The following is a 56,838-nucleotide window of genomic DNA, read 5'->3' as shown; positions in this document are numbered from 1 at the left end:
CGCCGTCTTCGGCAGCGTGCTGCGCGCCGCCCACCTGTCCTGGACGCCCGAACAGGAGCCCGCCGGGCCCGAGGGCATGGTCGCCGTCATCGAGCGCCACTTCGACCAGCTCGGCCCCGCCCTGGCCGGCCACTGGCGGACCGTCACACCGCGGTAGCAGCCGTGGGTCGTACCCGGGTGGCAGCCCGGACCCCGCCCCACCCCCTACCCCGGTAGCACCCGGATGTTCGACCCCAGGGCGACGACGGGCGGGCGGGGCCCTCCTAGGCTGGCCCGCGATGAAGACGATCACCACGACCGAGGTCCGCGCGCGCACCCTCCGGTCGCTCCGCTCGCTGCGGCACCACCTCACCACCCCGACCGGCGGGCACACCCCGCTGCTCGGGGACTCGCCCCGGGGGTGGCTGCGCCGGCTGCCGTACGTCGTCGCGCTGATCATGCAGGCCTCGCTGATCCCCACCGGGATCGTCGCGCTGGTCGACTTCTACGACGTCGCCCCGCCGATCGCCGGCGCGCTCACCATCGCCCAGACCACCCCGCTGCTGCTCGCCATCACCCGGCCGCTGGCCGCGTGGTGGATCAGCGCGGCCGCCCTGGTCACCACGGCATCCATCACCGCCCGCCACGACCAGCTGGGCGGCACCTGGCCGTGGACGGCGCCGATGATCCTGGCGTACGTCTTCCTGCTGATCGCGCTCGCGCTGCGGGAGAGCCGGGCCACCCTGATCTCGGTCTGGATCGCCACGATCCTGCTCACCCTCCTCACCACCACGCTCGGCTTCCCGCACTCCGACGACGGCACCACCATGCTGCTGGTCGCGCTCGGCGGCGCCGCCCTGCTGCTCGGCTGGGCCGTCCAGGACCGCACCGAGGCCCGCCGGCTGCTCGCCGAGCAGGAGCACATCAGCGAGGCCGAGCGCGAGCGGCGCACCCTGCTGGAGGAACGCGCCCGGATCGCACGGGAGTTGCACGACGTCGTCGCCCACCACATGTCGGTGATCGCCGTGCAGGCGGCCAGCGCGCCCTACCGGATCACCGGCGTGCCGGACGAGGCCGCCGAGGAGTTCACCGCGATCGCCGGCACCGCCCGCGAGTCGCTGACCGAGATGCGCCGGCTGCTCGGCGTGCTGCGCAGCGAGGAGTCCGCCGCCGAGAAGGTGCCGCAACCCGGGATATCCCAACTGCCGCAGCTGGTCGAGACGGTGGGGCGGGCCGGGATCCCCGCCGCGCTGGCGGTGGACCCCGGACTGGCCGAGGCGGTGCCGCAGGCGGTCGGCCTGTCCGCGTACCGGATCGTGCAGGAGGCGCTGGCCAACGTGGTGCGCCACGCGCCGGGTTCGCGGGCCACCGTCTCCCTCGCCGACGAGGGCGCCACCCTGCTGCTGACCGTGGTGAACACGCCCCCGCCCCGCTACACCGAGTCGCTGGAGGCCTCCATGGAGGGCACCGGGCAGGGACTGATCGGAATGCGGGAACGCGCCCGGCTGGTCGGTGGCAGGCTGGAGACCGGCCCGATGCCGGACGGCGGCTACAAGGTGGCCGCTTCCCTGCCCATCGACACCTCCCGGGAGACCCCCGCATGACCATCCGCGTGATCATCGTCGACGACCAGGCCATGGTGCGGGCCGGCTTCGCCGCCCTGCTCAACGCCCAGAGCGACATCGACGTGGTGGGGGACGCGGCGGACGGCGCGCAGGCCCTGGAGGTGAGCGGCCGCACCCACCCCGACCTCGTGCTGATGGACGTCCGGATGCCCGTCATGGACGGCCTGGAGGCGGCCCGCCGGCTGCTCGACCCGGCCGTCCCGGGCACCCACCGGCCCAAGGTGATGATGCTGACCACCTTCGACGTGGACGACTACGTGTACGAGGCGCTGCGTGCCGGGGCCAGCGGCTTCCTGCTCAAGGACGCCCCGCCGGCCGACCTCATCTCCGCGGTCCGGGTGGTCGCGGCCGGCGAGGCCCTCCTCGCCCCCTCGGTGACCCGCCGGCTGATCGAGGAGTTCGCCCGCAACCGGCCGGCCCGGCGGCACGACCCCAAGCTGCGGCTCAACGGCCTGACCCCGCGCGAGACGGAGGTGCTGGAGCTGATCGCCCGCGGCCTGTCCAACCAGGAGATCGCCGCCCGGCTGGTGCTGGCCGAGCAGACCGTCAAGACGCACATCGGGCGCATCCTCGCCAAGCTCGGGCTGCGCGACCGCGCCCAGGCCGTCGTCCTGGCCTACGAGTCCGGCCTGGTGACGCCGGGCGGATGACCCGGCCGAATAGCACCGGCCCGCCCCATCCGCCCTCCGGAAGAAGCTCGTTGACGCCCCGCCAGGTCGCCGGCCCGGCCCGGTGGTGCAGCCAGCCGGTGCACCGGGGGTGGGGCTGGCCCCACCCATCACGGTACTCGGGCAGGGCTCGAGTCATACCCCGGTACCACCGGGCAGTTGGCCCCGCGGTGTGACGTCCGCGGGGCCGCCGCGTTCCTACCTTCCTCTCCGTCGAAGTCGAACGGACCAGGGAGGGGCCGGACATGGGGAAGCATCGGGTCAGGAGGGCCCTCGCGGCCGGCGCGGTGGCGCTGACCGCGGTACTGGGGCTCGGCGGCTTCGCCGCGGACGGCCAGCAGCCCGTCACCGGCCCGCCGCCGGGCAGCGCCGCCTGGGTCGCCGACACCGCGTTCGGCCTCCACCCGCCCGACCCGGCCACCACCACCCCGGCCGGGGTCGCCGCCTTCTTCGCCGGGCTGACCCCGGCGCGGCAGGACGCACTGGCCGCCCGCCACCCGCTGGTGGTCGGCAACCTCGACGGCGCCCCGGTACGACTGCGGTACCGGGCCAACGCGCTGGCCCTCGCCGCCGAGCTCGACCGGGAGACCGCCCGGGCCACGGACCCGGCGCTCACCCCCGAGGACCACGAGGCCGCCCGGGCCCGCACCGCGCGCTACCGCGGCCTGCTGGACGGCGGCCGGCAGATCCTCGCCTTCGACCCGCGCGGCCGCGGCCAGGTCGCCGAGGTGTTCGGCGACCTCACCACCGCGGACCGCACCGCCGTCGTCGTCCCCGGCTCGGACATCGACCTGCTGCGGTTCGACCGCCCGGACAACCCGTACGGCACCCCGGTCGGGATGGCCCGGGAGCTCCACCGGGCCACCGGCGGCCGGACCGCCGTGATCGCCTGGGCCGGCTACACCACCCCCGAGGGGATCGGCCTCGACGCCGCCACCGAGGACCTGGCCCGGGCCGGCGCCACCCGGCTCACCCGGCTGCTCGACGGACTCGCCGTCACCACCGGCCCGCAGGCGCCGCCCACCGTGTTCTGCCACAGCTACGGCTCGGTGGTCTGCGGCCTGGCCCGCCCCGGCCCGGAGCAGGCCTCCGGCGTGGTCGTCCTCGGCTCGCCCGGGATGGGCGTCGGCTCGGCCGCCGACCTCGACCCGCGGGTCCCGCTCTGGGCCACCGCCCGCAACGACGGGGACTGGATCGGTGACGTCCCGTTCGTCTCGGTGCTCGGACTCGGACACGGCGCCGACCCGACCTCCCCCGGCTTCGGCGCCCGCCCGCTGCCCGCCACCGGATCCACCGGCCACACCGGCTACTTCGCCCCCGGCACCTCCTCGCTCGCCGCCTTCGCCGCCGTCGCCCTCGGCCGCTGACCCTCCCCACCGAAAGGAGCACCGCCATGGCCCACCCGCTCACCGCCCTGCACCGCGCCGCCCGGCAGGTCGACGCGCGCACCCCCGTGACCCGCGACCGCGCCCTGGACGGACTGCGCGCCCTCGCCCTGCTCGCCGTGCCGGTCGGGCACTGGCTGCTCGGCGGATTCACGCTCTCCGCCGACGGCGCCCTGCACAACGCCAGCCCGCTCTCCGCGCTCGGCTCGCTCGCCCCGGTCAGCTGGGTGCTGCAGATGCTCGGGGTGTTCTTCCTGGTCGGCGGGCACTCTTCCGTCCGGTCACTGGAACGGGCCCGGGCCAAGGGCGTGACCTACGGGGGCTGGCTGCGCGGCCGGACGGTGCGGCTGCTGCGCCCGGTGCTCGGGGTCACCGCCGTCTGGGCGCTGCTGATCGCCCTGCTGCCCGCGCTCGGCGTCCCCGGGGACACCGTGCGCACCGGTGCGACGCTCGTGGTGCAGCCGCTCTGGTACATCGGGGTCTACCTGGGGCTGACCGCGCTGACCCCGCTCTGCGCCGCGGTCGGCCGCCGGCTGGGCGGCTGGTCGGCGGGCCTCCTGGTGGCCGCCGTGGCCGCCGTCGACCTGCTGCGGTACGGGCCGTGGGCGGAGTCGGTGCCGTCCTGGATCGCGCTGCTGAACATCCTTCCGGGCTGGCTGTTCGGCTACCAGCTGGGCGTGTTGTGGGCGCAGGAGCGGCTCGGCCGGCCGGCCGCCCGGGTACTGCTGTTCGGCGGCGGCACGCTGTTCGCCGTCCTGCTGCTGGTGTTCCACTACCCGGCCAGCATGGTCGGGGTGCCGGGGGTCGAGCGGACCAACTCGCACCCGCCGTCCCTGCTGGTGCTCGCGCTGGCGGCGCTGCAGTGCGGCGCGGCGGTGCTGCTGCGGGAGCGGCTGGGCCGGCTGCTGACCCGCCGTCCGCTGCTCTGGCTGCCGGTGGTGGTGGTCAACCTCTCGGCGATGACGGTCTTCACCTGGCACCAGAGCGCGATGCTCGCGGTGGCGGTGCCGGGTGCGGCCGGCCTGGGCGCCGTCCAGGGGCTGACCACGGTGCCGGACTCGTTCGGCTGGGTGGCGGCCCGGGTGCTGCTGCTTCCGCTGTTCGGAGCCGTGTTGGTGGCGATCGGGTGGTTCACCCGGCGGTTCGACGGGCCGTGGACGGCCTTCTCCCGGGCCGGGAAGGCGCTGGCCGCCGCGGGGTCCGCGCTGTTCGCCGCCTACGCGCTGGGCATGGTGTGACCTGCGCCGGAAGGTGAGGCGAGGAGGGGGCGCGGGCCAGTCGGTCCGCGCCCCTTCGGTGTGGTCCGGCTCTGCGCCGCGGGGCCGCCACGGGCCGGTGCATCCGCATGCGAACCACCACGCACTGTGATGCCATGTGACCGTCGGCGACCATCGCCGGATCGCGCCCGCCCACGGCCGTCCGCCCGCATTCGCCCGCCTTCCCCCGAACAGCCCCTCCCGAGGAGTCCCATGTCCCTGCCTCCGCCATGCCCGCGGCCGCGGGCCCGCCGACGGCTGTCCGCGGCCCTGGTGGTCTGCGCCGTCACCGCCGGCACCCTGATGAGCGCCGTCGGCCCGGCCGCCGCGCACGGTGAGCCCGCCGCCCCCGGGCAGAACGACCTCGCCCCGCACGTCGCCTCCCCCCGGGTGATGGCCGAGATGCGGGACGACGAGGTGGCCGCGCTCGGACCGGAGCACGCCGAGGAGCACGCCCGGGCCCGCGCGGCCATCCGCGGCATCGGCGATTACCCGCAGACCACCCGCACCAACCGCTACAACGCCCTGACGGCCTCCCAGGCGAGCACCAACGCCGGCTTCGACCCGGCGGTGTCCGGCGCGTTCAAGGAGTACTTCCCCTCCCCCGACTTCGGCGACCACGTCGCCCTGCTGCCGACCGGCAAGGTGCTGCTGTTCTCCTTCGAACGGATCGAGAGCAACCCGGAGAAGGAACCCGCCCCCACCCAGACCATCGGCCGGGAGAACGCCGGCCGGGCCTTCCTCTGGGACCCCGCCAAGGGCACCGGCACGGACGCCTTCAAGCAGGTCACCCCACCGATCGCCAACATGCCGGACGGCCTCGACCAGGAGCGCCCGGCACCGTTCTTCTGCTCCGGCCACTCCTTCCTCCCCAACGGCATGCTCGGCGTCTTCGGCGGGAACCTGGGCGGCAACGGCGGCACCGGCGCCAAGCTCTCCCTGGTCTTCGACCCGTGGACGGAGACCTGGACCCGCAACCCCGACATGTCCGTCGGCCGCTGGTACCCCTCGGTGGTCACCGGCGCCGACGGCCGGCAGCTGATCATGTCCGGCCAGTCCGAACTCGGCTACGGCACCCCGACCCCGGTGGTCGAACGCTTCCCCGCCAAGGGCTTCCCCGTCCCGCAGGGCCGGAACGACACCCCGCGGAACACCCCGGTGGACCGGTTCAAGGCGGACGCCCCGTTCAGCACCGACTACCCGCACCTCTTCTCGCTCAACGACGGCAACGTCTACGGCTTCGGGCGCCAGGCCGACGAGCAGTGGCGGTTCGACCCCGTCGCCGAGTCCCGCAGCGACCTCACCGCCCGCCCTGACGGCCGCCGGCGCAACTACGGATCCGCCGTCATGCTGCCCGGCGGCGTGAGCGGCCCGGACTCCGCGCTGGTCCTCGGCGGCGACCGCGACAACCCGAGCACCCTGCGCTTCTCCAACGGCAGTTGGACCGCCGAGAAGTCCCGCGCCTTCGGCCGCACCCAGGACGACACCCTGCTGCTGCCCAACGGCCGGCTGATGACCGTCAACGGCGCCTACGACATCCGCGACTACGGCAACGGCCCGTACAACCCGAACGCGGACCTCAAGTACCGCCAGGTCGAACTGCGCGACGACCAGGGCAACTGGAAGCTCGGCCCCGTCCAGCGGCTGCCGCGCGGCTACCACTCCAACGCCGTGGTCCTGCCCGACGGCCGCGTGATGGTCACCGGGGACGAGCTCCAGCAGCTCGCCAACAACCCCGACACCGCGGCCATCCCCAGCAGCATGAACGGCACCATCGAGATCTACGAGCCGGCCTACCTGCACCAGGGCGCCCGCCCCGCGCTGGACAACCCGCCCACCACGCCGGTCGGTTACGACAAGAGCTTCACCGTCACCAGCACCACCCCCGGCCAGGCCGTCAAGGCCGTGCTGCTGGCCCCGACCACCTCCACCCACTCGGTCAACACCAGCCAGCGCCACCTCGACCTGCGGATCACCAGCCGGGCCGGCAACCGTCTGCAGCTCCAGGCCCCGCCGGACGCCAAGGCCGCCCCGCCCGGCTGGTACATGCTCTTCCTCCTCAACGACCAGGGCGTGCCCAGCGTCGCGAAGTGGGTCCAGCTCAGCTCGACGGCCTGATCCCCCGGAATCCACCGAAAGGAACACCAGAACCATGGCAACGGATCTGAGACTGCGCGCGAGCGAGGAGATCCAGGGGGACATCCTGGCCGGCTTCAGGAAGGACAACGTCAGCGTCCTCTTCCTCAAGTTCGAGGACGCGGCCCGGGCCCGCGACTGGGTGCGCCGGCTCGTCCCGCAGATCTCCACCACGCGCGAGGTCGCCGAGTTCAACGAGGCCTTCAGCGAGGCCCGCAGGTCCTCCGGCGGGGACGACCCGAAGACGCTCAAGGCCACCTGGCTCGGCGTCAGCTTCACCTACGAGGGCCTGCGGATGCTCTCCACCACCGACCCGTTCCCGACGCCGCCGCCGGTCGGCAGCGGGCTGGAGGCCTTCCAGGAGGGCTCGGCCAGACGAGCCGGCGCCCTCGGCGACACCGGCGACAACTCCCCGGAGAACTGGCTCTTCGGCAACGGGCGGAACCAGCCGGTCCACGCGCTGCTGAAGATCTCCGCGGACACCGAGAGCGACCTGGTCACCGCGATCGAGGCGCAGCGCATCGCCGCCGCCGAGTGCCGGATCCTGATCGCCTACCAGCAGAACGCCAGGACGCTCCAGGGCAGTCGCCGGGGCAAGGAGCACTTCGGCTTCAAGGACGGCATCAGCGAGCCCGGCGTCCAGGGCTTCGACCGGCCCGACCCGGCCAGACCGCAGGAGGAGGACGGCCACCCCGGCACCCGGCTCATCCCGGCCGGCGAGTTCGTGTGCGGCGAGGACAACGACCCGTTCAGCTTCCCCAAGGACCAGTACCCCGCCTGGTGCCGCAACGGCTCCTTCCAGGTGGTCCGGCGGCTCGCCCAGGACGTCCCCGGCTGGTGGTCGCAGGTCTCGGTCAGACTCCGGGAGCTCAAGCAGGCCAAGGCCGTCCCGGAGAGCGCCACCGCCGAGTGGCTGGCCGCCCGGATGGTCGGGCGGTGGCGCTCCGGCGCGCCGGTCTGCAAGCACCAGGACCGGGACGTCCCGAACAACCCCGCCGCCGCCAACGACAACGACTTCGACTTCCGGGACGACCTGGAGGGCCTGGTCACCCCGCTCTGGTCGCACCTGCGCAAGACCAGCCCGCGCGCCGGACTGCAGGAGGCCCCGGACCAGCCGCCGCTCGACGCCGGGGTCCTCGACGGCCGGCGGATCATCCGCCGCGGCACGCCGTACGGGTCCCCGTTCGACCCGGCCTCGGAGGGCCCCGGCGGCCCCGACGACCCGCGCGGCCTGCTGTTCATCTGCTACCAGGCCGACATCCAGCGGCAGTTCGAGTTCATCCAGGCCGACTGGATGGACCAGCCGAACTTCCCGCCGAACCGGGACAGCGGCGGCGCCACCCCGGCGGGGCACGCCGGCCCGCGGCCGGTGCCCGGCAAGGACCCGGTCACCCAGGAGGCCCCCGAGGTCGACTTCGAGAGCCGGGGCCCGGACGGCCTCGTCGGGCACACCCCGGTGAGCTTCCAGCAGTTCGTCCAGACCACCGGGTCGGTGTACGCCTTCATGCCGTCCCTCAGCCTCCTCAGGGCGCTCGCCGACGGCCGGCTCACCCCCCAGGGCGGCACCCAGGGCGGCGGGCAGGGCGCGACCGGCGGGCAGGGCACGACCGGCGGCCAGGGCGGCACCCAGGAACAGGGCGGCGGGCAGGCGCAGCCCGCCCCGCAGCCGGTGAAGGCCTACCCCTGCGACGAGTTCCTCCCCGTCCCCGACCAGCAGCGCCGCGCCGGGCAGAGCCGGTACTGGGCGTTCCACGGCGACCGCTGCCGACTGATCTCGGTGGCCGACGGCTCCGCCCACACCGACCGCAAGGTCGAGGACGACACCTGGCTGGACACCTGGTCCTGCCTGCAGGGCGTCGGCCGGGTCGACTGCGTCCTGCCCATGGCCGACCTGCAGGACCCGGGCGGCACGAGCTGGTACTGGGTCTTCCACAGCACCAACGGCCGCCAGCAGTACCGGACCGTCACGATCACCTGCGACGGCGGCCGCTACACCACCCGGCAGGAGCGCCCGGACCGCGAACTCACCGCCTGGGGATCGCTCAGCGGCGTCGGGCAGGTGGACTGCTGGCTGCCCGTGCCGGACCAGCAGCGGGTCGGCGGCAAGAGCTGGTACTGGGTGTTCCACACCACCGGCGGCCGGCAGCAGTACCGGCTGTGCTCGATCGCCGACGGCTCCGCGCACACCGACGTCCGCGAGCGCACCGACCGCGAGCTCACCCAGTGGGGCTCGCTGACCGGCCTCACCCGGGTGGACTGCTTCCTGCCCGTGCCGGACTGTCAGCGGGTCGGCGGCCGGAGCGAGTTCTGGTGCTTCTCCGGCCAGGGCTACCGTCGGATCTCGGTCGCCGACGGCAGCGGCCACCCGGACCGGCTGGTCGCCGGCGACCGCTCCTGCGACGCCTGGTCCTCGCTGCTCTGACGCCACCGCGGCCGGTGCTCCCGGTGCGTTCCGCGCGCACCGGGAGCACGGTGTCGGTCCCCTGCCCTACGCTGCGGCCATGGTGACGTTCGACGAGTTCCGTGCGATGGCCCTGGGCCTGCCGGAGGCCGCGCAGGAGCCGACCTGGGACATCGAGACCCTGCGGGTGCGCGGCAGGATCTTCGCGATGGGCGCGCCGGGCGGCCTGGCGGTCACGGTCAAGGCCTCCCCCGAGGACCAGGCCGAACTGCTCGCCGCCGAGCCCGAGGTGTTCTCCGTCGCGCCGTACGTCGGCCGGCACGGCTGGGTGAGCGTCCGGCTGGACCGGGTCGACCGGGAGGAGCTGCACGACCTCGTCACCGAGGCCTGGCGGCGGACGGCACCCAAACGGCTGGTCCGCGAGTTCGACGCGTAGACGGCCCCCGGGCCACGCCCGGACGCCGCACCGACACTCCCGGTTCATGTGACCCATCCCACAGTTTGGCCGGGTCCGTCATACTCCTGTGACCTCTAGGCTTTGCCCAGGAAGTCAGCAGTGTTTGAGTCGCACCCTCCGGGCACCGCCCGAGAAACGGTGACGGGCCCCAAGGGAGTTGGTGCGGTGCGCAACCGTCGACGCTGGAAGCGGGTACTGATCGGGGCGTTCGCGGGTTGTGCCGTGCTCGCCGACGCCGGCGCCGCGGCCGCCCAGGCCGCCGCCTCCACCGAGCAGCTGGCGATCTCCACACCCCCGGCCGGCAGCGCCGCCTGGGTCCAGGACCACAGCTTCGGGCGCACCCTGCCCGACCCGGCCACCACCAGCCCGGCCGCCGCCGCCGACTTCTTCGCCTCGCTCGCCCCGACCGAGCTGGACCGGCTGATCAAGGACTACCCGCTGGTCGTCGGCAACTACGACGGCGCCCCGCTGGACCTGCGCTACCGCGCCAACCGGATCGCGCTGACCGCCGAACGGGACCGCGCCCGGGCCCGGGCCGCCGACCGGAAGCTCGACTCCGACACCCGCGACCTGGCCGTCTCCCGCGCCAACGACGTCGACCACCTGCTCGCCCCGGGCCGGCAGATCCTCGCCTTCGACCCGCGCGGCCGCGGTCTGGTCTCCGAAGTGTGGGGCGACCTCGCCGACGCCGAGCGGATCTCCGTCCTCGTCCCCGGTTCGGACGCCGACCTCGGCCACTTCGACCAGTCCGCCGAGCCGCTGCGCTCCCCGGCCGGCATGGCCCGCGCCCTGCACGCCGAGGAGCGGAGGCAGGCTCCGGACACCCGCACCGCGGTGATCGCCTGGACCGGCTACGTCACCCCCTCCGGCCTCGGCCCCGACGCCGTCACCTCCCGGCTGGCCGACGTCGGCGCGCCCCGGCTCCAACGGCTGCTCGCCGGGCTCAAGGAGACCACCCGGCCGGACGCACCGCCGGCCCTGCTCTGCCACTCCTACGGATCCGTGGTCTGCGGCGACGCCGCCCCCGAGATCCCCCGCGCGGCCGCCTCGCCGTCCGACACCACCGGGGTCACCGACATGATGGTGTTCGGCAGCCCCGGCATGGGCGTGCAGAGCACCGGCGAACTGGGCACCGGTGTGCACGTCTGGGCCACCCGCAACCCCAGCGACTGGATCGGCAACGTCCCGTACCTGGAGGTCGGCGGGCTCGGCCACGGCGCCGACCCGACCGCGAGCGGCTTCGGCGCCGAGCAGATCTCCTCCGCCCGGGCGGCCGGCCACAACGGCTACTTCACCGAGGGCACCGACAGCCTGCACAACTTCGCGGCGATCTCGCTCGGCCACTACCAGGACGTCGTCCGCCCGAACACCGGCTCCTGACGCCCCGGGCCCGACCTCCTGGAACAACCCTCAGGGCGTGCCCTGGTCCTGGTAGAGGCGCAGCGCGTCGGCCGCCGCGCGGGCGAGTTCGCGCCGGGCGGCCGGCGGCGCCAGCACCTCGGCGTCGGCGCCGAAGGCGAGCAGCGAGCGGACGGCCGCCGGCGAGGGGAAGGCCATCGCGACCTCCACCCACTCCTCGGCCGGCCCGGCGCCTGAGTCGGGCGAGGCGGTGACCCGGCCGCCGTGGATCCGGACGAACATGTCCAGGCGCCCGCGCCGCACCCGCACCCGCACCTGCAGCTCCTTGGGCAGCCGCTCCACCTGGTCGCGCAGCACCGCCCAGGCGTCCCCGAGCCCGATCCCGGGGCGGCGGCGCACCGGCTCCTCGGTGGTCCCGGCGAGCAGCACCCGGTCGGCCCGGAACAGCCGGGGCTCCCCGCGCAGGTCCGCCACCAGGTACCAGACCCCGGCCTTGCTCACCAGCCCGTACGGGTCGACGGTGTAGTCCACCGGCGCGGGCGTGCCGCTGTGGCGGTAGCGCAGCCGCAGCCGCCGGTCGGCGAACACCGCGTACTGCAGCTCGCCGAGCTCCGCCCCGCTCCGGGCCCCGGACTGCGCCCCCGCCGGGGTGCCCGGCTGAACGCCGCCCGGCGGGCCGCTCTGCATCCAGCGCGCCGGGTCGACCAGGACGCGTTCGCTGATCCGCTCGGCGGCCGGGCGGTGCGGTGCCGGCAGCGCGGCCATCACCTTGCGCAGGGCCGAGCCGAGGGCGCCGTCGAGTCCGAGGTCGCTGTGCGCGCCCTGGGCGGAGAGCACGAACAGGGCCCGGGCCTCGTCCGCGGTCAGCCCGGTGACGTCGGTGCGGTAGCCGGGCAGCAGGCTGATGCCGCCGTGCCGGCCGCGTTCGGTGAACACCGGCACGCCCGCGGCGGAGAGCGACTCGACGTCGCGGTAGATGGTGCGGACGGACACCTCCAGCCGCTCGGCCAGTTCGGTGGCGGGCACCCGGCCGCGGGTCTGGAGCAGGAGCAGGATCGAGAGCAGGCGGTCGGCCTTCATGGCAGCAGAATCCCAGAAAACCTGACGGCGGTTGTCAGGTTTTACTGGGAGATTGCCGTCCGAGCCCGAAAGACCGCCCGACACCAGGGAGCTGATTCCACGTGACCTCCGTCCAGGACGCCCGCCCGCAGTACCTGCTCGCCCTCGGCCAGCTGGAGAAGCTGTTCGCCGAGATCACCCCGGACGCCCTCGACCGGCCCACCCCGTGCACCGACTTCACGCTGCGGCAGCTGCTGGGCCACGTGGTCGGCGGCGTCCACCGCTTCGCGTACATGGGCGAGGGCGGCCGGGCCGAGGACGTCGTCGCGGCCACCGGGGACCTGCCCGACGACGCCTGGCCGGCCGCCCTGGAACGGGCCCGCGACCGCGCCGCCGCGGCCTGGGCGGACGACGCCAAGCTGGACCGCCCGACCCACGCGCCCTGGGGCGTGGTGCCCGGCGCGATCGCGGTCGGCGGCTACCTGATGGAGGCGGTCGGCCACACCTGGGACATCGCCCGGGCGCTCGGCTCCGCCCAGCCGCTGGACGACGCCCTGTCGCACGCCGCGCTGGCCGTCGCCGGGGCCGTCCTGCCCGCCGGACACCGCGGCGGTGCCGTGCCGTTCGACGAGGTCCGGCCGGTCGCCGAGGACGCCGACGTGCACACCCGGCTGGCCGCCTGGCTGGGCCGCGAGGTGTGAGCTGGCGCGGACGCCCGGAGGGGCACCGGCGGCCGTTCCCCCGGGGCGCCGGCTACTCCCGCCCGACCTGGGTGAACCGCATGTCCGGGTAGCGGTCCCCGGCGACCGCTCCCGCCACCGGCTCCAGCCGGTCCAGCTCCTCCGCGGTGAGCCGCAGCACGGCGGCCGCGGTGTTCTCGGCGAGCCGGCTCCGCTTGCGGGTGCCGGGGATCGGGACGACGGTGAGCCCGTGCACCTCGGCCCGCTGGTGCACCCAGGCCAGCGCGACCTGGGCGAGGCTCGCCCCGCGGTCCGCCGCGATCTCCCGCAGCGGTGCCAGCAGTTCGGTGTTGGCCGCCGCGTTGGCCCCGGTGAAGCGCGGCTGGGTGCGCCGGAAGTCGTCGGCCGCGAGCTCCTCGGCGGCCTGGAAGGCCCCGGTGAGGAACCCCCGGCCGAGCGGCGAGTACGGGACGAAGGCGACGCCCAGTTCGGCCGCGGCCGGCACCACCGTGCGCTCGACGTCCCGGGCGAACACCGACCACTCGGACTGCAGCGCGGCGATCGGGTGGACGGCGTGGGCCTCGCGCAGCTCGGTGCCGGTCACCTCGGACAGCCCGAGGTGGCGCACCTTGCCGGCCGCCACCAGCTCGGCCATCGCGCCGACCGAGTCGGCCAGCGGCACGGCCGGGTCGCGGCGGTGCATGTAGTAGAGGTCGATCTCGTCCACGCCGAGGCGGCGCAGCGAGGCGTCCACGGCGGAGCGGATGTAGGCGGGGTCGTTGCAGATGCCGCGGTAGCCCGGGTCCTCCTGCCTGCGGACGAGCGCGAACTTGGTGGCGAGCACCACCCGTTCCCGGTTGGCGCGGACGAAGGGGCCGATCAGCTCCTCGTTGTGGCCGGAGCCGTAGGCGTCGGCGGTGTCGAACAGGGTGACGCCGGCCGCCAGGGCCGCGTCCAGGGTGGCGAGCGACTCGGTCCGGTCGCTCGGGCCGTAGAACTCGCTCATGCCCATGCAGCCGAGGCCCTGGACCCCCACGAGGGGGCCGTCGGCGCCGAGTCGGGCGGTGGGGAGGGCGGTGGGGAGGGCGGGGTCGGTCATGCGCTCTGCTCTTCCTCTGCTCGGTGGTGCTGGCACTGGACCGGGGCGTCGCCGCTGTCGGCGATCTTCCCGGCGTAGAGGTCGATCTTGTAGTCGAGGACGGCGAGGGTGGCCTGGAGGTCGGCGATCCGCTGCCGCACCTCCTCGCGCTGGTCGACGAGCAGCTGCCGGCGCCCCTCGTAGGTCTCCTCGCCGCGGCGGGCCATGTCGACGTACCGGAGCATGTCCGCCACCGGCATCCCGGTCAGCCGCAGCCTGCCCAGGAAGGCCAGTCGGTGCAGGTCCGCGTCGCAGTAGCGGCGCTGGCCGCTGGCGGAGCGGTCGACCGGGTCGAGCAGGCCGATCCGCTCGTACCAGCGCAGGGTGTGCGCGGTGAGGCCGCTGGCCGCGGAGACCTCGCTGATGGTGTGCCGCGGGGTCCGGTCCGGATCGCCGACCGGGCGGCTGAACACCTCGGTGCAGCTGCGCAGGTCGAGCGGGACGGCGGCGAGCACGGCCATGATCGGTTACCCCCTGTGGTGTGCGGTGACGACGACGCTAGCGAGTTGGAGTGCACTCCAAGCAAGCCCGTCGGCCGGGTGCTCCCGCCACCGGTTTTCCGCGCTTCGTTAGAGTCGGGCGCATGGAGAGCTTGCGGATGATCGAGAACTGGCCGGTGCCCCACGCCGCGGCGGCGGTGGTCAGGGGGTCGGACGGTGCCGTGCTGGGCGCGCACGGTCCGCAGCAGCACCTGTTCCCGCTGGCCTCGGTGACCAAGCCGCTCACCGCGTACGCCGCGCTGGTCGCCGTCGAGGAGGGGGTCTTCGAGCTGGACGACCCGGCCGGCCCGCCCGGGTCGACCGTCCGCCACCTGCTCGCGCACACCTCCGGCCTGGCCTTCGACGAGGACCGGGTGTTCGCCGCGCCCGGCGACCGCCGGCTGTACTCCAACGCGGGCTTCGACGCGCTGGCCCGGGCGCTGTCCGAGGCCGCCGGGATCGAGTTCTCCCGGTACGCCGCCGAGGCGGTGTTCCAGCCACTGGGCATGCACGACACCCTGCTCAACACCGCGCACAGGTCCCCGGCCGGGGCGGGCGGCCTGTCCACGGTCGCCGACCTGGTCCGCTTCGCCGCCGAGCTGCAGTCCCCCAAGCTGCTGGACCCGTCGACCGTCCGGCGGGCCACCCGCGAGGTCGCCTTCCCGGGGACCAGCGGCGTGCTGCCCGGCTACGGCCACCGCCGCCCGAACGACTGGGGCCTGGGCTTCGAGATCCGCGACGGCAAGTCCCCGCACTGGACGGGCACCGCCAACTCGCCCGGCACCTTCGGCCACTTCGGCCAGTCCGGGACGTTCCTGTGGGTCGACCCGGAGGCCGGCGTGGCCTGCGTCGCGCTCACCGACCGGGACTTCGGCCCGTGGGCCGCCGAGGTCTGGCCGGCCCTCTCGGACGCCGTGCTGGCCGAGCTCCGCTAGCCGGACCCCGGGGAGCCGGCCGGCGGCGGGTCAGCCGTACGAGACCGGCGAGTGCATCTCCCAGAGCAGCAGTTCGGCGCCGTCCTCGCCGGCCGTCGGGTCGGCGAAGGCGTCCCCGGTGATCCGCACGCTGTCGCCCGGGGCCATCGAGCGCCCGCCGCCCTTCGGCCCGGGGACCGTCCGGTAGCCGAGCGAGCCGGCCGTCAGGTGCGCGTAGCGCCAGGCGGCCCCGGGCAGCGGGGGCAACGGCTGCCACGGTCCGGCCTTCGCCAGCCAGAGCGCGGCGTCACCGCGGCGCAGCCGCAGCGCCTCCGTCCCGGCGTCGCGGGCCAGCCCGGAGGCGAGCAGCGTCAACCCGCCGTCCGCGGGTTTCACCCTGCGCAGCCCGTACACCGGGGGCGCGTCGAACACGTCCGGCTGGAGCCACATCTGGACGAACCGCACCGGGCCGTCGGCACCGCCGACGTTGCGCTCGGTGTGGGTGACCCCGGAGCCCGCGCCGAGGTGCTGGATCATGCCGGGGCGGACCACGCCGCCGTGGCCCTGCGAGTCCCGGTGCGCCAGCGCCCCCTCCAGCACCCAGGTGAGGATCTCGGTGTCCCGGTGCTTGTGCTCGTCGAAGCCTGCGCCCGGGGCGAGGAGCTCCTCGTTGCACGCGAGCAGCGCGCCGAAGTGGGTGTTGCGCGGGTCGTAGTGACCGGAGAAGGAGAACGCGTGTCGGGTCTCGACGCCCTCGGCCGGGGTGGAGAGGTAGCGCTCGGCGGTGCGGCGCAGGTCGGCTCGGGGGCGGGCGGCGGCGTCGGTCACGGGCCCCACCGTAGCGCGCTTCCCGGCTCGCCCCCGGGGCCTGTGCACGAGCAGTCACTCACGTGAGGCAGTCTTGTCCCTGTGCCAGCCGCATCCGCGAACTCCAAGAGCGAACCCAGCCCCGAGCCCGGGACGACCGGGACGAGTCCGGCTCCCCGGGCCGTGCGCGACCGTCCCGGCCGGGCGGCGCCGCGCCTGACCGCGCAGGAGCGCAGAAACGCCGCCGAACGCGCCGAGCGCCGTGCCGCGACGCTGAAGCGGCTGGAGAAGTCCTCGGGCAAGCTGGCCACCGCCGCGATCTCGCGGATGGACGACCAGCTCGGCTGGTACCGGCGGATGCCGCCGGAGCACCGCTCCTGGATCGGCCTGGTCGCCCAGGCCGGCATCGCCGCCTTCACCGAGTGGTACCGCCACCCGGACACCGCGCAGGCGATCTCCACCGACGTCTTCGGCACCGCCCCGCGCGAGCTGACCAGGGCGATCACGCTGCGCCAGACCGTCGAGCTGATCCGCACCACGATCGAGGTGATGGAGGAGGCCATCGAGGAGGTGGCCGCCCCCGGCGACGAGGCGGACATGCGCGAGTCCGTGCTGGTCTACGCCCGGGAGATCGCCTTCGCCACCGCGCAGGTGTACGCCCAGGCGGCCGAGGCCCGCGGCGCCTGGGACGCCCGGCTGGAGGCGCTGGTGGTCAACTCGCTGCTGTCCGGCGACGCCGACGAGGGCGTGCTGTCCCGGGCGGCCGCACTGGGCTGGGGCCAGCCCAGCCAGGTCCGGGTGGTGATGGGCAGCGCCCCGGACGGCGACAGCGAGCTGGTGGTCGAGGCGATCCGCCGGGCCGCCCGCTACGCCAAGCTGCACGTGCTGACCGGTGTGCTCGGCAAGCGGCTGGTGGTGGTGGTGGGTGGCGACAAGGAGCCGGTGCACGCCGCCCGGGCGCTGATCGGCCAGTTCGCGCCGGGCCCGGTGGTGGTCGGCCCGACCGTGCCGGACCTGCTCTCGGCCACCCGTTCGGCGCACGCCGCGGCGGCCGGGCTGCGCGCCTGCGCCGCCTGGCCGGACGCCCCCCGACCGGTCCTGGCCGACGACCTGCTGCCCGAGCGGGCGCTGGCCGGTGACCAGGCCGCCCGCCGCCAACTGGTGGAGGAGATCTACACACCACTGGACGAAGCCGGCTCGGCGCTGCTGGAGACGCTGAGCGTCTACCTGGAGCAGGCCTCCTCCCTGGAGGGCGCGGCCCGGATGCTCTTCGTCCACCCCAACACGGTGCGCTACCGGCTACGACGTGTGACCGACGTCACGGGGTACGCCCCCTCCGACGTACGTTCGGCGTTCACGCTGCGGATCGCACTCGCCCTCGGCCGGCTGACCGCCGCCGGGGAGCCGAGTTGAGCCGAATGTAGGGAACTTACAATCCCGGATGGTTTTCTTCGTTACCGTCGCCTACCCGCCCCTGGGCGCCTGGCGAGAGAGGGTTGAACCGTGCTCGTAATCGTCGCCCCTGGACAGGGTGCCCAGACCCCCGGTTTCCTCAGCCCCTGGCTGGAGCTCGACGGTGTCGCCGACCGCCTGCGCGGCTGGTCGGAGGTCGCCGGGCTCGACCTGGTGCACGCCGGTACCGAGGCCTCCGCCGAGGAGATCAAGGACACCGCCGTCGCCCAGCCGCTGCTGGTCGCCGCCGGTCTCATGACCGCCCGGGAGCTGTTCCCGGACGAGGACGTCGCCCGCAAGCTGGTCGGCGCCGTGGCCGGCCACAGCGTCGGCGAGATCACCGCCGCCGCCGGCGCCGGTGTGCTGAGCGCGCACGACGCGCTGGCCTTCGTCCGCGAGCGCGGCCAGGCCATGGCCGCGGCCGCCGCCGTCACCGAGACCGGCATGATCGCCGTGCTCGGCGGCGACCAGGAGGTCGTGGCGGCGAAGCTCGCCGAGCACGGCCTGACCGCGGCCAACAACAACGGTGGCGGCCAGATCGTCGCGGCCGGCACGCTGGCCCAGCTGGAGGCGCTGCGGGCGGACCCGCCGGTCGGCGCCAAGCTGGTGGCCCTCAAGGTCGCCGGCGCCTTCCACACCGAGCACATGGCCCCGGGTGTCGAGCGGCTGGCCGCACTGGCCCCGACGCTGACCGTCGCCGACCCGCAGGTCCGCTACGTGTCCAACCGGGACGGCGGGGTCGTGGACTCCGGCGCCGAGGTGCTCGACCGCCTGGTGTCGCAGGTCTCCAACCCGGTCCGCTGGGACCTCTGCATGGAGACCCTGGGCCGCCTGGGCGCGACCGCCGTCATCGAGCTGTCCCCCGCGGGCACGCTCACCGGACTGGTCAAGCGCAACCTCAAGGGTGTGGCGACGCTTGCCCTCAAGACCCCCGCCGACCTGGACAAGGCCCGCGCGCTCGTCGCGGAGCACGGCGGTCAGGAGCAGGAGACCCAGGCATGAGCAAGCCGCAGATCCGTCCCACCGTGGGTGCGCAGTTCTCGCGCATCCTCGGGGTGGGCGGCTACCGCCCGGTGCGGGTGATCCCCAACGCCGAGGTGCTGGAGTGGATCGACTCCTCGGACGAGTGGATCCGCACCCGCAGCGGGATCGCCGAGCGCCGCTGGGCGGGCCCGGAGGAGACCGTCGCCGAGATGTCGGTGCAGGCCGCCGGCAAGGCCATCGCGCAGGCCGGGATCTCCCCCGACCAGATCGGCGGCGTGATCGTCGCGACCGTCTCGCACCTCAAGCAGACCCCGGCGATCGCCACCGAGATCGCCGAGCGGCTCGGCTGCGGCACCGCCCCGGCCTTCGACATCTCGGCCGCCTGCGCCGGCTTCGGCTACGGCCTGGGCCTGGCCGACGGCATGATCCGCGGCGGCAGCGCCGAGTACGTGCTGGTGGTCGGCGTCGAGCGGCTCAGCGACCTGACCGACCAGTCGGACCGCTCGACCGCGTTCATCTTCGGCGACGGCGCCGGCGCCGCGATCGTCGGCCCCTCCGACACCCCCGGCATCGGCAAGGTGATCTGGGGCTCGGACGGCTCGCAGTCGGACGTCATCTCGCAGACCCACGCCTGGGACACCGCCTTCGCCAAGCCCGACGCCGTCAACGGCGCGGGCGAGGAGACCAAGTGGCCGGCCCTGCGGATGGAGGGCCAGACGGTCTTCCGCTGGGCGGTCTGGGAGATGGCCAAGGTGGCCCAGCAGGCGCTGGACGCCGCCGGGATCACCGCCGACCAGCTCGGCGCCTTCATCCCGCACCAGGCCAACATGCGCATCACCGACGCCATGATCAAGGCGCTCAAGCTGCCCGACTCGGTGCCGGTCGCCCGCGACATCTCGGAGACCGGCAACACCTCCGCCGCCTCCATCCCGTTGGCGATGGAGCGCATGCTGGAGAGCGGCGAGGCCCGCAGCGGCGACCTCGCCCTGATCATCGGGTTCGGGGCGGGTCTCGTGTACGCCGCCGCAGTCGTTACGCTCCCCTAGGCGCGTTTCGCCCCAGTCATCCGCAAGCCTGTGTCCGGCCGCCGGTCGGACGCGTTCAACACCGAAGAGGAGCAGCCAGTATGGCTACCAAGGACGAGGTTCTGGAAGGTCTCGCCGAGATCGTCAACGAGATCGCCGGTATCCCGACCGAGGACGTCGAGCTCGAGAAGTCCTTCACGGACGACCTGGACGTCGACTCGCTGTCCATGGTCGAGGTCGTCGTGGCCGCTGAGGAGCGCTTCGACGTCAAGATCCCGGACGACGAGGTCAAGAACCTGAAGACCGTCGGCGACGCCGTGGACTACATCCTCGCCAACGCCTGATCGATCGACACGCTCGATCCGTCCAGCCCGTCCGGCGTTCCCCACGCCTCGGGCGGCTGACCCGTCGACCGGCTCACCGAGCCGGACCGACCAACCGGCCGGGACGCCCCACCGGGCGCCCGGCCGGGCCCTTCCTCGGCTCGCCGCCGACCCCCGCACAACGTGAGAGAAGAAGATCCAGTGACCGCTGAAAACCGTACCGTGGTCGTCACGGGTATCGGCGCCTTCACGCCGCTGGGCGGCGACGCCGCCACCACCTGGGAGAACCTGGTCGCCGGGCGCTCCGGAGTGGCGGCCCTGACCGAGGAGTGGGCCGAGGACCTGCCCGTCAAGATCGCCGCGCGCACCGCCGTCGAGCCCGGCGAGATCCTCCCCCGCCCGCTGGCCCGCAAGCTGGACCGCTCGGCGCAGTTCGCGCTGATCGCCGCCCGCGAGGCCTGGGCCGACGCCGGCTACGAGACCCCGGCCACCGACGAGTCCTCCAAGCTCGCCCCCGAGCGCCTGGGCGCCGTCATCGCGTCCGGCATCGGCGGCGTGACCACCCTGCTCGACCAGTACGACGTGCTGAAGGAGAAGGGCTCCCGCAAGGTCTCCCCGCACACCGTCCCGATGCTGATGCCCAACTCCCCGGCGGCCAACGTCGGCCTGGAGGTCGGCGCCCGCGCGGGTGTGCACACCCCCGTCTCCGCCTGCGCCTCCGGCGCCGAGGCGATCGGCTACGCGATCGAGATGATCCGCACCGGCCGCGCCGACGTCGTGGTGGCCGGCGGAACCGAGGCCGCGATCCACCCGCTGCCGATCGCCGCGTTCGCCAACATGATGGCGATGTCCAAGAACAACGACGACCCGCAGCGCGCCTCCCGCCCGTACGACAAGGGCCGCGACGGCTTCGTGCTGGGCGAGGGCGCCGGCGTGGTCGTGCTGGAGTCGGTCGAGCACGCCGAGGCGCGCGGCGCCCGGATCTACTGCGAGGCCGTGGGCCAGGGCCTGTCCTCGGACGCCCACCACATCGCCCAGCCCGAGCCGACCGGTGCGGGCGTGGCCCGCGCACTGGCCGACCTGTTCGAGCGCAACACCCTGGACAAGGCCGAGATCGTGCACGTCAACGCGCACGCCACCTCGACCCCGCAGGGTGACACCGCCGAGCTGAAGGCGCTGCGCAAGGAGCTCGGCGACGACCTCGACCACATCGCCGTCTCGGCCACCAAGTCGATGACCGGCCACCTGCTGGGCGGCGCCGGCGGCATCGAGACCGTCGCCACCGTGCTGGCCCTGCACCACCGCCTCGCCCCGCCGACCATCAACGTCGACGAGCTGGACGACGACGTGGACGCGGACATCGTGCGCGACGAGCCGCGCAAGCTGCCCGAGGGCCGGATCGCGGCGCTGAACAACTCGTTCGGCTTCGGCGGCCACAACGTGGTGCTGGCCTTCCGCACCCGCTGACCGCCCCGAACGGAAGGGGCCGGCGCTCACGGAGAGCGCCGGCCCCTTCCGCCGTTCCCGGGGTCAGACCACCTGGTGCAGCCAGCGCACCGGGGCGCCCTCGCCCGCGTAGCGGAAGGGCTCCAGTTCGTCGTCCCAGGGCTTGCCCAGCAGCCGGGAGATCTCGGCCTCCAGGTCGGCCCCCTCGCTGCGGGAGCGCAGCAGGACGGCCCGCAGCCGGTCCTCGGGGATGAGGATGTCGCCGTGGATGCCCGTGACGGCGTGGAAGATGCCGAGCGAGGGCGTGCTGCTGTACCGCTCGCCCTCCGCCGTGGCGCAGGGCTCGCTGGTGACCTCGTACCGCATCAGCTGCCAGCCGCGCAGTGCGGAGGCGAGCTTCGAGGCCGTGCCGGGCTCCCCCTGCCAGGAGAGCTCGGCGCGCCAGTGTCCGGGTGCGGCCGGCTGGCGGATCCAGTCCAGGCTCACCCGCACACCGAGCACTCCCGCGACGGCCCACTCGACGTGCGGGCACAGCGCGCGGGGCGCGGAGTGGATGTAGAGAACTCCACGTGTCGTCACCGGGACCTCCAGGCTGTGGACGAGGGTCGCCTTCCCCAGCTGCCTCGTGCCTGCAGTTGATCCACAGTTACCCACGTTTGCCGACATTAAGCCACTAAATTGAGCAAAACGGACAGGCTTTCGCTCAATGCTAGTCGAATCCCCAATGAGGTCTACCCCTCGGCCGGATCTCTCCCCCGAACGGCCCCATCGCCGGGCGGGACCACCGTACCGCGCCGCCCCGCACCGTGGATGACGCACTTTCGGATCCGGCCGGAATGCGGTAGTGCGGCCGGATCCCCCGCGCCCGTACGCAAACCGCCCCGCGGGCCCGACCGGGGCGCGCGGGGCGGTTCGAGGAGCTGACGGCCGGTCAGCCCTCCAGGCGGACCACCATCTTGCCGGTGTTGACGCCGCCGAGCAGGCCGAGGAAGGCGTCCACGGTGCTGTCGATGCCCTGGGTCACCGTCTCGCGGTACTTGAGCTCACCCGAGCGCACCCACGCCGCGACCTCCTCGACGAACCTCGGCTGGAGGTCGTAGTGGTCGCCGACGAGCAGCCCCTCCATGCGGAAGCGCTTGGCGATGATCTGTGCGAGGTTGCGCGGGGCCGGGGTGGGCTCGGTGGCGTTGTACTGCGAGATCATGCCGCACACCGCGATGCGGCCGTGCAGGTTCATCACCTCGATGGCCGCCTCCAGGTGCTCGCCGCCCACGTTGTCGAAGTAGACGTCGATGCCGTCGGGGGCCGCCGCCCGGAGCTGCTCGGCGACCGGGCCGTTCTTGTAGTTGAACGCGGCGTCGAAGCCGTACTCCTCCAGGAGGAGCTTGACCTTGTCGTCCGAGCCCGCGGAGCCGATCACCCGCGCCGCGCCCTTCAGCTTGGCGATCTGGCCGACGATGCCGCCCACCGCGCCGGCCGCGCCGGAGACGAACACCACGTCGCCGGCCTTGACCTCGGCGATCCGGGTGAGCCCCGCGTAGGCGGTCAGGCCGGGCATGCCCAGCACGCCCAGGTACGTCGAGAGCGGCGCGGCGTCCGGGTCCACCTTGACGGCGGTGGCGGCGGCGAAGGTCGCGTACTCGCGCCAGCCGTAGTAGTGCAGCACGTAGTCGCCCTCGGCGAAGCCGTCCGCCTGCGAGGCGACGACCCGGCCGACCGCGCCGCCCAGCATCGGCTCGCCCAGCGCGTACGGCTCCGCGTAGGACTTGGCCGCCGACATCCTGCCGCGCATGTACGGGTCGACCGAGAGGTAGAGGTTGCGGACCAGGACCTCGCCCGGGCCCGGGGTCCGGACCGGCGCCTCGACCAGGGCGAAGTCGGTCGGCTGCGGCCAGCCCTGCGGGCGGGCGGCGAGGTGCCATTCACGGGCGGTGGCGGGTGCGGCCTGCTCTGCCATGGGGGGCTCCTTGTGTTCCGGTACCTGAAAGGTTGAGCTACTGAAGTAACGATGGACATGAAAGGTTCATGTTGTCAACTTTTCAGGTAGACTCTGGGGCATGGACACCCAGCCGCCCCGGTCCGCCGCGCCGCAGTCCGACGAGATCACCCGCGAGGTCGTCGACCTGATGGCCAACCTGGTCGCGCTGTTCCACCGCGAGTACGAGGAGGCGGCCGCCGCCCGCTCGCTCACCGGCGCCCAGGCCAAGGTGCTCGCCCTGCTGCGCCGCGGCCCCATGCCGATGCGCCAGATCGCCCAGACGCTCAGCTGCGAGCCGTCCAACATCACCGGCATCGTCGACCGGCTCGAGGCGCGCGGCTTCGTCACCCGCGAGGCCGACCGGCAGGACCGCCGGGTCAAGCTGGTCGCCGCCACCGGCACCGGCGCCGCCGCCTCCGAGGAGCTGCGGGAGTCGCTGAACTTCGCCCGGGAGCCGCTGGCCGCCCTCGGCGACGACGAGCGGACCGTCCTGCGCGACCTCCTGCGCCGGATGCTCACCGGCGCCGCCGGCCCCGGGGCGTGAGCAGCATCACAGGCTCCCCGCGGGATCCGCACCCCGCTCGGAGGTAACCGAACCGTCCCTCGAAACGTCTAACGTTCGAACATCGAACGCGAGAGACGCAAAGACGGGGGGCACGCGGAAGATGGGCAGCAGCACGCGCAGGCGCCGCTACGTGCGGACCGCCATCGGCCTGGCGGCCGTCCTGGTGCTGTCCGTCGTGGGGGCCGGGGCCTGGTTCTACCACCGGCTGGACAGCAACATCACCACCTTCGACGCGGGCGGCGTCGCCACCGAGCGCCCGCCGGCACCCGTCCCGACCACCCCCGGCGCCTCGGTGCCGGTGAACATCCTGGTGCTCGGCTCGGACACCCGCGAGGACGGCAACAGCGCGATCGGGGGCGGAGAGGAGGGCGTCGGCCACTCCGACACCGCGATGGTGGTGCACGTCTACGCCGACCACAAGCACGCCGTCGGCGTCTCCATACCCCGGGACACCCTCGTCACCGTGCCCTCCTGCAAGCTGCCGAGCGGCAGGTGGACATCACCCCGCACCAACCAGATGTTCAACTCGGCCTTCACCGTCGGCGAGTTCCCCAAGGGAAACCCGGCCTGCACCCAGAACACCGTCGAGACGCTCACCGGCCTGCGGATCGACCACACCATCGTGGTCGACTTCAAGGGCGCGGCCGCGATGACCGAGGCCATCAACGGGGTGGACGTCTGCGTCCCCAACGACGTCGACTCGCACGGCATCCACCTCAGGAAGGGCATGCAGAAGCTCTCCGGGCAGCCCGCGGTGGACTACCTGCGGGCGCGCTACGGCTTCGGCGACAACTCCGACATCGGGCGGATGAAGCGCCAGCAGGCCTTCGTCTCGTCCATGATCAGGAAGGTCCAGAACCAGGGCTTCTCGCTGCCCACCCTGCTCCCGCTGGCGGACGCGGCCACCCGCTCGCTCACCGTGGACGAGGGACTGGGCACCGCGATGAAGCTGGTGGACTTCGCCCGCTCGCTGCAGGACATCAAACTCTCCGACATCACCTTCGTGACCGCGCCCTGGCGCTTCGCCGGCGACCGCGTCCAGCTGGTGCAGCCCGACGCCGACACGCTGTGGCGGCTGATGCGCGAGGACCGCACCCTGGACGGCCGGGGCACCGCCGGCACCGGCACCCCGGCCCCCTCCCCCACCGTCCCCGGGCCCGACGGCTCCTCCGCGCCGGCCGCCCCGAGCGGACCGCTCGCGCCCGAGCAGGCCGCCGCACCGGTGGTCGTGGTCAACGGCGTCGGCACCTCCGGACTGTCCACCTCCGGCGCCGAGGCGCTGCGGGCCAGGGGCTTCAAGAACGTCGCCCCCGGCAAGCCCACCGGCGGCCGGCTGCAGACCGAGATCGCCTACGACCCCGCCCTCAAGGCCGCCGCCGACCAGGTGGCCGCGCTCTTCCCGGGCTCGCGCACCGTCGAGGACCCGGGCTCCGAGGCGATCACCGTCACCCTGGGCCGGGACTACCGGCCGGTGCCCTCGACCGGGCTGGACTCGGTGGGCGCCGACCCGGCCCCGGCGACGGACGCCGCGGGCGGCTCGCCGAGCCCCTCCCCGGGCGCCACCGCGAGCGGATCACCGGGCGCCACCCCGGGCGCCACCGCGAGCGGCTCGCCCGGCGGCACGCCCGGTGGGGTCCCCACCGGCATAGCGGAGAACTCCCGCGGCGCCGACACCGACCCCTGCGCGGACCTCACCTTCGGCTGACGGCACCGGCCGTGGACCCCGCGGCCGGGTGGCGGGCCGGTTCGGCTCGGGCCCGGTCAGACCGGGTCCGGCACCCCGGTGACCACGGCCGTCAGCCGGGTGCCCCGGGGGAAGGCGCCGGCGGCGGCCAGCCCGGCCAGCGCCGCCAGCAGCTTGGCCACGTAGCGGCGCTCCAGCGGCACGCCGTGCCGGCGCTCGAACCGCCGGGCGAAGGCCTCCAGTTCGGCCGGGACCTTGCCGTAGCCGCCGCCGTGGTGCCCGTGGTCGATCCGCCAGTTGTCGAACTCCCGGCCGCGGGCGGCCCGGTGCAGCCGGGTGACCTCGGCCTCCAGGTAGCCCTCGCCGCCGCGCAGCACGGCCACCCCGAGGGCCCGGGCGCCCGGCGGCAGACCGGCCGCGACGCCGGCCAGGGTGCCGCCGGTGCCGACCGGGCAGCAGACCACGTCGCGCTCGCCGAGGTCGGGCAGTTCGGCCGGGATCGCCGCCGCGCCCGTCACCGCGAGGGCGTTGGAGCCGCCCTCCGGGAGCACCAGGCCGGGGCCCCAGCGCCACTGCGGCCCGGCCGCGGCACCGCCGTCGCCGGCCGCCGCCCGGCCGGTGGCCTCCCGGTACTCGGTGCGGGTGAGGAACTCCAGCCGCATGCCGTCCCGCTCGGCCGCCCGCAGCGACCAGTTGCGCGGCCGGTCGGCCAGCTCCTCGCCGCGGACCAGCCCGACGCTCTCCAGCCCGAGCGCCGCGGCCGCCGCCGCGACCGCCCTCAGATGGGTGGAGTACGCCCCGCCGAAGGTCAGCAGCCGGGTGTGGCCCTGCTCCACGGCGGCCGTCAGGTTGGGCGCCAGCTTGCGCCACTTGTTGCCCGGGACGGCGGGGTGCAGCAGGTCGTCCCGCTTGAGGCGCAGCTCCACCCCGGCCCGGGCGAGCGCCTCGTCGGTGCAGTCCACCAGCGGGGTCGGCAGCAGGGCGGGTTCGAGCATCAGGCCAGCTTACGGGCGGCGGGTCGGGGTGAGCAGGCCCAGGTTGTAGGCGGCGGCGACGGCCGAGGCGCGGTCCTTGACGTCGAGCTTGGCGTAGACGTGGATCAGGTGGGTCTTCACGGTGGCCTCGCTGATGAACAGCCGGGCCGCCGCCTCCCGGTTGGTGGATCCGGCGGCGACCAGCTCCAGCACCTCCAGCTCGCGCGGGCTGAGCGCCTCCTGGACCGGCGCGCGGACCTGGCCGAGCAGCTTGGCGGCGACGGTCGGCGCGATCACCGAGGCGCCGCGGGCGGCCTCCCGGACGGCGTGGAAGAGGTCCTCCCGGGCGGCGTCCTTCAGCAGGTAGCCGGTGGCGCCGGCCCGGACGGCCGGGAGCACGTCGGCGTCGGTGTCGTAGGTGGTGAGCACCAGGACCCGCCCGGGCAGGCCGCGTTCGGCCATCTCGCGGATCGCGGTGACGCCGTCCATCCGCGGCATCCGCAGGTCCATCAGCACCACGTTGGGCCGCAGTGCGGCGACCAGCACCAGCGCCTCGGCGCCGTCGCCGGCCTCGCCGACCACCTCGAAGCCGGGGGCGGCGGTGAACATGCCGCGCAGCCCGTCCCGGACCACCGGGTGGTCGTCCACCAGCAGCAGTCTGATCGTCGTCTCGTCGCTCACGGTCCTACTCCTCCACACTGATCGCCGGCAGGGTCGCGGACACCGTCGTCCCGGCGCCGGGTTCGGTCTCCAGGTCCAGCCGCCCGGCCAGCCGCTGCACCCGGCGGCGCATCACGTCCAGCCCGTAGCCGCCGCCGGTGGCCCGGGAGGGCGGCTCGGCCGCCGGGTCGAAGCCGACGCCGTCGTCCCGGACGTCCAGGGTCACCAGCCCGGGCATGTAGGAGAGGGTCAGCCCGACCCGCGAGGCCCGCGCGTACTTGGCGGCGTTGGCCAGCGACTCCTGGGCGATCCGCAGCAGGGTCACCTCGACCTCGGGGTGCAGCGGGCGGGCCTCGCCGGTGACGGTCAGCGCGGCGGTGGCGCTGTTGCGCTCCCGCCACTGCTCGACCAGTTCGGCGAGCGCCTCCGGCAGGGCGGCCCGCTCCAGTTCGAGCGGGCGCAGCGCGTGGACGGCGCGGCGGGCCTGGGTGAGGCTCTCCCGGGCGAGGGCCACCGCGTTGGCCAGGTGCCGGTCGGCGTCCGCCGCGCTCGCCTGCCGCGCCTGGTCGGCGGCCTGGAGCTGGGTGACGATGCCGGCCAGGCCCTGGGCCACGGTGTCGTGCATCTCCTGGGCGAAGCGGCGGCGCTCGTCGGCGGCCCCGGCCTCACGGGCCTGGACCAGCAGCTGGGCGTGCAGTCCGGCGTTCTCGGCGAGCATCTCGGTCAGCCGCCGGTTGGCCTCGGCGAGTTCGGCGTTGGCCTGCTTGCGGTGGCGGCTCAGCCGGTCGGCGACCTCGCTGAGCGCGAGGAGCACCCCGACGACCGCCAGGTTGAAGGCCAGGACGGTCAGGAACCCGCCGACCTGCCCCGGGGTCGTCGGCAGCACCCCGCCGGTCTGGGCGAGCGTGGTGGGGACGGCGGCCACCGCCGTGCCCACCACCCGGGCCCGTCCGTGCAGGTACTGCGCGGCGTGCAGGTAGGAGCTGAAGGCGAAGAAGCCGTAGATCGGGTTGTCCAGCACCAGGACGGTGGTCACCGCCAGCAGCCCGACGAAGTGGGCGCCGGCGTGGCGCGCCCGGCCGTCCGGGCGGGGGGTGCGGTCCAGGGCCGAGCGCAGCAGCAGCCAGAGCAGGGCGAGGAGCGCGACCGGCAGGGTGACCCGGACGGACCGCGCGGTCGGCACCGGGACCAGCAGGACGAGGGTGGTGGCGATCAGCAGTCCCACGTAGCCGAGCAGCCCGGCAGCGCGGTCCAGCCGCTCCTGCCAGGCGCCGAGCGCACTCTCGTCCACCGGGTCGGTCTTGATCACTCCCACCGGAACAGCCTGGCAGCCGCGGCGCCCGCGAGCAGGGCGTACGCCGCGAGTGTGAGCAGGCCCACGGCGTGCGGGAAGTGGCCGGCCCAGGAGTCCTGCAGGGCCTGCACCGCGGCCCCGCTGGGGGTGAAGTCGCCGATCCGGTTGACCACGGCGGGCGCGAACTCGCGGGGCAGCCAGATCCCGGAGAAGAACATCATCGGGAAGAAGGCCAGCGCGCCGACCGCGTTGCCGGCCTTCGCCGAGGGGACGACCGAGGCGAGCAGCAGGCCGACCGAGAGCATCGCGGCGGCGGCGAGCAGGAAGGCCAGCACGAACCCCAGCGGCTGGCGCGGCAGCGCCACCCCGAGGACCGGCCCGACCGCCATCACCAGCAGCAGTGCGACGGTGGCGATGCCCAGGTAGAGCGGCAGCAGCGCCCCGAACAGCAGTGCCGGGCGCACCGGGCTGGCGGACATCCGGCGCAGCACGCCGCGTTCGCGGTAGGCGGCGAGCAGCGAGGGCAGGGCGTTGAGGCCGAGCAGCATCAGGCTGAACACGGCCAGGATCGGCGCGTACAGCTGGATGGTGCTCATCCCGTGCATGTCCGGCGAGGCCTTGCGCATGGACGGGATCGAGCCCAGGACACCCAGCAGGACGACCGGGAAGAGCAGGCCGAAGAAGGCGGTCAGCGGGTCGCGCAGGAAGAGCCGGGTCTCGGCGACGGCCAGGCGGCGTACGGCGTGGACGGTGTGGTTCACGGTGGTGGGTCCCCTCGGGTCGGGTGGCGGCGGGTCGGCTGGCGGCTGGTCGGGTGGCGGCTGGTCAGGAGCCCGGACTGGTCAGGAGTCGTGCCGGGTGAGCGCGAGGTAGGCCTCGTCCAGGCCGTGCTCGCGGATCCGCAGCCCGGTGACGACGATCCCCTCGCGGGCCAGCAGCCCGGTGACCTGGTCGGCGAAGTCCCCGACCCCGGAGACCTCGATCCGGCCGTCCCGCTCGCGCACCGAGGTGACCCCGGGCAACGCCGCCAGTCGGGCCGGGTCCAGCGGCGCGGTGGGGCGGAAGCCGAGGGTGCCGCCGGCGCCGGAGCGGGCGACCAGCTCGGCGGGGGTTCCGGTGGCGACGATCCGTCCGCCGTCGAGCACGGCCGCGCGGTCGCACAGCGCCTCGACCTCGTCCATAAAGTGCGAGACCAGCACCACCGTCACCCCGTTGTCGCGGATCCGGCGGACCAGCTCCCAGGTGTCGCGGCGGCCCTGCGGGTCGAGTGCCGTGGTCAGCTCGTCCAGGAACGCCACCTCGGGGTTGCCGATCAGCGCGAGGGCGATGAACAGCCGCTGCCGCTGGCCGCCGGAGAGCTTGTCGAAGGGCGTCCGGCGCTGGTCGGCGAGCCCCCACTCGTCCAGCAGCTCCCGCCAGTCCCGGGGGCTGGGGTAGAGCGCGGCGTACAGCTCCAGTGCCTCGGCGACCCGCAACCCGCCCTGCAGCTGGGCCTGTTGGAGCTGGACGCCGATCCGCGGCCGCAGCCGGTGGGCGTCCCGCACCGGGTCCAGTCCGAGGACCCGGACCGTCCCGGCGTCGGCCCGGCGCAGGCCCTCGCAGCACTCCACGGCGGTGGTCTTGCCCGCACCGTTGGGCCCCAGCAGGCCGAACACCTCGCCGCGTTCCACGCTGAAGGAGACGTCCTCCAGCACCTGCCGCCGCCCGTAGGCCTTGCGCAGCCCCGCCACCTCGATCACGGCCATCGCGCCGCTCCCTCCCGCTCGTCCTGCTCGCTCCGGCCGTGTTCCCCGGCCTGCTACGAGCCTCCCGCGCGGGGCCCCTGCGGCGGATCGACCGGACGGTCAGAGCGGTCGGCGGCCGCGGTGGAGGGGGGATCAACCGATCGGTGGATGGGGCCGGGGCCGGGGCTGGGGCCCGGAACGGCGCGCGGCCCGGCCGCCGTGCTGTCGGCGACCGGGCTGCGGGTCGTGCGGGGCCGGGCGGGAGCCGGGCGGGAGCCGGGCGGGGTAGTGGATCGGGCCGGGCGGAGCCGGGCCGGGGGCGGTGGATCGTGCCGGGGCCGGGCCGGTCAGCCCGCCCCGCCGTCGGCGTGCGTGGCGTTGACGGCCCGGCGCAGGGCGCGCGGGACGGGCCCGGCGGCCGGGGCCAGCTTGTCGATCCGGCCGCGGAACTCACGGCTCTGGCGCCAGGTCAGGGCCGAACCCAGCCGGGCGGCGTCGATCAGGGCGACCAGCGCGGCGTCCGCCGGGTCGACCCGGCTGAGCGGGCCCCTCAGCGCGGAACCGACCGACGCCGCCAGCGACTTGCGCAGCCGGGGCTCCGGCAGGGTGACCCGGGAGCACGGGAAGATCCCGAGCACCCGGCGCTCCTCGACCCGGATCCGTCCGCTCGCCGCCAGGCCGTCCCGGACCACCCGGGCGGCACGGGAGGTCGGGCCCTGGCCGCGGCCGACCCAGCTCTGCCAGCTGCGCCGGCGCCCCTGCCGGAGCTGTTCCAGCAGTGCCACCGAGAGCGGGTCGAGGCCGTCGGCCCGGGCGCCGTCCACGGCGGCGGGGTGCCGGCCGTCGTCGCGGACCAGGCCGCGCCGCAGGAGTTCGGCGAGCGCGGCCGCCCGCATCACCAGGTCGAGCGTGGCGGTGGCGGTGAGCCGCTCGCGGTCCGGGCGGTAGGCGAGCAGGTACAGCTTCTCCGGCAGGGTGGTGGGCACGTCCATGGTGGACTCCAAGCAGGTGGACGGTGTCGGTGGGACCGCCCGGTCAGTCGGCGTCGGACCCGCCGGGTTCCGGGCTCTCCTTGGGCGGTCGGCCGCGCCGGGGAAGCCGGGCCGCGCCGCCGGGCATCCGGCCCGCGTCGGTGAGGGCCCGACGGAGCAGGAACTCGATCTGCGCGTTGGCGCTGCGCAGTTCGTCGGCGGCCCACCGGGCCAGCGCGTCGTGGACCGCAGGGTCCAGCCGCAGCAGGATCTTCTTCCGCTCCGTCGCCAACGCGCGCCGCTCCTTACTGGTAGAGGGAGCCCGTGTTCACGACGGGCTGGGCGCCCCGGTCGCCGCAGAGCACGACCAGGAGGTTGCTCACCATGGCGGCCTTGCGCTCCTCGTCGAGCTCGACGACGTCGTTCTCGGCGAGCCGGTCCAACGCCTCCTCGACCATACCGACGGCGCCCTCGACGATCAGCCGACGAGCCGCGACCACGGCCCCGGCCTGCTGCCGCTGGAGCATCACCTGGGCGACCTCGGGGGCGTAGGCGAGCCGGGTGATCCGGGACTCGACGACCCGCACACCGGCCGAGACGACCCGGGCGGCGATCTCGGCGGAGAGCATCCGGGTGATCTCCTCCGCGCCGTCGCGCAGCGACAACTGGCCCTCGTGGTGGGCGTCGTACGGGTAGCTGCTGGCGATGTGCCGCACCGCGGTCTCGGTCTGGATGGCGACGAAGTCGGTGTAGTCGTCCACCTCGAACACGGCCTTGGCGGTGTCCTCGACCTGCCAGACCACCACGGCGGCCATCTCGATCGGGTTGCCGTCGGCGTCGTTGACCTTGGCGGTCTCGGTCTCGTGGTTGCGGATCCGGGTGGAGATCCGGCGGCGGCTGGTGAAGGGGTTCAGCCAGGTCAGGCCCTCGGCGCGGATGGTGCCGCGGTAGCGGCCGAGCAGCTGGACCACCCGGGCCTCGCCCGGGGAGACGACCGTCAGCCCGCACATCAGCACCAGCGAGGTCAGCAGCACCAGCGGCCCGAGGACCACCAGGGTGGCACCCAACCCCTTGTTCCCGCCGGACAGTTGGACGCCACCGGCGATGACGGAGGCGAGCCCGGCGAGCAGTCCGAGCAGCGCGCCGCCGAGCACCGGCAGGCCCGCGGCGCCGGTGAGGGCCCGTTCGGTGATCTTGGGGGCCGGGAGGTCGAGGACGGGGGCGTCTTCGACGTCGACGGCAGGACTGGGTGTGGCCATCAGAGCAGCTCCTCGAGCGCGTTCATCCGCTTCAGCTGTCAAAGTGATATCACTTTTTTCGCGGACGGCGCCAGGGGTCCGACGGGACGGAGCGAACGGGGCGGAACGGTCCGACGGCAGCGGAACGGCGACGGGAGGAGACGACGGGAGCACGCGGCACGGAGCCGAGGCGCGGAAGGCTCCGGGCGGTGGCCGGCAGGGTGTCGCGGGAGGCCCGGGCGATGCCCACGGGCGGGTGAATTCCGGCGCGCCGCACCGGAGGAGAAGGCGGCCGCGCTCTAGACTTCCGTCGTCACGGACGGGCGGAGCCCCGGCCCGGGGCCGGCCCGCGGACGGTTCACGGCATGCGTCTCGGGGTGGGGCGGGTGGGACTCGAACCCACGACCAAGGGATTATGAGTCCCCTGCTCTAACCGGCTGAGCTACCGCCCCGGTTCGCCGCGCGCCGGACATCGGCCACGGCAGCAGCAGACGGCCCCGAAAGGCCGTCCCGGGCAGCATAGCCGGTCGATCACCCGTGGTGCGCGCCGGGGGCGCACACGGGTGCGCACGGGTGTGCGCCTCTTCGGACCGTGCAGTCCGGCTGGCGTCCGGGCGCCCGCGCGGGCAGCCTGGACGGATGACGGTGCGTGGGACGGGAGCGACGGCCGGGGCGCTCGTGGCGGTACTGCTGGCGGCCGGGTGCACGACCTCCGCCGGACCGGGCGGCGGCACGCCCACGGTCACCTCGGCGCCGGCCGCGACCTCGGGACCGGCCGCCGCCGTCAGCAGCCACGGCTGGAGCCGGCAGCGGCTGCGCGGCGCGGTCGCCAGACGCACCGGCGTCACCCGCACCGCGAAGCCCACCGTGCTCAACGGCCTGGTCGGCGCCGTCTTCACCCGCAACGCGGACGGCGACCACTTCTGCACCGCCAGCGTCGTCGACAGCGCCGGCCTCAACCTCATCGTCACCGCCGCGCACTGCGTCTGGGACCTCGACCTCGGACAGCGCAGCGACCTCGTCTTCGTCCCCGGCTACCGGGACGGCGACACCCCCAGCGGCGTCTGGCCCCTGCTGTCCGTCGCCGTCGACGACGGCTGGAAGGACCACGCCGACCCGGACGTGGACGTCGCCTTCGCGGTCGTCCAGGCCCAGAACGGGAAGCAGGTGCAGCAGGTGCTCGGCGCCAACACCCTGGGCGTCAACCGCGGCTACCGGCTGCCCGTGAAGGTCACCGGCTACCCCGGCACCAGCGACGTCCCGATCACCTGCTCCAACACGACCACCGAACAGAGCCCCACGCAGCTGCGGATCGACTGCCCGGACTACACCGGCGGCACCAGCGGCAGCCCCTGGGTGACCGACTTCGACCCGAACACCAGGACCGGCACCGTGGTCGGCGTCATCGGCGGCTACCAGGAGGGCGGGGACACCCCGGACACCTCGTACAGCAGCTACTTCGGCGACCGCGTCCAGGCCCTCTACGACCGCGCGACCGGGTAGCCGGACGGCACCCGCCCCGGCGGCGGTGGCGCCGCCGGGCACGGCCTGGTAGATCTTCCTCTCGAACGGCGGAACGCACGAGCCCGGCACCCGCCCCCGAGGAGACGGAGCCCCGATGGCCCCCCGCCCGATACGGCCCGCGCACGCGGCACGGACGGTCGCGCTGGCGGCCCTGCTGGTCGCGGCCGGCACCGCGTGCGGCGGACAGGACCGGGCGCCCACCGCCGAGGTCGCGCAGCAGAACGCCGCGCGCGACCGCATCGGCACCCTCTCGATCCACACCGCGCAGGGCCCCCGGGCCTGCACCGCGAGCGTCGTGCGCAGCCCGAAGCACAATCTGCTGGTCACCGCGGCGCACTGCGTGCAGAGCCGCCGGATCGGCCTGCTGGACGGCCTGGTGTTCACCCCCGGCTACCGCAACGGCTACTCCCCCTACGGCAGTTGGCCCGTCCAGCGGATCACCGTCGACCCGCGCTGGGTCTCCGACGAGGACCCCGAGTACGACGTGGCCTTCGTCTCCGTGAGCCCGGTCGACGACCGGCAGGTCGAGGACGCGGTCGGCGGCAACCCGATCGCCACCGGCCAGGGCTTCGGCCAGTCCGTCTCGGTGACCGGCTACCCGAACCAGAGCGACGAACCGATCACCTGCACCGTCACGACCCGCTCGCAGAGCCCGACCCAGGAGCGCTTCGACTGCGGCGGCTACACCGACGGCACCAGCGGCAGCCCCTGGGTGACCGGCGGCGGCTCGGTCATCGGCGTGATCGGCGGCTACCAGGAGGGCGGGGAGACCGACGGCACCTCGTACAGCGTCACCTTCGACCAGCGCGTCGCCACGCTCTACCAGCAGGCGACCACCTGAGCCACCGGGGCGCCCCGGCCGGGGGGCCGGGCACCCCCGGCCCCCCGAACGCCACGGAGTGACGAAGGCAACACCGGGCGGAGCCGAGCCGGGACAACACGAAGGCCCCCCGGTCGTCCGAGGGGCCTTCGCTCTGAGCAGTCACCGGGCGGAGCCGGTGAAGCTCCCGCATTTGGACTCGAACCAAAAACCTGCCGGTTAACAGCCGGCTGCTCTGCCAATTGAGCTATGCGGGATCGTGGTGCCCAACCGCGCACCACGCACAGGAGGAGGGCCCTCACCAGGCCTCTCCTGAGCTCCCCCAATTGGACTCGAACCAATAACCTGCCGATTAACAGTCGGCTGCTCTGCCAATTGAGCTATGGGGGATCGGCTCCCGCCCCGGCCCCCGGTTTCCCCGGGCTCCGCGGCGCTCGCTGCGGGACATACATTAGCGCACTCGGGGGGGTGGTCCGCCAATCGCTTTCCCCGGCGGCCCGGGCTCCACCCGGCGCGCCCGGCGCGCGCCGGGCCCGGCCCCCGGGGATGCTGGGGGCGCGGACGGTTCGCCGTCCCGACTGACGGGTAGGGCAATGCGGCAGATGGCCGCCAGGAGAGGGTGGATCCGATCATGTGGAAGCTGTCGTTGGCCGCGGGGTTCGCGGCCGGCTACGTCCTCGGCTCGCGGGCCGGGCGCCAGCGCTACGAGCAGATCGCCAAGGTCACCCGGCAGATCGCCCAGAACCCCGCGGTACAGGGCGCGACCGAGCGGGCCAGGCAACAGGCCGGCTCGGTCGCCGGGAAGGCCGCGGGCGCCGTCGCGGACAAGGTCGGGGACCGGCTGCCGAACGCGGTCACCGACCGCGTGCCGTACTTCAACCGGTCCCGGCCCGAGGACGACGGCTGGGGTACCTTCCGGCCGTGACGCGGGGGTGACGCCCGGGCGAACGGGGCCTCCCGGCCTCGTTCCGAACGGGCAACACCTCGCCCGGCCCGGACGCGCCGGGGGCCCCGCTGAGGCATGATCTCGACATGGCCATCGTCGCGGGGATAGACAGTTCGACCAACCGCACCCGGATCGTCGCGTGCGACGCGGACACCGGCGCCGTCCTGCGCTCCGGCAAGGCGCCGCACCCCGTCCCCGAGGCCGCGGACACCCGCCCCGGCGAGGCCGACCCGCAGCTGTGGCTGCACTCCCTCGGCGACGCCGCGGCGGGCGGACTGCTGGAGGGCGTCCGGGCCATCGGCGTCAGCGCGCAGCAGCACGGCATGATCGGCCTGGACGCGGGCGGCGTGCTGGTCCGGCCGGCGATCCTGTGGAACGACCCGCGCTCCAGCGGTGCGGCCGCCAAACTGCTGGACGCACTGGGCGGCCCGGCCGCCTGGACCGCCGCGATCGGCGCCGTCCCCGCCCCGACCTACACCATCGCCAAGCTGCGCTGGCTGGCCGAGTTCGAGCCGGCCAATGCCCGCCGGGTCGCCGAGGTGCTGCTGCCGCACGACTGGCTGGTCTGGCAGCTGCTCGGCCACCCCAGGCGCCGCACCACCGACCGCGGCGACGCCTCCGGCACCGGCTACTGGTCACCGATCACCGGCGAGTACCGGCAGGACCTGGTCGAGCTGGCCCTCGGCCACGAGCTGAAACTGCCCGAGGTGCTCGGGCCCGCCGAACCCGCCGGGCACACCCCCGAGGGCCTGCTGATCTCGGCCGGCACCGGCGACAACATGGCCGCCGCCCTCGGCCTCGGCCTGCGCCCGGGCGACGCGGTGGTCTCGCTCGGCAGCGCCGGGACGATCTTCGCGGTGCACGAGCGGGCCGTGGTCGACGCCACCGGGCTGGTCTCCTCCTTCGCCGACGCCAGCGGCCGCCACCTGCCGATGGTCGCCACCCTCAACGCCGCCCAGGTGCTGCTGTCCACCGCCGCCCTGCTCGGCCGCGACCTGGACGGCCTGAGCGACCTCGCCCTGCACTCCTCCCCCGGCGCCTACGGGCTGGTCCTGCTGCCCTACCTGGACGGCGAGCGCACCCCGGCCCTGCCGCACGCGGCCGGCACCCTGACCGGCCTGCGGGCCGAGTCGCTGACGCCGCAGCACCTGGCCCGGGCCGCCGTCGAGGGGATGCTCTGCAACATCGCGGACGCGCTCGACGTGCTGCGGGCCCAGGGCGTCGGGATCAAACGGGTCTTCCTGCTCGGGGCGGCCGGGCGGCTGCCCGTCGTCCGGCACGTCGCCCCGCTGCTGTTCGGCGTTCCGGTCGTGGTGCCGCCGCCGGGCGCGCACGCGGCCCGCGGGGCCGCCCGGCAGGCCGCCTGGGCACTGGCCGGCACGCCCGAGCCGCCGGAGTGGCCGCTGCCGGACGCCGAGACCGTCGAACCCGACGGGGAGCAGGACCTGGCGATCGGATCCGCGGTGCGCCAGCAGTACCGGGCCGCCCGCGAGCAGGTCCACCCGGAGACGAAGGCCTGAACCGATCGGTGAAGATGCGTCACCGGCCGGCCGGTGGCAGCGTAGGACGGGACACGGCCACCGGAGGGTGAAGGGCGGCAGGATTCCATGGCGCTGCACAAGGGGACCGGCGACGACCGCCGGCTCAGCATCAGTCCGTTCGTCTCGACCGCGGACCCGCTGGGCGCGATGGAGCTGGCGCCACCGGTGCACCGGCTCGCCGACGGCCCGGTCGCGGCGGACACGGCGTACCAGCTGATCCACGACGAGCTGATGCTGGACGGGAACGCCAAGCTCAACCTGGCGACCTTCGTCACCACCTCGATGGAGGTGCAGGCCACCCGGCTGATGACCGAGTGCCTCGACAAGAACATGATCGACAAGGACGAGTACCCGCAGACCGCCGAACTCGAACGGCGCTGCGTGGCCATCCTCGCCGACCTCTGGCACGCCCCCGACCCGGACAGCGCGGTCGGCTGCTCCACCACCGGCTCCAGCGAGGCCTGCATGCTCGCCGGCATGGCCCTCAAGCGCCGCTGGATGGCCCGCAACGCCGAGCGCTACGCCGCCGGCGCCCGGCCCAACCTGGTGATGGGCGTCAACGTGCAGGTCTGCTGGGAGAAGTTCTGCACCTTCTGGGAGGTCGAGGCGCGCACCGCGCCGATGGAGGGCGAGCGCTACCACCTCGACGCCGCGCGGGCCGTCGAACTCTGCGACGAGGACACCATCGGCGTCGTCGGGGTGCTCGGCTCCACCTTCGACGGCTCCTACGAGCCCGTCGCGGACATCTGCGCGGCCCTGGACGACCTCCAGCAGCGCACCGGGCTGGACGTCCCGGTGCACGTGGACGGCGCCTCCGGCGGCATGGTGGCGCCCTTCCTGGACCCGGAGCTGGCCTGGGACTTCCGGCTGCCCCGGGTGGCCTCGATCAACACCTCCGGGCACAAGTACGGACTGGTCTACCCCGGCGTCGGCTGGGCGCTGTGGCGGGACGCGGAGGCGCTGCCCGAGGAGCTCGTCTTCCGGGTCAACTACCTCGGTGGCGAGATGCCGACCTTCGCGCTCAACTTCTCCCGCCCGGGCGCCCAGGTGGTCGCGCAGTACTACGTCTTCCTGCGGCTCGGACGGGACGGCTTCCGGGCCGTCCACGGCGCCTGCCGCGAGGTCGCCACCTACCTGTCGGGGGCGATCGCGGAACTGGACGGCTTCCGGCTGCTCACCCGCGGCGACGAACTGCCGGTCTTCGCCGTCACCACCACCGACGGGGTGCCCTTCGACGTGTTCGACGTGTCACGGCGACTGCGCGAGCGCGGCTGGCAGGTGCCCGCGTACACCTTCCCGGACAACCGCACCGACCTCTCGGTGCTCCGGATCGTCTGCCGCAACGGCTTCTCCAAGGACCTCGCCGACCTGCTGCTGGCCGACCTGCGACGGCTGCTGCCGGAGCTGCGGCGCCAGCCCGTCCCGCTCAAGGAGCTCGGTGTGCCGGTCCGCGAGGGCTTCCACCACTGAGCCCCCCCCGACGGGCCGTCGGCGGGCGCCGGCGGGCCGCCCGGGACCCGTTCCGGAAATGATCACGGCGGGGAGGACGCCCTGGGGCGTCCTCCCCGCCGTGCGTCCCGGTGGACCGGGGCAGCCTCCCCCCGCGAGGCTGCCTCGGCCGTGGGGGAACCGGGGCGTGGATGCCGGACCCACGACCGGTGACCGGTCCGTGTCCGAACGTGTCCGCCGGTCGGTGAACCGCACCGGCCTGAGAACTCTGCACGACGGAAGACGGTTGTTCGAGCGTTCCCGGCGGTTGTGAGACACTTCCGTCCGTCTCAGCGCCATGACCTGGGGTTTGGGACGTCAGGCCGATGACTTTGGAGAAGCGGAGACACCCGAACGGCCCGGGCCGGAGCCCGTCCCGCTCTCCCCGTACCCCGTTCCCGTCTCGCACCGTTGGAAGGCCGCATGGGTTCCGCCTGGAAGAACCTGCCCGAAGAGCTGTCCGAGCCCGCCAGGGACCTGGCCGGGGAGCTCCGGACCATCAAGGACGCCGCCGGACTCTCGCTGGCCGAACTGGCCACCCGGACGCACTACAGCCGGGCCTCCTGGGAGCGCTGGCTGAACGGCAAACGGGTCATCACCCAGCAGGCGCTGGAAGCGCTGATCGGGACCGTGGACTGCGACGGGCCCGCCCTGCGGTCGCTCTGGGAGCGGGCCGTGGCCGCGCCCGGGGCCGGCGCGCCGGCGCCGGCGACGACCTCCGCCGCGGACGCCCCCGACGGCGGCCCGGCCGCCGGGCAGCCGGCCGACCCGGACCCCGCCCCCGAGGAGCCCGGCTCCGGGTCCGCGTCCGGGTCCGGCCTGTCGCTGTCCGTGCTGTGCGGGCCGACGCCGACCGCGACCGGACCGACCGGGTCCGCGCCGGCGGAGTCCGACGCCGTGGCTCCGGTCGTCGCCGAGCTCCCCGACGTGGCCGCGCCCGCGGTCGAGGCGGATCCCGTCCGGCCGCCCGCGGCCTGGTGGCGGCGCCCGGCGACGCTGCTCACCGCCGCCGCCGTGGTGGCCGCCCTGCTGGTGCTGGTCGGCGTGCGCGCCGCCACCCGGCACGACGAGCCGACGGCCGCCGCCGAGCCCGCCCCGACCTCCTCCATCGCTCCGACCGCCTCGGCGTCCTCGGCGTCACCGGCCAAGCCCGCCTCGGCCCCGCCCGCCTGCCAGGCCGTCGGCTGCGCGCACAAGGACCCGAAGACCACCGGCTGCGGCAAGGACGCCCGCACCCTGCAGACCGACGTCATCGGCAAGGTGGTCGTCTACCTCCGGTACAGCCAGACCTGCCAGGCCGCCTGGGCCGCGATCACCGAGGGCGAGCCGAACGACTACGCGACCATCACCGACAGCACCGGTGACAGCGAGACGGCCCTCATCCACTGGGGCTACGACAACTACTCGTCGATGCTGAACGCGGCCGACCCGCACACCGGCTTCGTGGTCTGCGGCTACCAGCCGGCCGGCCACGTCTGCACCACGGCCATCTCCGACCTGGCCGCCGTCGTGGCCTCCACCCCGATCCCGATCGGTCCCGCCTCGCCGCCCCCGGGCACCGGCGCGGGCGCGGCGAGCACCGACCCGGCCCCGGCCGCCACCGACCCGGGAGCGACCGCGCAGCCGTCCGGGACGCCGGGGGCCGCCTCGCCGTCCGCCGCGAGCCCGGACCCGGGTCAGTCGAGGTAGCCGCGCAGCTGCTCGGCGAAGGCGTGGTCGCGGAGCTTGACCAGCGTCTTCGACTCGATCTGGCGGATCCGCTCCCTGGTCACGCCGAACACCGCACCGATCTCCTCCAGCGTGCGCGGCCTGCCGTCGTCCAGCCCGTAGCGGAGCTGGACGACCTGGCGCTCCCGCTCGCCCAGGGTGGCCAGCACCGCGTCCAGGTGCTGACGCAGGAGCAGGAAGGTGGCGGACTCCGCGGGTGAGGTGGCGTCGGCGTCCTCGATCAGGTCGCCGAGCGCCACGTCGTCCTCCTCCCCCACCGGGGTGTGCAGCGAGATCGGCTCCTGGGCCAGCCGGACCAGTTCCCGCACCCGCGCCTCGGTCAGCTCCAGGGCGGCGGCGACCTCGGCCGCGGTCGGCTCCAGGCCGCGCTCCTGCAGCAGTGCGCGCTGCACCCGGACCACCCGGTTGATCAGCTCGACCACGTGCACCGGCACCCGGATCGTCCGGGCCTGGTCCGCCAGCGCCCGGCTCATCGCCTGCCGGATCCACCAGGTCGCGTAGGTGGAGAACTTGTAGCCGCGGGCGTAGTCGAACTTCTCCACGGCCCGGATCAGGCCGAGGTTGCCCTCCTGGACGAGGTCCAGCAGGGTCAGCCCGCGGCCGACGTACCGCTTGGCGACGGACACCACCAGGCGCAGGTTCGCCTCGATCAGCCGCCGCTTGGCGATCCGCCCCCGCACCACCAGGGTGTCCAGCTCGCGCGCCAGCGGGTCGGGGGGCGGGGGCTCGCCGTTCAGCCGCTCCTCGGCGAACAGGCCGGCCTCGACCCGGCGGGCCAGCTCCACCTCCTCGGCGGCGGTCAGCAGCCGGACCCGGCCGATCTCGCGCAGGTACTGGCGCAGCAGGTCCGCGGCCGGGCCGCTGCCGTCGGCCTGCGGACCGGGCTCCTCCTCCGCATCACGGTCGGCCTCGGCGTCACGGTCGGCGTCGGCGTCGCGGTCGGCGTCGGCCTCGTCATCGGGCTCGGCGTCGACGTCGGCATCGGGCTCGGCGTCGAGCTCCCCGGCGGCCGGATCCGGGTCAGCGCTCTCGGGATGGCCCTCGGGCAGGCCCTGGGCGGGCACCCGGGCGCCGTCGGGCGGAGCCGCGCCGGCCCGGCCGTGGTCCGTCTCCTGCTCCCGCGCCGGCCCGGCGCGGTCCGGTCTCGTGGTGGTGATGGCGGTGGTCGGTGCGACAAGGCCTTGGTCCACGGGCAGCATCCCCTCGGGGCGGGCGCGACTCTGGCGGACCCGCGCTGTACGGAGGTGGGACGCCATCCAGTGTGCGGTACGCCACACTCCGTGGCCGAGACTCGTGCGCCGACTTTCTGCGCACTTCCCGGGGCGCGCCCGCATCTTCCCGCCGGGCGCGCGACCGTCCGGCCACGCCCGGGGGCGGCGCCCCGGGTCGAGGAGCCGCTGGGGCTCGTCCGGCAAGCCCCGGGGCTCAGAGCGCCGCGGCGCCCCGGCTGCGGAGCTGCTGGCCGTACTGCTGGAGCTGCCACAGCTCGGTCTGCACCGCGTGCAGCTGTTCGGCGTCGGCCCGGTGGCCGAGCCGCTGCAGGTAGCCGCGGACCTCGGCGATCCGGCGGTCGACGGCCAGCAGGCGCAACTTGACCAGGAACTCCCCCGCGTAGACCGCGTCCACCTTGCGGCGGGAACGCACCGGCTCGACGGTCAGCTCGGTGACCAGCGAGCGCACCTGGTCGTCCGGGGACGCCTCGCGCACCGCGCTGGTGAAGTCCGGCAGGGTCGCCCCGTAGGCGGCGCCGCCGGCCTTGGCGACGGCCTGCCGCACGGCGGTGTACGGCGGGGTGGGGAACTCGTCCTCGCCGTAGTGGTCGAAGGCCGGGCTGACCAGGTCCGGGTGCTGGAGCGCCAGCTTGAGCAGCTCGCGTTCGACGAACTGGGCCGGGTCGCGCGGGTTGAGCCGGAACGCGGGCTGGGCGGGGCGCACCGCGGCGACGGGCTGCTCGGTGCGCCGCGCGGTGCTGCCGCGGGGGTTCTGCTGCTTCTCCCGCTCCCAGCGGGACAGCTGGGAGATCCGGCGGACCACGAACTGCTCGTCGCCGGGATTGACGCCGAGCATGCCGGCCAGGCGGATCGCGTAGCCGTGCCGGATCGAGGGGTCCTTGATCTTCGCGACGATCAGGGCGGCCTCCTCCATCGCGGCGGCCTGCCCCTCGGGCGTCTCGACCCGGTGCTTCGACACCGCCGTGTTCAGCGCGAACTCGAAGAGCGGGACGGGGTTGTCGATCAGCTGCTTCACGGCCTCGTCGCCCTGGGCCAGCCGCAGGTCGCACGGGTCCATGCCGCCCGGGCTGACCGCGATGGAGGTCTTGGCCGCGAACTTCTGGTCATCCTCGAAGGCCCGCAGGGCGGCCTTCTGGCCGGCCGCGTCGCCGTCGAAGGTGAAGACCGTCTCGCCGCGGTACTGCGAGGTGTCCATCAGCAGTCGGCGGATGATCTTGATGTGGTCCTCGGCGAAGGCCGTGCCACAGGTGGCCACCGCCGAGGTGACCCCGGCCAGGTGGCAGGCCATCACGTCGGTGTAGCCCTCGACCACCACCGCCCGGCCCGACTTGGCGATCTCCTTCTTCGCCAGGTCGATGCCGTACAGCACGTGCGACTTCTTGTAGATCGGCGTCTCGGGGGTGTTCAGGTACTTCGGGCCGTTGTCGTCCTCGCGCAGCCGGCGGGCGCCGAAGCCCACAACCTCGCCCGCGATGTCCCGGATCGGCCAGACCAGCCGGCCCCGGAAGCGGTCGATCAGGCCGCCGCGCTGGCCCTGCGAGGCCAGACCGCCGAGCAGGATCTCCTTGTCGCTGAACCCCTTGCCGCGCAGGTAGCGGACCAGGTGCTCCCAGCCCGCCGGGGCGTAGCCGACGCCGAAGGTCCTGGCGGCCTCCTCGTCGAAGCCGCGCTCGGCGAGGAAGCGGCGGCCGATCTCCGCCTCGGGCGAGGCCAGCTGCTCCTGGTAGTAGGCGGCGGCCACCTTGTGCGCCTCGACCAGGCGGGTCCGCTCGCCCTGCTGGTGGCGGGGGCTGTAGCCGCCCTCCTCGTAACGCAGGGTGATGCCGGCCTGGGCGGCCATCCGCTCGACGGCCTCGGCGAAGGTGAAGTGCTCGATCTTCATCAGGAAGGCGATGGTGTCGCCGTTCTCCTGGCAGCCGAAGCAGTGGAAGACGCCCTTGGCGGGGTTCACGTAGAAGGAGGCGGACTTCTCGTCGTGGAACGGGCAGACGCCCTTGTACTCGCCGCCGCCACCGTTGGTCAGCTGTACGTAGTCGCCGACCACCGCGTCGATCGGCAGTGCGCTGCGCACCGCCTGTACGTCTTCGTCCCTGATCCGCCCGGCCACCCCGGAAGTCTACTGGGGCGGCCGGGCTTTCCGGCCGGGCGCGTCCCGCCGGGCGCCGGGGCGGGCCCGACCGGTCAGGCCCAGGAGGCGCCGACGAGCCTGGCGTGCAGGGCGAGGGCCGAGGCGTCGGTGAGGGTGGCGATCTGGTCGATGACCGTGCGCAGGGCGGCCCGGTCGTCCTCGGCCTCGTGGTACTGGGCGGCGAACACCGGGTCCAGGCCCTCGGGAGCGCGCCGGTTGAGCACGTCCGCCAGCTCGGCGATCACGATCCGCTGGCGGGCGCGCAGCTGCGCCTGCTCGTCGCGCTGCATCACGAAGCGGACGGCGACGGCCTTGAGCACCGCGCACTCCAGCCGCACGCCGCGCGGCACCACCAGCTCGGCCCCGTAGCGGGTGAGCCGGCCGGGGCCGTAGCGGGCCCGGGTGGCCTGCTCGGCGGCCAGGCAGAAGCGGCCGATCAGCTGGCTGGTGAGGTCCTTCAGCCCGGCCCGGGCGCGGGCCGTGCCGTCGTAGGAGCGAGGCCACCAGTCCTGGGCGAGCAGCCGGTCCAGGGCGGCGGCCAGCTCCTCCGGCTCGGCGTCCGGGGCGTAGCGCTCGGCGACCTTGAAGAGTTCGGACCGCTCGCCCGGGGCTCGCAGGGCGGCCGGCTCGATGTGGCCGGCCTGGAGGCCGTCCTCGACGTCGTGGGTGGAGTAGGCCACGTCGTCGGACCAGTCCATGACGGTGGCCTCGAAGCACTTGCGCCCGGCCGGGGAGCCGGCCCGCAGCCAGCGGAAGACCGGCAGGTCGTCGGCGTAGACGCCGTACTTGTGCGAGGCCGGGTCGGTGGGGTGCGCGCCGCGCGACCACGGGTACTTGGTGGCGGCGTCGAGGGCGGCGCGGGTCAGGTTGAGGCCGACGCTGCGGCCGGGCCAGGGGGCGAGCCGGGCGGCGGGCTGCTCGTCCTCGGGCGCGAAGCGCTTGGGTTCGAGCCGGGTGAGGATGCGCAGCGACTGGGCGTTGCCCTCGAAGCCGCCGCAGGCCTCGGCGGCCTGGTCGAGCGCCTCCTCACCGGTGTGGCCGAACGGCGGGTGGCCGATGTCGTGGGCCAGGCAGGCCGTCTCCACGAGGTCCGGGTCGCAGCCCAGGGCGGCTCCCAACTCGCGCCCGACCTGGGCGCATTCGAGGGAGTGGGTGAGTCTGGTGCGGGGGAAGTCGGCGCGCATCGGGGCGACCACCTGGGTGGTGCCGGCCAGCCGCCGCAGCGCCGCCGAGTGCAGCACCCGGGCGCGGTCGCGCTGGAAGGCGGTGCGGCCGGGGCGCTTGTCCGGTTCGGGGACCCAGCGGGCCTCGGCGGCGTGGTCGTACGGGAACGGGGCGGCGGCGAGGCGGTGCGCGGTGTCATCCATATGCCACACACGGTACGCCGCGCCCCTGACAGCCGGGGTGTGCCGCGCACGAAGGGGCGCGGGCCGGGGCGTGAATCCTGCGCCACGCGCTGGTGTCGTCCCGCCCCCTCCCACCGCCGGTGTCGTCCCGCCCCCGTCCCGCCGCGCAGGGGCTCAGCCCCGGACGGCCTTCAGGACGGCCGCCGCCACCGCCTCCTGCCCCTTGGCGTTCGGGTGGATCGCCGCCAGGCCGGGGGCCGGGAACGGCGGCTCGACCCAGCGGGCCGCCTCGCCGGCGCACATGTCGTGCCCGGCCGACGGGGCGGCCGCGTCCACGAACACCGCGCCGGCGCCCTCCGCCCGCTTCCTGAGCATCGCGTTCAGCTGCTGCTCCTTCTCCGACAGGAAGCCGAGGTCGCCGGGGGCCACCGCCTTGCCCAGCACCCGCTCGCAGCCCGCCGGGTCGGCCGGGAGCAGCGTCGGGTAGCCGACCACGTACACCCGGGCCCGCGGGGAGCGGCGCCTGATGTCCTGCAGGATCCCGCCGAGCCGCTCGCCGGCCGCGTCCACCCTGCGCTGCACGTCGTCGGTGCCGCCGGAGGCGTAGTGCGCGCGGCAGGGCGAGGCCGCGCGCGAGGCGCCGACCAGGCCCTTCACCGCGTCCACCAGGTTCTCCTTGGCGCACTCCTGGACGACCTCCATGAAGCCCGCGTCGTTGCCGCCGATGCCGACGGTGACCAGCCGGGTGTCCCCGGTCAGCGCGTCGAGCTGGGGCGGGTTGGTGCCGCGGCCGGTCTCCTGGGCGCCGGTGAGGTCGCCGGTGCGGGCGCCGCTGCAGCTGACGTCCTGGAACTGCGCGGCCGCCAGGCCGAGCCCCTTCGCCACCAGCGACGGGTAGTTGACCCCGGAGCGCGAGCAGCCCGCGGGTTCGCCCACCTGCGGGGCGATCTTCAGGCCGGCGGTGTAGGAGTCGCCGAGGGCCACGTACGGGCCGGTCGGCGGCGGCGTGGACTTCGCGGCCGGAGCGGGCACCGCGCCCGCGAAGCCCCCTCCGCCCGTGTCCGCTCCCCCGGCGCCGGTGCACCCGGCGAGCAGGAGCGCGGCGAGCCCGGCCGTCAGGGCGACGGTCGGGCGCGCGGGCGCGGGCATGGTCCGGTACGTGGTCCTCGGCATGGCATCCCCCCGGGGATAGGCGTCACAGCGGCTCCTCGCGGCGCGTCCCCCGACGCCGCAATCCCCAACGAACGGAGCCGCGCGGATGACTCCCGGCCCGGACGGCCTCTCACCGCGGCGTCCTCGGGCCGGTGTCCCCGACGGCCGGGCGGACCGGATCCGCTGCGCGGACCGGATCGGCCGGGCAGGGCCTACTCGGCGCCGCGCTCGTGCTCGGCCAGGAACTGCTCGAAGCGCCGGCCCAGCTCGTCCGCCGAGGGCAGGTCGGCCGGCTCGGCCAGCAGGCTCTCCCGGTCCTCCCCGCCCGCCACCGCGTCGTACTGGCCCTCCATGCCGCGGATCGCCGAGCGCAGCTCGCCGTCGCCCTGCGCCAGCTGCTCCTCGATGTCCGCGTACACCTCGCCGACCCGCGCGCGCAGCCGGGTGCCCGGCAGCACCAGGCCGGTGGCGGACTGCACCGCCTCCAGGATCAGCACGGCCGCGGCCGGGTACTCCGAGCGGGCCACGTAGTGCGGCACGTGCACGGCGAAGCCCAGCACGTCGTGCCCGGCCTCGGCCAGGCGGTACTCCAGCAACGCCTGGGCGCTGCCCGGGACCTGGGCCTGCTCGAACCACTGCGGGTAGCCGGCCGCGAGGTCGAGCCGGTTGCCGTGCGGGGTCAGACCGACCGGGCGGGTGTGCGGCACGCCCATCGGGATGCCGTGGAAGTCGACCGACAGCCGGACCTCGAAGCGCTCCGCCAGCTCGCGGACGGCCCGCGCGAAGCGCTCCCACTCGACGTCCGGCTCGGGGCCGGTGAGCAGCAGGAACGGCGCGCCCGCGGCGTCGCGGACCAGCTGCAGCAGGATCTCCGGCGGGTCGTAGGACGTCCACTGGTCGCGGTCGAACACCATCGCGGGGCGGCGCGCCCGGTAGTCCACCAGGCGGTCGTGGTCGAAACGGGCCACGACCTGCGGCGATCCCGTCTCCAGGAGGTGGGCCACCACCTGGCCGCCGGCCTCGCCGGCGTCCATGAAGCCCTCGAAGTGGTGGAGCAGCACGAGGCCCGCGCCGGTGTCGCTCAGCTCCGCGTTGGCCGCGGCCACCGCGGCCACGCCCTGCTCGTCCAGCTCGTACAGCGCCTGGAAGTCACGCACCGCGCACCCAACCCCGTTCCCTACTCGTCACGGCCTACCGGATTCCTCGTCCTGTCCAGCGTGCCGGGCGCCGCCGGAATTCCCGACCGCGCCCGACGGCGTGCCCGGGGGCCGCAGCCGACGCCTCCGGACCATGATCGCACCCGGCGACAAAGTCCCTGGTCACAGGGGTTCGGCGGCCCGCCCGGGGGCGCGTTCGACCGGGCCGCGCCGCCATTCGCGTGCCGCGAAGTGACGCACCGCCTTCTGGCGGGTATCGTCCTCTCGCTGCCTCGCATCGTCGCGTCGTCGTCACGTCGTCCCGTAACGCCGTCGGCCACGTCCCGGTCCGGTGCTCGGCCAGCCACCCACGACGCATCTTGCCTTCACCTGGCCGCCTGCTTCCCTTCGCGCTCTCGTTTCCTTCTCGGCCATTTCGCGGACGCACACTGTCCCTTCGCTCATCCCGCCGGACCGGTCCGAGGACCCGTGTCCGTTCCGGCACCGCGCCGCCCGTTCCGGGCCGCCGCCCCCGCCCCGCCCGACCGGACCTCCGGCGTGCGCCGGTCCCGGCGGACGGCCCCAGGACCGGGGCGAACAGTCCCCGCACCCCGTGCCGCACCCCGGCCCGGGAGGCACCCTCCGACCGATGAAGGACCGAAGGTTCCGTGCCCGTACCTGTCATCCTCACCGGCCGCACCGTGCGGCTGGAGCCCCTCGCCGCGCACCACGCCGAGGCCATCGCCGAGGCCGGCGCCGAGGACCGTACGACCTACGCCTTCACCGCCGTCCCGCACGGCCTGGAAGCGGCCCGCGAGTACATCGCCCGTGCCCTGGCCGACCAGGCCGCGGGGCGGTCGCTGCCGTTCGCCACGGTGAACGTCGCCGACGGCCGGGTGGTCGGCTCCACCCGATTCCTGGAACTCGACTACTGGCAGGGCCCGGTGGTCTGGCCGCCGGTGCCCGGCGTGCCGTTCGGCGACCCGGCCACGGCCGTCCCGGACGCCGCCGAGATCGGCAACACCTGGCTCTCGCCGCGGGCCCAGGGCACCGGCATCAACACCGAGGCCAAGCTGCTGATGCTCCGCCACGCCTTCGAGACCTGGGGCGTCCAGCGGATCTCGCTGCGCGCCGACGCCCGCAACCTGCGCTCGCGGTCCGCCATCGAGCGGCTCGGCGCCACCTCCGAGGGGGTCCGCCGGGCCCACTCGCGCGGGCTCGACGGCGTGGTGCGCTCGACCGCGTTCTACTCGATCCTCGACTCCGAGTGGCCGGCCGTCCGGGACATCATCGAGCTGCGGATCGCCGCCGCCACCTCGCCCAGCGCCCCGGATCCGGCGATCAACCAGGAGTGCCTTAGACACGGCGGCAGCGGCGCCGGGCAGCTGATGATCACGGCCTGAAGGCCTCCCGCTCACCGGTGGCGGCGGTCCGCAGGATCCACGCCAGCAGCGCCGGGGCGTGCCGCTCCCCCGGCAGGGCCAGCCACCGGTTGTGACCGGCCTCCACGACCGCGGAGACCGGGCGCCGGCCGCCGCGGACCAGGGTGACCGCGACCTCCCAGATCGGGTGACCGCTCCGGGAGTCGCAGATCCGCACGGCTCCGCCGGCGGTGTGGACGGCCCACCGGTGGTCCAGGGCGGCCGGGTCGCCGCCGGTGCGGATGCGCTGCCACTGCTCCTCCGTCCACAGCACGTCCGGGACGGCCTGCGGGCGCGGGACCAGCATGGCGGCGCGCCCGCGGCCCCCGGTGACGGAGCCGGGCCGCGGGAACGCCCAGGCCGGCAGCGGCTCCCGGGCCGCCAGCCAGGCCGCCGGGATGCCCCGGGTGCCGGTGTGGGCGGCGACCACTCCCCCGGTGATCGCGGCCACGGTGTCCATGTCGCCGCCGGGCGCGACCGCCTCCCGGACAGCGGCCCGGTAGTCGGTCAGCCGCCGGGCCGCGCACCACAACGCGTAGGGGACGGTGTCGGCCGCGGACGTCCGGCTGCCGTTGCCGAGCACCCGGGCGGCCGCGAGCGGGTCCGGCTCGGCGAGCAGGGCGGCCGCCTCGGCCAGGCCGTCGTGGACGGCACCGCTCGGGGTGTGGTGGCGGACCTTCGCCAGGAAGCCGTTCGGCGTCATGGTCCAGGCCCGGGCCCGGACCGCCACCGCGGCGGCGACCGCGACCGCGACCGCGCCGTCCACCGCCTGCGGGTGGGTGTGGGTGGTCACCGCCGTCCGGGCGGCCAGCCGGACCACCTCGTCCAGGTCGTCGGCGAGCGCCGCCCCCAGCGGGGCGACCCGCATCGCGGCGCCGTTGCCGTAGGAGCCCCGGCCGTCGAAGAGTGCGGCGGCGAGCGCCCGGGCGTCGCCGCCCTCCCGGACCAGCCGGAGCATCCGGTTGGCGGCCGGGCCGTAGCCGCGGTCGAAGTCGTGGCGCAGGGCGAAGGCGAGCGTGAGGTCGGCCGGGTCGACGGTGCCGCGCTCGGTGACGGCCGCGTACACCGAGCAGGCCATCTCGGTGTCGTCGGTCCACGGCCAGGGGCCGGGCGGGTCGGTGCGGTCGGCGAGGTGGGCGGCCGCGGTGGCGGGGACGAAGAACTGCGCTCCGAGGGCGTCGCCCACGGAGAGCCCGTTGAGCGCGTCGAGCGCGGGGTTGTCGGGTGGAGTCGCCATAGGTGGTCCAGCTCAGCGTCCGGACCGACGGTCCGTCAACATCATTCCCGCGGAAGCCTCCGACGGGCGATGTTTCGCATACATCCGAACGGGACGGGCAGCACCGGGTCATGACCCGCGCGAACCCCCTCGACCCCGTCGTGCTGCTCGGCGCCGACCAGCAGCACATCGCCACCCGGGCGCAGCTGCGCCGGCTCGGCGTGCCCTCCGGCACCATCGCCCACCGGCTGCGCCCCGGCGGGCCCTGGCAGCAGGTGCTGCCCCGGGTGATCTGCCTGCAGAGCGGCCGGTTGACCGGCCATCAGCGGCTGCGCGCCGCCCTGGCGTACGCGAGCCCCAAGGGGCGTGAGCCCCGGGCCGGGGAGGTGCTGCTGACCGGCCACGCGGTGCTCGCCGACGCGGGGCTGCCGAGCGCCGGGCACCCGGCCGACCTCGATCGCGTCGACGTCCTGATCCCGGGTCAACGCCGGGTGGCGGAGCGGGAGTTCGTCCGGATCCACCGGTCGGCCGGGCCGCTGCCGGGCGGTTACGAGCGGGACGACGGGCTGTGGAGCGCCACCGTGGCCCGGGCGCTGGCCGACCTCGCGCCGCGCGAGAGCGGGCAGCAGCGCTTCCGGGCGCTGTGCGCCGAGGCCGTCCAGCGGCGGCACTGCGAACTCGGCGAGCTGTTGGACCACCTGCTGGCCAGACCGGGCGCGCTCGGACTGCCGCAGGTGGCCCGGGTGGTGGAGGACCTCACGGCCGGGGTGCGGTCGGTGGTCGAGGGCGAGGCCCGGGAGGTGCTGGCGCACACCGGTCTGCCCGAACCGCTGTGGAACGCGGTGCTCTTCCTGGACGGCCGCTTCCTCGCCGTCCCGGACGCCTACTGGCCGCACGCCTGCGTGGCCCTGGAGATCGACTCCCGCGCCTGGCACCTGCGGCCCGCCGACCACGAGCGCGGCCTGGCCCGCGCCAACCGGCTGACGGCCGTCGGCCTCCCGGTGGTCCGCACCACTCCGACCCAGCTCCGCCGGGACCCGACCCCGCTCCTGCACGAGCTGACCGCGCTCCTCACCACCGGCCCGCACGGCCCGCACCGCCGGATCAGCTGGCGCCGCGCCAGGTGACGCGGCGGCGGGCGGGGCGGGCGTACGCGGGGCCGGGGGTGACGCGGACCACCGGGCGTCGACCGCGCCGGTCAGCAGCGCGGGTCGATCTCCTGGAAGGTGGCGTAGTGGTCGGCCGACCAGTACTGCTCGCCGGCGTTGCCGGTGACGACCCGGCGGGTACCGCGGTCGTTGGAGCCGGGGGTGACCACGGTGTACTCGTGGTAGTAGCCGTCGCCCTTGCGCGGCAGCCGGCTCTCGCGGTTCTCGAAGACGATGCCGTCGCGGTTGTACGGGTACGGGCCGCCCTTGGCGATCAGGCCGAGGGTGTCCTGGGCCTGGCCGGGGAGCTTGGAGCGGCAGACGTCGGCGAGCGCCGGGTCGGCGGGCACCCAGGTGCCGGCGGCGGGGCCGCCTCCGCCGGGCGGCGGGGTGGGCTTCGGGGCGGAGGGCCTGGGGGCCGAGGAGCCCGTGGTGGCGGCGGTGGGGGTCGCGGCGGCCCTGGGGTGGCTGCCGCCGCCCCGGGCCGAGAGCAGGTACCCGACCGCGGCGGCGATCGCGAGGATCACCACGGCCACGAGCACGGGCAGACGGTTGCGGCTGGTCATGCGCCCCAGCTTGGCAGGCCCCGGCGGCGGGGGCGGGGTGTCACGCGCGTGGCCGCCGCCACACGCACGTGGGCCGGGCGGGGACGGACGCCGTTGTCCGTCCCCGCCCGGCCGTGTTACGTACGCCGGTTCTCCTGCGCCGAGCTCCGGTGCACGCCCTCCCGGTGGGGAGGGGAGCGGTCAGTCCGGCTCGCGGCCGAGGAGGGGATGCCTACCCTCTCTCAGCGCGAGTCGCTGCCCGCCGTCTCGATGGCGGCGCGGCCGGCCTCCAGGCGCGCCACCGGGATCCGGAAGGGGGAGCAGGAGACGTAGTCCAGCCCCACCTCGTGGAAGAAGTGGACCGAGTCCGGGTCGCCGCCGTGCTCGCCGCAGACGCCGAGCTTGAGGTCGGGGCGGGTGGCCCGGCCGGCCTCGACGGCGTGCTTGACGAGCGAGCCGACGCCGTCGCGGTCGATGGTCTCGAACGGGGAGACCCCGAAGATGCCCTTCTCCAGGTAGGCGGTGAAGAACGAGGCCTCCACGTCGTCCCGGGAGAAGCCCCAGACCGTCTGGGTGAGGTCGTTGGTGCCGAAGGAGAAGAACTCGGCGGCCTCGGCGATCTGGCCCGCCGTCACGGCGGCGCGCGGCAGCTCGATCATGGTGCCGAGCTTGATGTCCAGCTGGACGCCGGTGGACTGGGCGACCTCGGCGAGCACGCGCTCGCACTCGTCGCGGACCAGCTCCAGCTCCTGGACGGTGCCGACCAGCGGGATCATCACCTCGGGGCGCGGGTCCCCGCCGGCCAGCTTGCGCTCGGCGGCGGCCTCGGCGATGGCGCGGACCTGCATGCCGAACAGGCCGGGGATGACCAGGCCGAGGCGCACGCCGCGCAGGCCGAGCATCGGGTTCTGCTCGTGCAGCTTGTGCACCGCCTGGAGCAGGCGCAGGTCGTTCTCGTTCGGGTCCTTGCGGGCCTCGGCGAGAGCGACGCGCACCGACAGCTCGGTGATGTTCGGCAGGAACTCGTGCAGCGGCGGGTCGAGCAGGCGGACGGTGACGGGCAGTCCGTCCATCGCCTGGAAGAGCTCCAGGAAGTCGCTCTTCTGCAGCGGCAGCAGGGTGGAGAGCGCGAGCTCGCGGTCCTTGTCGTTGTCCGCCAGGATCAGGTGCTCGACCTCCTTGCGGCGCTCCTCGCCGAGGAACATGTGCTCGGTGCGGCACAGGCCGATGCCCTGGGCGCCGTAGCGGCGGGCGCGCCCGCCGTCCTCGGCGTTGTCGGCGTTGGCGCGCACCGCGAGGCGGCGGCGGCCGTCGGCGTGCGACATCAGCCGGTGCACGGCCTGGACCAGCCCGCCCTGGACGTCGGCGCCGGCGTGCAGGGTGCCCTCGAAGTACTCGACGACGGGGGACGGCAGGACGGGTACCTCACCGAGGTAGACCTTGCCGGAGGCGCCGTCGATGGAGACGACGTCGCCCTCCTCGACGACCAGGCCGTCGGCGGTGGTGAACCGGCGGGACTTGGTGTCGACCTCCAGCTCCTCGGCGCCGCAGACGCAGGTCTTGCCCATGCCGCGGGCGACCACGGCGGCGTGCGAGGTCTTGCCGCCGCGCGAGGTGAGGATGCCCTCGGCGGCGATCATGCCGTCCAGGTCGTCCGGGTTGGTCTCGCGGCGGACCAGGATGACCTTCTCGCCGGAGCGGGACCACTTGACGGCGGTGTAGGAGTCGAAGACGACCTTGCCGATCGCGGCGCCGGGCGAGGCGGCCAGGCCCCAGCCGATCTGCTTGGACTCGGCGTTCGGGGCGAAGCGCGGGAACATGAGCTGCGAGAGCTGGCCGCCGGTGACCCGCATCAGGGCCTCGTCCAGGTCGATCAGGCCCTGGTCGACCAGCTGGACGGCGATCCGGAAGGCGGCCGCGGCGGTGCGCTTGCCGACGCGGGTCTGCAGCATCCAGAGCTTGCCGCGCTCGATGGTGAACTCGATGTCGCAGAGGTCGCGGTAGTGGTTCTCGAGCTTCTGCATGATCGCCATCAGCTCGTCGTACGACTTCTTGTCGAGCTTCTCCAGCTCGGACAGCTGCAGCGTGTTGCGGATGCCGGCGACGACGTCCTCGCCCTGGGCGTTGGACAGGTAGTCGCCGTAGACGCCCTGGGCGCCCGTGGAGGGGTCACGGGTGAAGGCGACGCCGGTGCCGGAGTCCTCGCCGAGGTTGCCGAAGACCATGCTGCAGACGTTGACCGCGGTGCCGAGGTCGTTCGGGATGCGCTCCTGCCGGCGGTACAGGCGGGCGCGGTCGCCGTTCCAGGAGTGGAAGACGGCGTGGATGGCGAGGTCCATCTGCTCGCGCGGGTCCTGCGGGAAGGCCCGGCCGGTCTCGCGCTGGACGATGCCCTTGAACACCTCGACGAGTTCCCGGAGGTCGGAAGCGTCCAGGTCCAGGTCGTTGACGGTGCCCTTGGCGTGCTTGGCCGCGTCCAGGGCCTCCTCGAACAGCTCGCCGTCGACGCCCAGCACGGTCTTGCCGAACATCTGGACCAGGCGGCGGTAGGAGTCCCAGGCGAAGCGCTCGTTGCCGGACTGGGCGACGAGGCCGGTCACCGACGCGTCGGAGAGGCCGATGTTGAGGACGGTGTCCATCATGCCGGGCATGGAGAACTTCGCGCCGGAGCGCACCGAGACGAGGAGGGGGTCGTCGGCCTGGCCGAGCTTCTTGCCCATCTCCTGCTCGAGGGCGTCCAGGTGGGCGCCGATCTCCTCGTGGAGCGAGGTCGGCTCGCTGCCGGTCTCCAGGAAGACCTTGCAGGCCTCGGTGGTGATGGTGAACCCCGGGGGGACGGGGAGTCCCAGGTTGGTCATCTCGGCCAGGTTCGCGCCCTTGCCACCAAGAAGATCCTTGAGGTCCTTGTTTCCTTCGGTGAAGGAGTAAACAAACTTCTGCTGGGACGGCACGGGTCGGTCTCCTCGTACGCGGTTGCCCTGACGCCGGAGAACATACCCATTTCGAAGGCACTTCTCTGCCCCGAATAGGCCGTACGAGGCCGGTACCCAGCGGTAACCCGCTAGATCGAAAGCACATAAAGGCGTTCACCTCTGTTGGTGAAATCGTCCGGATGACGCTAGCCAGCGTTCAAGTCTTGAACGCAAGGAAACGTGAAGATCACACGATTCGGACGGAGGGTAGCGGCGCCGGGTCCGTCGCGTTGCCCCGGCTTGATTTCCTGCACCCGGATCCCCGATCCCCGGCCGACCGGCTTCGGGAAGCGATTCACCGCCGACCTGTCCAATTCGTCCACTGACCCGCCATCAGTCGACACCGTATGTGGCAAGAGTCACCAGCACATCTCGCCCTTCGAGCGTAGGCCACCTCCGCCGATCGTCGCACTCCGTCCACTCGCATGCCCGCAGCGTGACGATCGGGCGCCGAAAAGGAGCCCTCCTGTCCAGATTGGACAAGAGGGCTGGGACCGGGTGGCAGTGGACCCTCGGAGGCCCATTTCGCCACTAAGGACAGATCATCCGCCAGAGGTGTCCGATTCGGCGTCTTCGCCGGGTCGGGCGCAGTCGTACGGATCGTCCAACCACCCCTCCGGCAGGACCACCCGGTTGTTGCCGCTGGTGCGCCCGCGCGGGCCGTCCGCACCGGCCGGCCACCCCTGGGACTGCTCCACCTCGGACAGGGTTTCGGCCAGTTCGGCCAGGGAGGAGGAGCCGGCGAGCCGCACCCGCAGCTCGGAGCCGACCGAGAAGCCCTTGGTGTACCAGGCGACGTGCTTGCGGAAGTCGACCACGCCGCGTGCCTCGTCCCCGATCCACTCGCCGAGCAGCTGCGCGTGGCGCACCATCGCCCGGGCCACGTAGCCGAAGTCGGGGCGGGCGTAGTCGACGTCGCCCTCGAAGATCGCGACCAGGTCCTTGAACAGCCACGGCCGGCCCAGGCAGCCGCGCCCCACCACCACGCCGTCGCACCCGGTCTCGCGCATCATCCGCAGCGCGTCGTCCGCCGACCAGATGTCCCCGTTGCCGAGCACCGGGACGTGCGCCGGGACGGACTCGCGCAGCCGGGCGATCGCCGACCAGTCCGCCGTGCCGCCGTAGTGCTGGGCGGCGGTGCGCCCGTGCAGGGCGATCGCGGCCACCCCCTCCTCGGCGCCGATCCGGCCGGCGTCCAGGAAGGTGAGGTGGTCGTCGTCGATGCCCTTGCGCATCTTCATCGTCACCGGCAGCTCCCCCGCGTTGGCCACCGCCTCGCGCAGGATCTCGCGCAGCAGGTTGCGCTTGTACGGCAGCGCCGAGCCGCCGCCCTTGCGGGTCACCTTGGGCACCGGGCACCCGAAGTTGAGGTCGATGTGGTCGGCCAGGCCCTCGTCCGAGATCATCCGGGCGGCCTTGCCGACGGTCACCGGGTCCACGCCGTACAGCTGGATCGACCGCGGCTTCTCGCTCGGGTCGAACCTGATCAGCTGCATGGTCTTCGCGTTGCGCTCGACCAGCGCCCGGGTGGTGATCATCTCCGACACGTACAGGCCCTTGCCGCCGGACTGCTCACGGCAGAGCGTGCGGAACGGCGCGTTGGTGATGCCGGCCATCGGCGCCAGCACGACGGGCGGCCACACCCGGATCGGGCCGATGTCCAGCGGCGCGAACTCGGTGTCGGACGCGGTGGGTGCGGACGTGGCTGTCATGCGCGGCTGACCTCGGGGCAGGGGACGGGGACTCTCCATTGTCCCCCACCCGGGTCACCGGCCCGGTGCGGGCCCGGTGCGGGCACCGCCCGGCGGCCGGGGCGGGCGCCGGCCGGCCCCGG

49 protein-coding genes and 3 tRNA genes (1 of these 52 cut by a window edge) are annotated in these 56,838 nt (G+C 74.2%); 26 read left to right on the top strand and 26 right to left on the bottom strand.

Features of this window, described 5'->3' with window-relative positions; translation table 11 throughout:
• From AB0N04_RS20005 to AB0N04_RS19965, 9 genes are all read left to right on the top strand, one after another.
• Positions 1-157 carry the final stretch of a TetR family transcriptional regulator gene (locus tag AB0N04_RS20005; RefSeq protein WP_360210017.1) on the top strand. The gene continues 536 nt to the left of window position 1, outside the view, so 157 of the gene's 693 nt are visible here — the last part of the coding sequence; the start codon falls outside the window, past its left edge; the stop codon is at positions 155-157.
• Positions 158-278: 121 nt separating this feature from the next.
• Positions 279-1,583, top strand: a complete 1,305-nt coding sequence (locus AB0N04_RS20000; protein ID WP_360210019.1) for a sensor histidine kinase — start codon at positions 279-281, stop codon at positions 1,581-1,583.
• The gene (locus AB0N04_RS19995; protein ID WP_360210021.1) at positions 1,580-2,254 is read left to right on the top strand and encodes a response regulator transcription factor; all 675 of its coding nucleotides are present in this window, start codon (positions 1,580-1,582) and stop codon (positions 2,252-2,254) included. The genes AB0N04_RS20000 and AB0N04_RS19995 overlap by 4 nt, the downstream gene beginning before the upstream one ends.
• Before the next feature lie 263 nt (positions 2,255-2,517).
• On the top strand, positions 2,518-3,639 hold the full coding sequence (locus AB0N04_RS19990) for an alpha/beta hydrolase (RefSeq protein WP_360210023.1): 1,122 nt from the start codon (positions 2,518-2,520) through the stop codon (positions 3,637-3,639).
• A gap of 26 nt (positions 3,640-3,665) precedes the next feature.
• A complete protein-coding gene (locus AB0N04_RS19985) occupies positions 3,666-4,895 on the top strand; it encodes an acyltransferase (RefSeq protein ID WP_360210025.1) in 1,230 nt (409 codons plus the stop codon).
• Positions 4,896-5,126: 231 nt separating this feature from the next.
• The gene (locus tag AB0N04_RS19980) at positions 5,127-7,031 is read left to right on the top strand and encodes a galactose oxidase-like domain-containing protein (RefSeq protein ID WP_360210027.1); all 1,905 of its coding nucleotides are present in this window, start codon (positions 5,127-5,129) and stop codon (positions 7,029-7,031) included.
• Between the two features lie 34 nt (positions 7,032-7,065).
• Positions 7,066-9,471 (top strand): Dyp-type peroxidase, encoded by a 2,406-nt coding sequence (locus tag AB0N04_RS19975; protein ID WP_360210029.1) that lies wholly within the window; start codon positions 7,066-7,068, stop codon positions 9,469-9,471.
• 79 nt (positions 9,472-9,550) lie between these two features.
• Positions 9,551-9,886, top strand: a complete 336-nt coding sequence (locus AB0N04_RS19970) for an MmcQ/YjbR family DNA-binding protein (protein ID WP_360210031.1) — start codon at positions 9,551-9,553, stop codon at positions 9,884-9,886.
• Positions 9,887-10,072: 186 nt separating this feature from the next.
• Positions 10,073-11,287 carry an alpha/beta hydrolase gene (locus tag AB0N04_RS19965; RefSeq protein WP_360210033.1) on the top strand — a complete coding sequence of 405 codons (1,215 nt, stop codon included), beginning with the start codon at positions 10,073-10,075 and terminating at the stop codon, positions 11,285-11,287.
• Positions 11,288-11,317: 30 nt separating this feature from the next.
• Here the strand turns inward: AB0N04_RS19965 and AB0N04_RS19960 are convergent, their stop codons facing one another.
• Positions 11,318-12,346 (bottom strand): WYL domain-containing protein, encoded by a 1,029-nt coding sequence (locus AB0N04_RS19960; protein WP_360210035.1) that lies wholly within the window; start codon positions 12,344-12,346, stop codon positions 11,318-11,320.
• A 101-nt stretch (positions 12,347-12,447) separates the two neighbouring features.
• On the opposite strand from AB0N04_RS19960, the gene AB0N04_RS19955 reads away from it, so the two are divergent.
• Entirely contained in the window at positions 12,448-13,026 is a 579-nt protein-coding gene (locus AB0N04_RS19955; RefSeq protein ID WP_360210037.1) for a TIGR03086 family metal-binding protein, read from the top strand.
• A 52-nt stretch (positions 13,027-13,078) separates the two neighbouring features.
• Here the strand turns inward: AB0N04_RS19955 and AB0N04_RS19950 are convergent, their stop codons facing one another.
• Positions 13,079-14,104 (bottom strand): aldo/keto reductase, encoded by a 1,026-nt coding sequence (locus AB0N04_RS19950; RefSeq protein ID WP_360210039.1) that lies wholly within the window; start codon positions 14,102-14,104, stop codon positions 13,079-13,081.
• Positions 14,101-14,604 (bottom strand): MerR family transcriptional regulator, encoded by a 504-nt coding sequence (locus AB0N04_RS19945; RefSeq protein ID WP_360210041.1) that lies wholly within the window; start codon positions 14,602-14,604, stop codon positions 14,101-14,103. Before AB0N04_RS19945 ends, AB0N04_RS19950 begins: the two co-directional genes overlap by 4 nt.
• 122 nt (positions 14,605-14,726) lie before the next feature.
• Here AB0N04_RS19945 and AB0N04_RS19940 point away from each other — a divergent pair, with 122 nt between their 5' ends.
• The gene (locus tag AB0N04_RS19940) at positions 14,727-15,557 is read left to right on the top strand and encodes a serine hydrolase domain-containing protein (protein ID WP_360210043.1); all 831 of its coding nucleotides are present in this window, start codon (positions 14,727-14,729) and stop codon (positions 15,555-15,557) included.
• A 30-nt stretch (positions 15,558-15,587) separates the two neighbouring features.
• Here the strand turns inward: AB0N04_RS19940 and AB0N04_RS19935 are convergent, their stop codons facing one another.
• Positions 15,588-16,364, bottom strand: a complete 777-nt coding sequence (locus tag AB0N04_RS19935) for a pirin family protein (protein WP_360210045.1) — start codon at positions 16,362-16,364, stop codon at positions 15,588-15,590.
• 195 nt (positions 16,365-16,559) lie between these two features.
• Between AB0N04_RS19935 and AB0N04_RS19930 the strand changes: the two genes are divergently transcribed.
• The 5 genes from AB0N04_RS19930 (at position 16,560) to fabF (ending at position 21,594) form a co-directional block, all read left to right on the top strand.
• Complete coding sequence (locus AB0N04_RS19930; protein ID WP_360210207.1) at positions 16,560-17,756, top strand: helix-turn-helix domain-containing protein; 1,197 nt, start codon at positions 16,560-16,562, stop codon at positions 17,754-17,756.
• 90 nt (positions 17,757-17,846) lie between these two features.
• Positions 17,847-18,797: an ACP S-malonyltransferase gene (locus AB0N04_RS19925; protein WP_360210047.1), complete on the top strand. Its 951-nt coding sequence runs from the start codon at positions 17,847-17,849 to the stop codon at positions 18,795-18,797.
• Positions 18,794-19,825: a beta-ketoacyl-ACP synthase III gene (locus AB0N04_RS19920; RefSeq protein WP_360210049.1), complete on the top strand. Its 1,032-nt coding sequence runs from the start codon at positions 18,794-18,796 to the stop codon at positions 19,823-19,825. The genes AB0N04_RS19925 and AB0N04_RS19920 overlap by 4 nt, the downstream gene beginning before the upstream one ends.
• A gap of 80 nt (positions 19,826-19,905) precedes the next feature.
• On the top strand, positions 19,906-20,148 hold the full coding sequence (locus AB0N04_RS19915) for an acyl carrier protein (protein WP_360210051.1): 243 nt from the start codon (positions 19,906-19,908) through the stop codon (positions 20,146-20,148).
• 180 nt (positions 20,149-20,328) lie between these two features.
• The gene (gene fabF, locus AB0N04_RS19910; RefSeq protein WP_360210053.1) at positions 20,329-21,594 is read left to right on the top strand and encodes a beta-ketoacyl-ACP synthase II; all 1,266 of its coding nucleotides are present in this window, start codon (positions 20,329-20,331) and stop codon (positions 21,592-21,594) included.
• 63 nt (positions 21,595-21,657) lie between these two features.
• Here fabF and AB0N04_RS19905 read toward each other — a convergent pair whose 3' ends face one another.
• Both AB0N04_RS19905 and AB0N04_RS19900 read right to left on the bottom strand, forming a co-directional pair.
• Positions 21,658-22,152 (bottom strand): DUF3145 domain-containing protein, encoded by a 495-nt coding sequence (locus AB0N04_RS19905; RefSeq protein WP_360210055.1) that lies wholly within the window; start codon positions 22,150-22,152, stop codon positions 21,658-21,660.
• 352 nt (positions 22,153-22,504) lie between these two features.
• Positions 22,505-23,530, bottom strand: coding sequence for an NADP-dependent oxidoreductase (locus tag AB0N04_RS19900; protein WP_360210057.1), 1,026 nt, complete (start codon positions 23,528-23,530; stop codon positions 22,505-22,507).
• A gap of 100 nt (positions 23,531-23,630) precedes the next feature.
• Between AB0N04_RS19900 and AB0N04_RS19895 the strand changes: the two genes are divergently transcribed.
• Entirely contained in the window at positions 23,631-24,095 is a 465-nt protein-coding gene (locus tag AB0N04_RS19895; protein WP_360210059.1) for a MarR family transcriptional regulator, read from the top strand.
• Between the two features lie 121 nt (positions 24,096-24,216).
• A complete protein-coding gene (locus tag AB0N04_RS19890) occupies positions 24,217-25,821 on the top strand; it encodes an LCP family protein (protein WP_360210061.1) in 1,605 nt (534 codons plus the stop codon).
• Positions 25,822-25,877: 56 nt separating this feature from the next.
• On the opposite strand, the gene AB0N04_RS19885 is transcribed toward AB0N04_RS19890, so the two are convergent.
• The 9 genes from AB0N04_RS19885 to AB0N04_RS19845 all read right to left on the bottom strand — a co-directional run bounded on the left by AB0N04_RS19885 (position 25,878) and on the right by AB0N04_RS19845 (position 33,113).
• Positions 25,878-26,795, bottom strand: coding sequence for a pyridoxal-phosphate dependent enzyme (locus AB0N04_RS19885; RefSeq protein ID WP_360210063.1), 918 nt, complete (start codon positions 26,793-26,795; stop codon positions 25,878-25,880).
• A 9-nt stretch (positions 26,796-26,804) separates the two neighbouring features.
• Entirely contained in the window at positions 26,805-27,455 is a 651-nt protein-coding gene (locus AB0N04_RS19880) for a response regulator transcription factor (RefSeq protein ID WP_360210065.1), read from the bottom strand.
• Positions 27,456-27,459: 4 nt separating this feature from the next.
• Complete coding sequence (locus AB0N04_RS19875) at positions 27,460-28,749, bottom strand: sensor histidine kinase (RefSeq protein WP_360210067.1); 1,290 nt, start codon at positions 28,747-28,749, stop codon at positions 27,460-27,462.
• A complete protein-coding gene (locus AB0N04_RS19870) occupies positions 28,740-29,489 on the bottom strand; it encodes an ABC transporter permease (RefSeq protein ID WP_360210069.1) in 750 nt (249 codons plus the stop codon). The genes AB0N04_RS19875 and AB0N04_RS19870 overlap by 10 nt, the downstream gene beginning before the upstream one ends.
• A gap of 81 nt (positions 29,490-29,570) precedes the next feature.
• Complete coding sequence (locus AB0N04_RS19865) at positions 29,571-30,473, bottom strand: ABC transporter ATP-binding protein (protein ID WP_360210071.1); 903 nt, start codon at positions 30,471-30,473, stop codon at positions 29,571-29,573.
• Between the two features lie 326 nt (positions 30,474-30,799).
• Entirely contained in the window at positions 30,800-31,444 is a 645-nt protein-coding gene (locus AB0N04_RS19860) for a GPP34 family phosphoprotein (RefSeq protein WP_360210073.1), read from the bottom strand.
• A gap of 43 nt (positions 31,445-31,487) precedes the next feature.
• Positions 31,488-31,715: a hypothetical protein gene (locus AB0N04_RS19855; protein WP_360210075.1), complete on the bottom strand. Its 228-nt coding sequence runs from the start codon at positions 31,713-31,715 to the stop codon at positions 31,488-31,490.
• Between the two features lie 13 nt (positions 31,716-31,728).
• Positions 31,729-32,682, bottom strand: coding sequence for an SPFH domain-containing protein (locus AB0N04_RS19850; protein ID WP_360210076.1), 954 nt, complete (start codon positions 32,680-32,682; stop codon positions 31,729-31,731).
• 357 nt (positions 32,683-33,039) lie between these two features.
• Positions 33,040-33,113: transfer RNA gene (locus AB0N04_RS19845), tRNA-Ile, on the bottom strand.
• A gap of 187 nt (positions 33,114-33,300) precedes the next feature.
• Between AB0N04_RS19845 and AB0N04_RS19840 the strand changes: the two genes are divergently transcribed.
• Positions 33,301-34,164, top strand: a complete 864-nt coding sequence (locus tag AB0N04_RS19840) for a hypothetical protein (RefSeq protein ID WP_360210078.1) — start codon at positions 33,301-33,303, stop codon at positions 34,162-34,164.
• Between the two features lie 115 nt (positions 34,165-34,279).
• Positions 34,280-35,026 carry a trypsin-like serine protease gene (locus tag AB0N04_RS19835; RefSeq protein WP_360210080.1) on the top strand — a complete coding sequence of 249 codons (747 nt, stop codon included), beginning with the start codon at positions 34,280-34,282 and terminating at the stop codon, positions 35,024-35,026.
• 163 nt (positions 35,027-35,189) lie between these two features.
• On the opposite strand, the gene AB0N04_RS19830 is transcribed toward AB0N04_RS19835, so the two are convergent.
• Positions 35,190-35,262, bottom strand: a tRNA-Asn gene (locus AB0N04_RS19830).
• 60 nt (positions 35,263-35,322) lie between these two features.
• Positions 35,323-35,395: transfer RNA gene (locus tag AB0N04_RS19825), tRNA-Asn, on the bottom strand.
• Between the two features lie 241 nt (positions 35,396-35,636).
• On the opposite strand from AB0N04_RS19825, the gene AB0N04_RS19820 reads away from it, so the two are divergent.
• From AB0N04_RS19820 to AB0N04_RS19805, 4 genes are all read left to right on the top strand, one after another.
• The gene (locus AB0N04_RS19820) at positions 35,637-35,930 is read left to right on the top strand and encodes a hypothetical protein (RefSeq protein ID WP_363364926.1); all 294 of its coding nucleotides are present in this window, start codon (positions 35,637-35,639) and stop codon (positions 35,928-35,930) included.
• Positions 35,931-36,037: 107 nt separating this feature from the next.
• A complete protein-coding gene (locus AB0N04_RS19815) occupies positions 36,038-37,471 on the top strand; it encodes an FGGY family carbohydrate kinase (protein ID WP_360210084.1) in 1,434 nt (477 codons plus the stop codon).
• An 87-nt stretch (positions 37,472-37,558) separates the two neighbouring features.
• The gene (locus tag AB0N04_RS19810; RefSeq protein ID WP_360210086.1) at positions 37,559-38,962 is read left to right on the top strand and encodes a glutamate decarboxylase; all 1,404 of its coding nucleotides are present in this window, start codon (positions 37,559-37,561) and stop codon (positions 38,960-38,962) included.
• Between the two features lie 441 nt (positions 38,963-39,403).
• Complete coding sequence (locus AB0N04_RS19805; protein ID WP_360210088.1) at positions 39,404-40,669, top strand: DUF2690 domain-containing protein; 1,266 nt, start codon at positions 39,404-39,406, stop codon at positions 40,667-40,669.
• On the opposite strand, the gene AB0N04_RS19800 is transcribed toward AB0N04_RS19805, so the two are convergent.
• From AB0N04_RS19800 to AB0N04_RS19780, 5 genes are all read right to left on the bottom strand, one after another.
• The gene (locus AB0N04_RS19800) at positions 40,657-41,757 is read right to left on the bottom strand and encodes an RNA polymerase sigma factor (protein WP_360210208.1); all 1,101 of its coding nucleotides are present in this window, start codon (positions 41,755-41,757) and stop codon (positions 40,657-40,659) included. The two genes, AB0N04_RS19805 and AB0N04_RS19800, sit on opposite strands and share 13 nt — an antisense overlap.
• A gap of 376 nt (positions 41,758-42,133) precedes the next feature.
• Positions 42,134-44,047, bottom strand: a complete 1,914-nt coding sequence (gene dnaG / locus AB0N04_RS19795; protein WP_360210090.1) for a DNA primase — start codon at positions 44,045-44,047, stop codon at positions 42,134-42,136.
• A gap of 74 nt (positions 44,048-44,121) precedes the next feature.
• The gene (locus AB0N04_RS19790) at positions 44,122-45,435 is read right to left on the bottom strand and encodes a deoxyguanosinetriphosphate triphosphohydrolase (RefSeq protein WP_360210092.1); all 1,314 of its coding nucleotides are present in this window, start codon (positions 45,433-45,435) and stop codon (positions 44,122-44,124) included.
• Between the two features lie 153 nt (positions 45,436-45,588).
• On the bottom strand, positions 45,589-46,587 hold the full coding sequence (locus AB0N04_RS19785) for an SGNH/GDSL hydrolase family protein (RefSeq protein WP_360210094.1): 999 nt from the start codon (positions 46,585-46,587) through the stop codon (positions 45,589-45,591).
• A 191-nt stretch (positions 46,588-46,778) separates the two neighbouring features.
• Positions 46,779-47,723, bottom strand: a complete 945-nt coding sequence (locus AB0N04_RS19780; protein WP_360210096.1) for a PAC2 family protein — start codon at positions 47,721-47,723, stop codon at positions 46,779-46,781.
• Positions 47,724-48,370: 647 nt separating this feature from the next.
• Between AB0N04_RS19780 and AB0N04_RS19775 the strand changes: the two genes are divergently transcribed.
• Positions 48,371-49,105: a GNAT family protein gene (locus AB0N04_RS19775; RefSeq protein WP_360210098.1), complete on the top strand. Its 735-nt coding sequence runs from the start codon at positions 48,371-48,373 to the stop codon at positions 49,103-49,105.
• Here AB0N04_RS19775 and AB0N04_RS19770 read toward each other — a convergent pair.
• Complete coding sequence (locus tag AB0N04_RS19770) at positions 49,095-50,360, bottom strand: ADP-ribosylglycohydrolase family protein (RefSeq protein ID WP_360210100.1); 1,266 nt, start codon at positions 50,358-50,360, stop codon at positions 49,095-49,097. The two genes, AB0N04_RS19775 and AB0N04_RS19770, sit on opposite strands and share 11 nt — an antisense overlap.
• Before the next feature lie 110 nt (positions 50,361-50,470).
• Between AB0N04_RS19770 and AB0N04_RS19765 the strand changes: the two genes are divergently transcribed.
• Positions 50,471-51,466, top strand: a complete 996-nt coding sequence (locus AB0N04_RS19765; RefSeq protein ID WP_360210102.1) for a hypothetical protein — start codon at positions 50,471-50,473, stop codon at positions 51,464-51,466.
• 71 nt (positions 51,467-51,537) lie between these two features.
• Here the strand turns inward: AB0N04_RS19765 and AB0N04_RS19760 are convergent, their stop codons facing one another.
• The 3 genes from AB0N04_RS19760 to dusB form a co-directional block, all read right to left on the bottom strand.
• Positions 51,538-52,053 (bottom strand): ribonuclease, encoded by a 516-nt coding sequence (locus AB0N04_RS19760; RefSeq protein WP_360210104.1) that lies wholly within the window; start codon positions 52,051-52,053, stop codon positions 51,538-51,540.
• 221 nt (positions 52,054-52,274) lie between these two features.
• Entirely contained in the window at positions 52,275-54,983 is a 2,709-nt protein-coding gene (gene ppdK, locus AB0N04_RS19755) for a pyruvate, phosphate dikinase (RefSeq protein WP_360210106.1), read from the bottom strand.
• Positions 54,984-55,546: 563 nt separating this feature from the next.
• Complete coding sequence (gene dusB, locus AB0N04_RS19750; protein ID WP_360210108.1) at positions 55,547-56,716, bottom strand: tRNA dihydrouridine synthase DusB; 1,170 nt, start codon at positions 56,714-56,716, stop codon at positions 55,547-55,549.
• Between the last annotated feature and the right edge of the window lie 122 nt (positions 56,717-56,838).

It is taken from the genome of Kitasatospora sp. NPDC051702, assembly GCF_040681575.1.
Classification (GTDB): Bacteria; Actinomycetota; Actinomycetes; order Streptomycetales; family Streptomycetaceae; genus Kitasatospora.
Note: the sequence above shows the minus strand (reverse complement) of the source record. Positions and strands in the feature narration are given on the sequence as shown.

Bases quoted from the DNA above. Each gene is read 5' to 3' on its own strand.
- AB0N04_RS20000 (WP_360210019.1), top strand. From the start codon at position 279: ATGAAGACGATCACCACGACCGAGGTCCGCGCGCGCACCCTCCGGTCG.
- AB0N04_RS19995 (WP_360210021.1), top strand. From the start codon at position 1,580: ATGACCATCCGCGTGATCATCGTCGACGACCAGGCCATGGTGCGGGCC.
- AB0N04_RS19990 (WP_360210023.1), top strand. From the start codon at position 2,518: ATGGGGAAGCATCGGGTCAGGAGGGCCCTCGCGGCCGGCGCGGTGGCG.
- AB0N04_RS19985 (WP_360210025.1), top strand. From the start codon at position 3,666: ATGGCCCACCCGCTCACCGCCCTGCACCGCGCCGCCCGGCAGGTCGAC.
- AB0N04_RS19980 (WP_360210027.1), top strand. From the start codon at position 5,127: ATGTCCCTGCCTCCGCCATGCCCGCGGCCGCGGGCCCGCCGACGGCTG.
- AB0N04_RS19975 (WP_360210029.1), top strand. From the start codon at position 7,066: ATGGCAACGGATCTGAGACTGCGCGCGAGCGAGGAGATCCAGGGGGAC.
- AB0N04_RS19970 (WP_360210031.1), top strand. From the start codon at position 9,551: ATGGTGACGTTCGACGAGTTCCGTGCGATGGCCCTGGGCCTGCCGGAG.
- AB0N04_RS19960 (WP_360210035.1), bottom strand. From the start codon at position 12,346: ATGAAGGCCGACCGCCTGCTCTCGATCCTGCTCCTGCTCCAGACCCGC.
- AB0N04_RS19950 (WP_360210039.1), bottom strand. From the start codon at position 14,104: ATGACCGACCCCGCCCTCCCCACCGCCCTCCCCACCGCCCGACTCGGC.
- AB0N04_RS19945 (WP_360210041.1), bottom strand. From the start codon at position 14,604: ATGGCCGTGCTCGCCGCCGTCCCGCTCGACCTGCGCAGCTGCACCGAG.
- AB0N04_RS19940 (WP_360210043.1), top strand. From the start codon at position 14,727: ATGGAGAGCTTGCGGATGATCGAGAACTGGCCGGTGCCCCACGCCGCG.
- AB0N04_RS19920 (WP_360210049.1), top strand. From the start codon at position 18,794: ATGAGCAAGCCGCAGATCCGTCCCACCGTGGGTGCGCAGTTCTCGCGC.
- AB0N04_RS19915 (WP_360210051.1), top strand. From the start codon at position 19,906: ATGGCTACCAAGGACGAGGTTCTGGAAGGTCTCGCCGAGATCGTCAAC.
- AB0N04_RS19900 (WP_360210057.1), bottom strand. From the start codon at position 23,530: ATGGCAGAGCAGGCCGCACCCGCCACCGCCCGTGAATGGCACCTCGCC.
- AB0N04_RS19895 (WP_360210059.1), top strand. From the start codon at position 23,631: ATGGACACCCAGCCGCCCCGGTCCGCCGCGCCGCAGTCCGACGAGATC.
- AB0N04_RS19890 (WP_360210061.1), top strand. From the start codon at position 24,217: ATGGGCAGCAGCACGCGCAGGCGCCGCTACGTGCGGACCGCCATCGGC.
- AB0N04_RS19885 (WP_360210063.1), bottom strand. From the start codon at position 26,795: ATGCTCGAACCCGCCCTGCTGCCGACCCCGCTGGTGGACTGCACCGAC.
- AB0N04_RS19865 (WP_360210071.1), bottom strand. From the start codon at position 30,473: ATGGCCGTGATCGAGGTGGCGGGGCTGCGCAAGGCCTACGGGCGGCGG.
- AB0N04_RS19860 (WP_360210073.1), bottom strand. From the start codon at position 31,444: ATGGACGTGCCCACCACCCTGCCGGAGAAGCTGTACCTGCTCGCCTAC.
- AB0N04_RS19850 (WP_360210076.1), bottom strand. From the start codon at position 32,682: ATGGCCACACCCAGTCCTGCCGTCGACGTCGAAGACGCCCCCGTCCTC.
- AB0N04_RS19840 (WP_360210078.1), top strand. From the start codon at position 33,301: ATGACGGTGCGTGGGACGGGAGCGACGGCCGGGGCGCTCGTGGCGGTA.
- AB0N04_RS19835 (WP_360210080.1), top strand. From the start codon at position 34,280: ATGGCCCCCCGCCCGATACGGCCCGCGCACGCGGCACGGACGGTCGCG.
- AB0N04_RS19820 (WP_363364926.1), top strand. From the start codon at position 35,637: ATGTGGAAGCTGTCGTTGGCCGCGGGGTTCGCGGCCGGCTACGTCCTC.
- AB0N04_RS19815 (WP_360210084.1), top strand. From the start codon at position 36,038: ATGGCCATCGTCGCGGGGATAGACAGTTCGACCAACCGCACCCGGATC.
- AB0N04_RS19810 (WP_360210086.1), top strand. From the start codon at position 37,559: ATGGCGCTGCACAAGGGGACCGGCGACGACCGCCGGCTCAGCATCAGT.
- AB0N04_RS19805 (WP_360210088.1), top strand. From the start codon at position 39,404: ATGGGTTCCGCCTGGAAGAACCTGCCCGAAGAGCTGTCCGAGCCCGCC.
- AB0N04_RS19790 (WP_360210092.1), bottom strand. From the start codon at position 45,435: ATGGATGACACCGCGCACCGCCTCGCCGCCGCCCCGTTCCCGTACGAC.
- AB0N04_RS19785 (WP_360210094.1), bottom strand. From the start codon at position 46,587: ATGCCGAGGACCACGTACCGGACCATGCCCGCGCCCGCGCGCCCGACC.
- AB0N04_RS19770 (WP_360210100.1), bottom strand. From the start codon at position 50,360: ATGGCGACTCCACCCGACAACCCCGCGCTCGACGCGCTCAACGGGCTC.
- AB0N04_RS19765 (WP_360210102.1), top strand. From the start codon at position 50,471: ATGACCCGCGCGAACCCCCTCGACCCCGTCGTGCTGCTCGGCGCCGAC.
- AB0N04_RS19760 (WP_360210104.1), bottom strand. From the start codon at position 52,053: ATGACCAGCCGCAACCGTCTGCCCGTGCTCGTGGCCGTGGTGATCCTC.
- dusB (WP_360210108.1), bottom strand. From the start codon at position 56,716: ATGACAGCCACGTCCGCACCCACCGCGTCCGACACCGAGTTCGCGCCG.